Source organism: Bariatricus sp. SGI.154 (assembly GCF_050313795.1).
Lineage (GTDB): Bacteria > Bacillota > Clostridia > Lachnospirales > Lachnospiraceae > CAMBRQ01.
The window spans coordinates 1-44,828 of the sequence record NZ_JBNPMC010000030.1 but is presented as its reverse complement, the minus strand read 5'-3'; the positions used below and the strand labels follow the sequence as shown (position 1 = coordinate 44,828).

General features: G+C 43.5%; 44 protein-coding genes and 2 tRNA genes. 13 read left to right on the top strand and 33 right to left on the bottom strand.

Annotation, left to right across the window (positions count from 1 at the left end; all coding sequences use genetic code 11):
- Window positions 1–157: 157 nt before the first annotated feature.
- A complete protein-coding gene (locus ACQRBN_RS13005; RefSeq protein ID WP_427739429.1) occupies window positions 158–1,648 on the bottom strand; it encodes a sodium-dependent transporter in 1,491 nt (496 codons plus the stop codon).
- A gap of 275 nt (window positions 1,649–1,923) precedes the next feature.
- The gene (locus tag ACQRBN_RS13000) at window positions 1,924–2,130 is read right to left on the bottom strand and encodes a hypothetical protein (protein ID WP_427739428.1); all 207 of its coding nucleotides are present in this window, start codon (window positions 2,128–2,130) and stop codon (window positions 1,924–1,926) included.
- A gap of 186 nt (window positions 2,131–2,316) precedes the next feature.
- Between ACQRBN_RS13000 and ACQRBN_RS12995 the strand changes: the two genes are divergently transcribed.
- Window positions 2,317–3,048: a transposase gene (locus tag ACQRBN_RS12995; protein WP_427739427.1), complete on the top strand. Its 732-nt coding sequence runs from the start codon at window positions 2,317–2,319 to the stop codon at window positions 3,046–3,048.
- Window positions 3,049–3,353: 305 nt separating this feature from the next.
- Here the strand turns inward: ACQRBN_RS12995 and ACQRBN_RS12990 are convergent, their stop codons facing one another.
- A complete protein-coding gene (locus ACQRBN_RS12990) occupies window positions 3,354–4,004 on the bottom strand; it encodes a hypothetical protein (protein ID WP_427739426.1) in 651 nt (216 codons plus the stop codon).
- Window positions 4,005–4,222: 218 nt separating this feature from the next.
- Here ACQRBN_RS12990 and ACQRBN_RS12985 point away from each other — a divergent pair, with 218 nt between their 5' ends.
- The 6 genes from ACQRBN_RS12985 to ACQRBN_RS12960 all read left to right on the top strand — a co-directional run bounded on the left by ACQRBN_RS12985 (window position 4,223) and on the right by ACQRBN_RS12960 (window position 9,834).
- The gene (locus ACQRBN_RS12985) at window positions 4,223–5,095 is read left to right on the top strand and encodes a LysR family transcriptional regulator (protein ID WP_427739425.1); all 873 of its coding nucleotides are present in this window, start codon (window positions 4,223–4,225) and stop codon (window positions 5,093–5,095) included.
- A gap of 173 nt (window positions 5,096–5,268) precedes the next feature.
- Window positions 5,269–5,550 carry a sodium:solute symporter family transporter gene (locus tag ACQRBN_RS12980; RefSeq protein WP_427739424.1) on the top strand — a complete coding sequence of 94 codons (282 nt, stop codon included), beginning with the start codon at window positions 5,269–5,271 and terminating at the stop codon, window positions 5,548–5,550.
- On the top strand, window positions 5,469–6,269 hold the full coding sequence (locus tag ACQRBN_RS12975; protein WP_427739431.1) for a sodium:solute symporter family transporter: 801 nt from the start codon (window positions 5,469–5,471) through the stop codon (window positions 6,267–6,269). The genes ACQRBN_RS12980 and ACQRBN_RS12975 overlap by 82 nt, the downstream gene beginning before the upstream one ends.
- Window positions 6,270–6,743: 474 nt before the next feature.
- The gene (locus ACQRBN_RS12970) at window positions 6,744–8,114 is read left to right on the top strand and encodes a sodium-dependent transporter (RefSeq protein ID WP_427739423.1); all 1,371 of its coding nucleotides are present in this window, start codon (window positions 6,744–6,746) and stop codon (window positions 8,112–8,114) included.
- 195 nt (window positions 8,115–8,309) lie between these two features.
- Window positions 8,310–9,200: a permease gene (locus tag ACQRBN_RS12965; RefSeq protein ID WP_427739422.1), complete on the top strand. Its 891-nt coding sequence runs from the start codon at window positions 8,310–8,312 to the stop codon at window positions 9,198–9,200.
- 94 nt (window positions 9,201–9,294) lie between these two features.
- Window positions 9,295–9,834, top strand: a complete 540-nt coding sequence (locus tag ACQRBN_RS12960; RefSeq protein WP_427739421.1) for a YcxB family protein — start codon at window positions 9,295–9,297, stop codon at window positions 9,832–9,834.
- Between the two features lie 54 nt (window positions 9,835–9,888).
- Here ACQRBN_RS12960 and ACQRBN_RS12955 read toward each other — a convergent pair whose 3' ends face one another.
- The 8 genes from ACQRBN_RS12955 to ACQRBN_RS12920 all read right to left on the bottom strand — a co-directional run bounded on the left by ACQRBN_RS12955 (window position 9,889) and on the right by ACQRBN_RS12920 (window position 17,167).
- Window positions 9,889–10,554, bottom strand: a complete 666-nt coding sequence (locus ACQRBN_RS12955) for a B3/B4 domain-containing protein (RefSeq protein WP_427739420.1) — start codon at window positions 10,552–10,554, stop codon at window positions 9,889–9,891.
- A gap of 517 nt (window positions 10,555–11,071) precedes the next feature.
- Window positions 11,072–11,548 carry a glycine/sarcosine/betaine reductase component B subunit gene (locus ACQRBN_RS12950; protein ID WP_427739419.1) on the bottom strand — a complete coding sequence of 159 codons (477 nt, stop codon included), beginning with the start codon at window positions 11,546–11,548 and terminating at the stop codon, window positions 11,072–11,074.
- Between the two features lie 11 nt (window positions 11,549–11,559).
- Window positions 11,560–12,327, bottom strand: coding sequence for a proline reductase cluster protein PrdD (prdD, locus tag ACQRBN_RS12945; RefSeq protein ID WP_427739418.1), 768 nt, complete (start codon window positions 12,325–12,327; stop codon window positions 11,560–11,562).
- A 113-nt stretch (window positions 12,328–12,440) separates the two neighbouring features.
- The gene (gene prdB, locus ACQRBN_RS12940) at window positions 12,441–13,166 is read right to left on the bottom strand and encodes a D-proline reductase (dithiol) protein PrdB (protein WP_082210542.1); all 726 of its coding nucleotides are present in this window, start codon (window positions 13,164–13,166) and stop codon (window positions 12,441–12,443) included.
- A gap of 2 nt (window positions 13,167–13,168) precedes the next feature.
- On the bottom strand, window positions 13,169–13,465 hold the full coding sequence (locus ACQRBN_RS12935; protein ID WP_427739417.1) for a CBO2463/CBO2479 domain-containing protein: 297 nt from the start codon (window positions 13,463–13,465) through the stop codon (window positions 13,169–13,171).
- Between the two features lie 16 nt (window positions 13,466–13,481).
- Window positions 13,482–15,335 (bottom strand): D-proline reductase (dithiol) proprotein PrdA, encoded by a 1,854-nt coding sequence (prdA, locus tag ACQRBN_RS12930; RefSeq protein WP_427739416.1) that lies wholly within the window; start codon window positions 15,333–15,335, stop codon window positions 13,482–13,484.
- 182 nt (window positions 15,336–15,517) lie between these two features.
- Window positions 15,518–16,924, bottom strand: a complete 1,407-nt coding sequence (gene prdC / locus ACQRBN_RS12925; RefSeq protein WP_427739414.1) for a proline reductase-associated electron transfer protein PrdC — start codon at window positions 16,922–16,924, stop codon at window positions 15,518–15,520.
- Between the two features lie 145 nt (window positions 16,925–17,069).
- Window positions 17,070–17,167 (bottom strand) — tRNA-Sec (locus ACQRBN_RS12920).
- Between the two features lie 296 nt (window positions 17,168–17,463).
- On the opposite strand from ACQRBN_RS12920, the gene ACQRBN_RS12915 reads away from it, so the two are divergent.
- Together ACQRBN_RS12915 and ACQRBN_RS12910 are read left to right on the top strand one after the other, a co-directional pair.
- Window positions 17,464–18,498 (top strand): proline racemase family protein, encoded by a 1,035-nt coding sequence (locus ACQRBN_RS12915; RefSeq protein WP_427739412.1) that lies wholly within the window; start codon window positions 17,464–17,466, stop codon window positions 18,496–18,498.
- Between the two features lie 110 nt (window positions 18,499–18,608).
- Window positions 18,609–19,196 (top strand): TetR/AcrR family transcriptional regulator, encoded by a 588-nt coding sequence (locus ACQRBN_RS12910; protein ID WP_427739411.1) that lies wholly within the window; start codon window positions 18,609–18,611, stop codon window positions 19,194–19,196.
- A 71-nt stretch (window positions 19,197–19,267) separates the two neighbouring features.
- On the opposite strand, the gene ACQRBN_RS12905 is transcribed toward ACQRBN_RS12910, so the two are convergent.
- The 14 genes from ACQRBN_RS12905 to ACQRBN_RS12840 form a co-directional block, all read right to left on the bottom strand.
- The gene (locus tag ACQRBN_RS12905; RefSeq protein ID WP_427739410.1) at window positions 19,268–19,504 is read right to left on the bottom strand and encodes a DUF3343 domain-containing protein; all 237 of its coding nucleotides are present in this window, start codon (window positions 19,502–19,504) and stop codon (window positions 19,268–19,270) included.
- A 2-nt stretch (window positions 19,505–19,506) separates the two neighbouring features.
- Window positions 19,507–19,710, bottom strand: coding sequence for a sulfurtransferase TusA family protein (locus ACQRBN_RS12900; protein WP_427739409.1), 204 nt, complete (start codon window positions 19,708–19,710; stop codon window positions 19,507–19,509).
- 57 nt (window positions 19,711–19,767) lie between these two features.
- Window positions 19,768–20,865 (bottom strand): YedE family putative selenium transporter, encoded by a 1,098-nt coding sequence (gene yedE, locus ACQRBN_RS12895; RefSeq protein ID WP_427739408.1) that lies wholly within the window; start codon window positions 20,863–20,865, stop codon window positions 19,768–19,770.
- A 54-nt stretch (window positions 20,866–20,919) separates the two neighbouring features.
- Complete coding sequence (locus tag ACQRBN_RS12890; RefSeq protein WP_427739430.1) at window positions 20,920–22,059, bottom strand: aminotransferase class V-fold PLP-dependent enzyme; 1,140 nt, start codon at window positions 22,057–22,059, stop codon at window positions 20,920–20,922.
- A 247-nt stretch (window positions 22,060–22,306) separates the two neighbouring features.
- Window positions 22,307–23,218 carry a selenium metabolism-associated LysR family transcriptional regulator gene (locus ACQRBN_RS12885; RefSeq protein ID WP_427739407.1) on the bottom strand — a complete coding sequence of 304 codons (912 nt, stop codon included), beginning with the start codon at window positions 23,216–23,218 and terminating at the stop codon, window positions 22,307–22,309.
- Window positions 23,218–25,131 carry a selenocysteine-specific translation elongation factor gene (selB, locus tag ACQRBN_RS12880; protein WP_427739406.1) on the bottom strand — a complete coding sequence of 638 codons (1,914 nt, stop codon included), beginning with the start codon at window positions 25,129–25,131 and terminating at the stop codon, window positions 23,218–23,220. The genes ACQRBN_RS12885 and selB overlap by 1 nt, the downstream gene beginning before the upstream one ends.
- An 11-nt stretch (window positions 25,132–25,142) precedes the next feature.
- The gene (selA, locus tag ACQRBN_RS12875; RefSeq protein ID WP_427739405.1) at window positions 25,143–26,570 is read right to left on the bottom strand and encodes an L-seryl-tRNA(Sec) selenium transferase; all 1,428 of its coding nucleotides are present in this window, start codon (window positions 26,568–26,570) and stop codon (window positions 25,143–25,145) included.
- 67 nt (window positions 26,571–26,637) lie between these two features.
- Window positions 26,638–27,678: a selenide, water dikinase SelD gene (gene selD / locus ACQRBN_RS12870; RefSeq protein ID WP_427739404.1), complete on the bottom strand. Its 1,041-nt coding sequence runs from the start codon at window positions 27,676–27,678 to the stop codon at window positions 26,638–26,640.
- A gap of 100 nt (window positions 27,679–27,778) precedes the next feature.
- The gene (gene yedF, locus ACQRBN_RS12865) at window positions 27,779–28,384 is read right to left on the bottom strand and encodes a sulfurtransferase-like selenium metabolism protein YedF (protein ID WP_427739403.1); all 606 of its coding nucleotides are present in this window, start codon (window positions 28,382–28,384) and stop codon (window positions 27,779–27,781) included.
- A gap of 127 nt (window positions 28,385–28,511) precedes the next feature.
- Window positions 28,512–29,168, bottom strand: coding sequence for a PHP domain-containing protein (locus ACQRBN_RS12860; protein ID WP_427739402.1), 657 nt, complete (start codon window positions 29,166–29,168; stop codon window positions 28,512–28,514).
- Between the two features lie 178 nt (window positions 29,169–29,346).
- Window positions 29,347–30,234: a YitT family protein gene (locus tag ACQRBN_RS12855; protein WP_427739401.1), complete on the bottom strand. Its 888-nt coding sequence runs from the start codon at window positions 30,232–30,234 to the stop codon at window positions 29,347–29,349.
- A 218-nt stretch (window positions 30,235–30,452) separates the two neighbouring features.
- The gene (locus ACQRBN_RS12850; protein ID WP_427739400.1) at window positions 30,453–31,163 is read right to left on the bottom strand and encodes a GTP pyrophosphokinase; all 711 of its coding nucleotides are present in this window, start codon (window positions 31,161–31,163) and stop codon (window positions 30,453–30,455) included.
- Window positions 31,164–31,283: 120 nt separating this feature from the next.
- Entirely contained in the window at window positions 31,284–31,808 is a 525-nt protein-coding gene (locus tag ACQRBN_RS12845; protein ID WP_427739399.1) for a cob(I)yrinic acid a,c-diamide adenosyltransferase, read from the bottom strand.
- 140 nt (window positions 31,809–31,948) lie between these two features.
- Complete coding sequence (locus tag ACQRBN_RS12840) at window positions 31,949–33,013, bottom strand: PTS transporter subunit IIC (RefSeq protein WP_427739397.1); 1,065 nt, start codon at window positions 33,011–33,013, stop codon at window positions 31,949–31,951.
- Between the two features lie 364 nt (window positions 33,014–33,377).
- On the opposite strand from ACQRBN_RS12840, the gene ACQRBN_RS12835 reads away from it, so the two are divergent.
- On the top strand, window positions 33,378–33,641 hold the full coding sequence (locus tag ACQRBN_RS12835; RefSeq protein ID WP_427739396.1) for a hypothetical protein: 264 nt from the start codon (window positions 33,378–33,380) through the stop codon (window positions 33,639–33,641).
- 51 nt (window positions 33,642–33,692) lie between these two features.
- Here ACQRBN_RS12835 and ACQRBN_RS12830 read toward each other — a convergent pair whose 3' ends face one another.
- Genes ACQRBN_RS12830 through ACQRBN_RS12820 form a run of 3 tightly spaced genes read right to left on the bottom strand, consistent with a single transcriptional unit; the run spans window position 33,693 to window position 37,285 of the window.
- On the bottom strand, window positions 33,693–35,096 hold the full coding sequence (locus ACQRBN_RS12830; RefSeq protein ID WP_427739395.1) for an ABC transporter permease: 1,404 nt from the start codon (window positions 35,094–35,096) through the stop codon (window positions 33,693–33,695).
- Window positions 35,062–36,570 (bottom strand): COG1361 S-layer family protein, encoded by a 1,509-nt coding sequence (locus ACQRBN_RS12825; RefSeq protein WP_427739394.1) that lies wholly within the window; start codon window positions 36,568–36,570, stop codon window positions 35,062–35,064. Before ACQRBN_RS12825 ends, ACQRBN_RS12830 begins: the two co-directional genes overlap by 35 nt.
- A gap of 4 nt (window positions 36,571–36,574) precedes the next feature.
- Window positions 36,575–37,285: an ABC transporter ATP-binding protein gene (locus tag ACQRBN_RS12820; protein WP_427739392.1), complete on the bottom strand. Its 711-nt coding sequence runs from the start codon at window positions 37,283–37,285 to the stop codon at window positions 36,575–36,577.
- Between the two features lie 132 nt (window positions 37,286–37,417).
- Here ACQRBN_RS12820 and ACQRBN_RS12815 point away from each other — a divergent pair.
- Window positions 37,418–37,488: transfer RNA gene (locus tag ACQRBN_RS12815), tRNA-Gly, on the top strand.
- A gap of 644 nt (window positions 37,489–38,132) precedes the next feature.
- On the opposite strand, the gene ACQRBN_RS12810 is transcribed toward ACQRBN_RS12815, so the two are convergent.
- Entirely contained in the window at window positions 38,133–39,299 is a 1,167-nt protein-coding gene (locus ACQRBN_RS12810; RefSeq protein WP_427739391.1) for an MFS transporter, read from the bottom strand.
- A 236-nt stretch (window positions 39,300–39,535) separates the two neighbouring features.
- Between ACQRBN_RS12810 and ACQRBN_RS12805 the strand changes: the two genes are divergently transcribed.
- Both ACQRBN_RS12805 and ACQRBN_RS12800 read left to right on the top strand, forming a co-directional pair.
- The gene (locus tag ACQRBN_RS12805; protein WP_427739390.1) at window positions 39,536–40,483 is read left to right on the top strand and encodes an AraC family transcriptional regulator; all 948 of its coding nucleotides are present in this window, start codon (window positions 39,536–39,538) and stop codon (window positions 40,481–40,483) included.
- Window positions 40,484–40,530: 47 nt separating this feature from the next.
- Complete coding sequence (locus tag ACQRBN_RS12800) at window positions 40,531–40,830, top strand: GNAT family acetyltransferase (RefSeq protein WP_427739389.1); 300 nt, start codon at window positions 40,531–40,533, stop codon at window positions 40,828–40,830.
- A 34-nt stretch (window positions 40,831–40,864) separates the two neighbouring features.
- On the opposite strand, the gene ACQRBN_RS12795 is transcribed toward ACQRBN_RS12800, so the two are convergent.
- From ACQRBN_RS12795 to ACQRBN_RS12780, 4 genes are all read right to left on the bottom strand, one after another.
- Window positions 40,865–42,505 carry a Na/Pi cotransporter family protein gene (locus ACQRBN_RS12795; RefSeq protein ID WP_427739388.1) on the bottom strand — a complete coding sequence of 547 codons (1,641 nt, stop codon included), beginning with the start codon at window positions 42,503–42,505 and terminating at the stop codon, window positions 40,865–40,867.
- A gap of 280 nt (window positions 42,506–42,785) precedes the next feature.
- On the bottom strand, window positions 42,786–43,142 hold the full coding sequence (gene spoVAE, locus ACQRBN_RS12790) for a stage V sporulation protein AE (RefSeq protein ID WP_427739387.1): 357 nt from the start codon (window positions 43,140–43,142) through the stop codon (window positions 42,786–42,788).
- A 99-nt stretch (window positions 43,143–43,241) separates the two neighbouring features.
- Window positions 43,242–44,246, bottom strand: coding sequence for a stage V sporulation protein AD (locus tag ACQRBN_RS12785; protein ID WP_427739386.1), 1,005 nt, complete (start codon window positions 44,244–44,246; stop codon window positions 43,242–43,244).
- Window positions 44,247–44,292: 46 nt separating this feature from the next.
- Window positions 44,293–44,751 carry a SpoVA/SpoVAEb family sporulation membrane protein gene (locus ACQRBN_RS12780; RefSeq protein WP_427739385.1) on the bottom strand — a complete coding sequence of 153 codons (459 nt, stop codon included), beginning with the start codon at window positions 44,749–44,751 and terminating at the stop codon, window positions 44,293–44,295.
- Window positions 44,752–44,828 lie beyond the last annotated feature (77 nt).

Below are 44,828 nucleotides of genomic sequence, written 5' to 3'. Positions count from 1 at the left end.
TTTAACAATCTTTCAATTATTTATTTGGAAGATTTCCCTTTTTCCTTTTTGAATACTTTTACCATAAAATAGGCAAACCCGCCGGTATATCCTACGAGAGTAACTACCATCATAATAATTGCATCCATCGTCATAATACATTACCTTCTTTCTATTCTTATTGACAGTTCTCGTCTTTTGTAATCGGTCCCTTTCCTGTCTTTTTATTAAAGAACTTTGTAAGAGCCAGACCGGCAACGATAACAACCACAAACTGTAAGATAATTGTTCCTGTATTGTCCTGTATGATAAATGGATTGAGCCATGTATCCGGGAACCAATCCTTTGTCTGGATGAACCAGTAGATTACCATAACAGCAACGATAATCGGCATGATATACATACATACATTAAAGTAAGCTTTCGGGAAATGCATACCCGCACCTTCCGCATTAACTTCTTCATTTCTAAGTTTCTCAACACCATACTTGATTGCAACCAGAGAAATCAAAGCTCCGCTGACCAGAAGGCCTACACCCCATACCCAATCTTGATTGTCGATGTTGTTTAATGACCATGCCGAGAAGCATCCTACTAAGAATCCAGCAAGACAGATATATACAACTGCTTTCTTGCGTACAACCCCCAAATCAACAAGTACTTTTACACCAACCTCTATCATAGAAAACAGAGATGTGATAGCGGCAATTGCGAGCACAATGAAGAAAATAAACGAAATCATTCTTCCACCCGGAATCGTCGAGAATAACTGATAAATATAAATAAACGTAATTCCAAAATTGCCCTGTCCAAGCGCCTCGTTCGCAGCTTCTGGTGTAACAGACAAAGCACAAATAGCTGGGATTACAACGAGTGCGGATAAAATCGCTCCAAGGTTATCCCCAAGACCCATAATCATACAACTTGTTGGAATATCTTCTTCTTTTTTTACATAATTCGCATATGTAATAATGAAGCCCCAGCCTGCTCCCGTTGACCATGCAGCCTGAATGAAAGCCTGAATCCACGTATTCGGACTGAAAAGATATTCGCTCTTAATTGTAAAGAGATATTGAAGTCCCTGACTAGCTCCCGGCAATGTAACCGCATAAATCGCTAACGCCACAAGTATCAGGAACAATAACGGAATAGCAACCTTGCAAAATTTTTCGATACCGTCCGCAACTCCTTTATATACAATAAAACAAGCCGCCGCAAAACCAATCGCATGGAAAATAATAACCTGTGCCGGCGAGTCTGTAAATGCTGTCCACATCGCCGATGTTGTCTCTGTCGACATATTCGACTGGAAAGAAGTCAATGAATTAACCGCATACTTCATACAATATCCTTGCAGTACGCAATAATAACTCATAAGGAAGAAACACACTGCCGCAACAAAAAAGCCCATCCATGTATATTTCTTTCCACCCATATCCCGGAACGCTCCCACTGTTCCAAGTCTTGTTTTCTTACCAATGGCCATCTCTGCCGAAAGAAGCGGAACTGCATAAATCAACATAGCAATTGTCCATGCTAGAATAAATGCCCCGCCACCATTTGCTGCGCAAATTCGTGGAAAACGCCAAACATTACCTGTACCGATACACATACCAAGTGCAGCCGCAATATAACCTATAGTACTAAATCCTTGCTGCTTCTGCTCCATAAAAAAGCCTCCCATTCTTATAAAATATAAAATGGATAAAATAAATCAATTTTTATTTCCATTTTGTCTATTATACCTCTTATATCCCTTAAGGTCAATGAAAACATTACATTTTCTTATGTCCGCATTACATTTTTTTATTTTGAAATTTTTCAAAGTAAATGCAACACCCTGTTGCACTTACTCTGAAAAGTCTATCTGTTGCAGTTACTTTGAAAAATATACGATCAATTACTTTCATAAAGTGCTGTCTTACCGCCAGGAATTCCTTTCAATCAATTTCCTCTTGATGCTGTGACTGCCTGAATGCTTCGGGCTGCTCCCATCTCCATGTATGTGGCGCTTCCGCCTGCCAGAAAAAATGCAAGTTCTGCGCCAAGGCTAAACGATACTGTCCGGATTATATACAAGCTTTCTGCGATGCCCTCCTCGCGCATCCGCTCCGGCTTTGCAATTCCTGCCACAAACATAGTTTCTGCCATTTTGAACAGCGTTTTTATTACGGCAGGACGGCTCACCAGCAATATAAGGATACCCTCGTCAACTCACGCAACGGGTTTGACCTCACTGCCGCGCAGCTGGATGAAATCAATTCTACTGTCACGCCTCTGATCCGCAGAGGGCAGTCCATCTATCACATCGTGCAGACAAACAAGGACCGCCTTCCCGTGAGCGAATCCACCATCCGCCGGCTGATTGGAAACTGCGAGCTCGATGTCCGGCCTGTTGATCTTCCCGAAGCCGTAAAGCGCAAACCCAGACGCAAACCACAGCCTCACCCGGAACCACCCGTATCCAAAACAGGACATCTTTATCAGGATTTCCTGTCCTTTATCCAATCTCATGATGTCCCTGTCGTGCAGATGGACTGTGTGGAAGGCACGAAATCCGATTCCGGCGCCATCTTAAGCCTTCACTTTACCTTGTTCCACATGCAGCTCTACTTTGCTCTGCAGGCACATGATTCCGGTTCCGTAGTCAGAATGCTCGATATCATCGAAGAAGCTTTGGGTCAGGAATTGTTTTCTGTCTGCTTCCCTCTGATCCTCACTGATAACGGAAAAGAGTTTTCAGACATCAAAGGCATGGAGCGCTCGGTCTATGGCGGAAAGCGCACGAAGGTCTTTTTCTGCGAGCCAAACCGCTCCGACCAGAAAGCCCAGTGCGAGACCAATCATAAACTCCTGCGGAGAATCGTGCCGAAGGGTACTTCCGTGGACAGGTTTATGCAGGCAGACATGACGCTGGCGACAAACCATATCAACAGCTATGTCCGCAAGTCCCTGTTTGAAAAATGTCCCTACGACCTTGCCATGGATGTCTTTCCGGATGATTTTTTGTGCTCCTCGGCTTGGAACAGATCCCGGCAAAGAAAGTCCTTCTCACTCCCGGGCTGCTAAAATAACCATTACGCGTCAAAGTAAACGCAACACTTAAAACCGTTACATTTAACCTGAAAAATCCTGTTTCAGGTCTATTTCGCATGCACTTTTTTACTCAAAACAAGCCTTTTCCTCTTGAAATCTGAAAAAAGTGACCTTTTGAAAGCCACTTTTTCTGTTGCATTTACTTTATTTAAAAGATGTTGCACTTACCTTGAAAATCTCGCCATTTTTTTATTTTCTGTCAATTCGCTTTCCAGAAAATATTTATACTTAAAAAGGTTTTGCAAGAAACGTTTCTCACAAAACCCCCTTTCATTGTTCTAGGAAATCTTTTTTACCTTCTCTATATATGGGCTAAAAATTTTCATACTCAGTTTTTCTAACGTTCCCAACATTAGCATCCCGATGATTGTGCCTTCCCTCACTTTGATTGACACCCCACCGGATATAGACAATATGACCGATATGATAATACACAGTGCGTCTAGGGAAATCCTTACTTTTGCATAATCAATCTCATATTTTCCACTGATGACAATGCACATTGCCTCACTGGGAATGGTTACCAAATTCAGCAGAAGGAGCGGTCCCAAAAACAGTCCCAGTCCTACATAAGCCAAAATGACAAATAAAAGTTTCATTCCGTAACTGTGAAGTTCAAATGTAAGCATATTATAATAGAAGAAATTCAAAAACATTCCGAATACAATCACATATGGTATCTGGAATATCTTCCTCACCTTAAATTCCCTGCCCTGTATGGCAAATTGGATAAGAACACATAAAATATGTAAGATCATACTAAGCGTTCCAACCTTCAGCCCACAGATTTCATACACATTAAGTCCCACAGCATCCCAACAGGCACACACTCCAATATTCGCTTTTAATGCCAACGTCTGAGAAAACGCTGTACCACAGGTCAAAAATAGCAGCAGCAAGATCTGGAAAGCTGCATTCTTCTTCGTCATTGAGCTTATCCCCTCTTTCCTCATTGCTATAATGATTATACACATTTTTTGACAGACGGGGAAAGTTTTTCTTTATAATTCCCTATATTTTCTTCATTTTTTCCATATTTTTCTCTTGTGTTCGAAGAATTTTTGCATTAGTATTAAAATTGTATATACCAAGTATTACAATTACGTATACATGTATGCATGTACATGTATTTAAAGGAGTGAATCATATGGATATTAAAAAATGGCGGGTTATGCTTGCAGTGGATGACTATGGAAGCTTTACAAGAGCAGGCGAAGAATTCGGTTATACCCAGTCCGGAATTACACAGATGATGCGGGCACTGGAAAAAGATGTTGGATTTCCTCTATTTATAAAGGATAATCATGGTGTCACTCTCACTGGCGAAGCCAAATCCCTGATTCCCTCTATACGTGCACTGTTGAACTCAGCCGAAGTAGTCACTCAGGAAATCGCTTTTCTTAAAGGCGCCCAAAAAGGTACTATTAAAATAGGGACATATCTAAGCTGCTCCATTCACTGGATTCCGAAGATCATCCGTGAATTCCAGCAAAAATACCCGGATATCATCTTTAAGGTTATTGAAGGAAGCGAAGGTGATCTGGCAGACTGGATAGAGGAACGAAGGGTTGATATCGGATTTATCAGCTATCAGAAGGGACAGAATTATCAATTTCTCCCAGTTATGGATGACGAATTATTTGCAATCCTTCCAAAGGACCACCCTTTCACTGCATACGATGAGATTCCTGTTGAATTATTTCAGGGCACTCCATTCGTTATCACCAAATATACACCCGGAAGCGATGTGCACCGGATATTAAGAGAATATAAGATCAAACCGGACATCCGTTATATTACGATCAACGAGTTCAGCATCATCTCCATGGTCGAACAGGGACTCGGACTTTCGATTCTTCCAGGACTTCTTCTCAGAGGACAGATCGGTGATTTCGAGACGCGCCCACTTGTTCCAAGGGCATACCGGCAGTTAGGGCTGGCTTTCTCATCTCCGGAAGAATTATCCCCTGCGTCCAAGAAATTCCTGAAATATGCAAAAGACTTTTTACTGGATGATTAAAATCTCCCATTCTTACTAATGTTTTTTAGGGGCTCGGCATAACAAAATATAATGTCGAAATAAGATTTTTTAATATATTTCTTGCTTTTTATATACTGCTTGGGGTAGCATTAATATTCTACTTTAATGGAACCAACAAGGATTCCGAGGACTTTTTTCTTGGGGGACGTTCAATGGGACCTTGGGTAACAGCTTTATCCGCTCAGGCTTCTGATATGTCAGCATGGCTTCTGATGGGACTTCCGGGTTCGATTCTGGCATTTGGTTTCGGTCAGATGTGGATTGGAATCGGTCTGGCACTCGGCACAGCAGCGAACTGGAATATACAGATGCTGCCTCCGGAGCAGTTACACAGTGTTCATTCGGTGGCGGAATCTTCAACGCAAGCCTGCCGGAAATCATTACTGGTCTTGGCTGGGGACTTGGATACTTTGGTATGCCTCACATTCTGGTAAGATTTATGTCTATCGAGAAACCTTCTATGATTAAGAAATCTTCCATCGTGGCTATCGTATGGGTAGTTATTTCACTGTTTTCTACTGTAATGGTAGCTTATTTCGGAAGAATGATCGTAGGCGAAGAACTTCTTACCACAGGAACCCAAAGTATGGTATTTATTGTTATGTCACGTAAATTCTTCCCGGCAGCCATCTGCGGACTATTGCTTGCCGCTATTATTGCAGCTTCTATTTCGACCGCAGACTCTCAGTTGCTTGTAGCATCCAGTTCATTTACGGCTGATTTGTACAAACCATTCTTCCGTAAGGAAGCATCTGAGAAGGAAACCTTAATGGTAGGACGTATCCTTGTACTGATTCTTTCCGCAATTGCATTTGCAATTGCTAATTCCAAGGGATCAGGCGCTCAGGCAATCATGGATATGGTAGAAAATGCATGGGGTGCATTCGGAGCTTCTTTCGGACCAACAATTCTTCTGTCACTTTTCTGGAGAAGATTCAACTACAAGGGCGCTATTGCAGGTGTTATCACCGGATTTGTAGTTGACCTTGGCTGGCTTCTGACAGGGCTTACCGCTTCTACCGGTATATTTGAAATCGTACCAGGATTCTTCGCAAGCATGATTGTAGCAGTACTGGTGGCTAAGTTTACCGAAGCACCAAACGCGAAAGCTCTTGAAATATTTGATAAGGCTACGGCTCCAGACGCTGACTAGATGTACATAATCAAGATAACAAAAAAACACATCCGCATATCAAAGCGGATGTGTTTTTTAATCTAATAATTATCTTCCATTCTCGCTCTTAACTACAGATGCGATTCCATAAAGAGCAACAATCCCAACTATTGTCCATCCTAACATGATGATCCCTCCTCAACTTTTTTCCTGTATCTCATTCTCTCATTATTTCTTTCTTTGTGATTTCAGTATAGCAACTTTTTTTACATTTGTGAAACGAGGTTTTATCATGTTAATATTACACTTTCTTATGTCAACTGACATTTTTTTGACAGGTTTCGGCATAAGAAAATGTAATATCAACATTATATTTTCTTATTTCTTTATTGACATTTGTTTCACAAAAAGATATAATTAGAAAGAGGAATAAATTAGCAAGGATGCTCTCGCCCTACAGAGAGCATCCCTTTTTTTATTCCTAAAACAAATAAAGATTGGAGTGTGTTATTTATGAGTAATAATACAAATCAGACCACACAACAATGGAATTCAAGATTTGGTTACATTATGGTTGCAGCCGGAGCTGCTATTGGTCTTGGAAACATCTGGAAATTCCCTTATCTGGCTTATCAAGGCGGAGGCGGGATCTTCCTCATCGTGTACATCGTTATCATCGCCTTGATGGCTCATCCCATGGTCGAGATGGAGACTGCCATTGGGCGCCACAGCGCTTCTGACACAGTAACATGTTTTGAAAATGTAAATAAGAAATGGGGATTTGTCGGCTGGATTGCCAACCTCTGTACCCTGATGATCAATATGTATTATGTCGTTGTCGGCGGCTGGGTATTAAAATATGCTTTCCAGTACATTATCAATGGTGACTTTGGCACTGACAAAGAAGTTTACTTTCTCAACTTCACCACTTCCAACGCAGAACCCATCATATGGGCATTAATTCTGCTGGTCTTTGTATCCGTCTTGCTTTTATTCGGAATTACGAACATCGTTGAAAAGTTAACCAAGTTCCTTATGCCTGCATTATTCATATTCCTGATCATCTGCGGAATATGGGCATTATTTGTTACAGATGGTGCAATAGATGGTCTGAAGTACTACCTGCTTCCTGATTTTAGTAAGTTTACTTTCTCAGTATTTGCCCAGGCTGCTACCCAGGTACTCTTCTCTGTAGGTATCGGCTGGGGAATCTTCACAACCCTGGGCGCCAATATACCAAAAGAGAACAACCTGCGCTCCGATGCCATCTTAGTATCCATATGTGATACAGCCGCTGCACTCCTGGCAGGATTCGTTATCATCCCTTCTGCATTCGCTGCCGGCGTTGACGTAGAAAAGGGACCTGCCCTTGTATTCTTAGTAATGACTGATATATTCAGCAAACTTCCCGGAGGAAGAATTATCGGCATCTGCTTCTTCCTGGCACTTGCATTTGCTGTTATTTCTTCTCTGTTTACATTCTTTGAGATCACAATCCGTACTCTCGAAGACAAATGCAAACTTGGACGTAAAAAAGCGACCATTATTACCGCAGTTATTATTGGCGCAGGAAATATTATCGTATCCCTCGGCTTCGGCGCATTAAGCGGCGTTCAGATTCCATGGCTGGATGTCAACGGTATTACCAAGTATGGTTTCTATGACTGGCTGGATTGCTTCACCGGATACATACTTCTTCCGCTTGGATGCTGGTTGATCTGCTTGTTTATTGCTAAAATATGGGGATTCAAAGAATACGAAAAAGAACTTACTAATAATGGCAAGTATGGAAAAATCACAATATACGATAAGATATTAACGATTGTAGTTGTGCCGGTATTCATGGTCATTGTTATATTGAATGTATTCGGGTTCATTAAATAGGAATATCTAAAAAAGTATTTTATGAACACTGTCGAAGATCCGTCTTTTTCATATATTTAGATTGACCTTTCCTATAATAAATGGTATTATTATTGTAGGTTTTGGATAATTACTTTCCGCAATCGGGGGGCGGGTTGTAACTTATGTCCAACAACAGTTAATTTCATTTTATAAGAATCTGGAGGTAGAGAAAACATGTTACTAGCACTTCAAATTTTATTCGGCGCTTTAGCAGCCGGAACCGGTATCGGACTTATATTTGATATCACAAAAAATCGTATGGATGAACTCAAGGGTGCAACTGGCAAGCAATGGGCATCTGGTTTCACCGTAGGTATCATCGCCAACTTACTTGATACACTTGGCTGTGGTTCTTATGCACCATCTACATTCATGTACAAATTATTTAACCAGATAGATGACATTGACATTCCAGGTACTTTGAATATTGGTGATACTTTCCCAGTTATCTTTGAGGCATTCATCTTCACTGCTTCTGTTGATTGTGATCCTATGTTCCTGTGGATCATGTACATCTGTGCTGCTGTTGGCTCATTCGGATTTGCCAGCATCGTTACAAAATGGCCACGTAACAAGATCAGATGGGCTCTTGGTATTATTATGATTCCACTTGCTGCTATTATGCTTTGCAAGAATACTGGTGTTGGTCCTTTCGGAATCATCGGTACTGCTACTGGATTGCACGGATGGAAACTGGTTGTAGCTGCAGTTCTCAATATTCTTTGGGGTGCGCTCATGGATATTGGATTTGGTCTGTATGCACCTTGTATGGCTACATGTCTTCTGCTTGGTGTTGATGCCACTGCTTGTTTCCCTGTATTCATGGGATCTTGTGCCGTTCTGATGCCTGCTTGTTCAATCGAGTTCATTAGAACCCACAGATATGATGTACCACATACAGTTGGTAATGCCCTTGGCGGAATTATCGGTGTATTTATTGCATGGAAAGTTGTTACAAGTCTTCCAATGTTCTGGCTCATTAACCTGATCTGTATAGTTCTTCTGTGGACATCATACACATTGATCAGTTCTGCCCTGAAAGACAAAAAGGCCGGAATAGCATAAAAATTACATAAGTATATTACATAGATGGCGGCCTTACAGGCAGCCATTTATGTAATTAACAATAAATACTATAAAAGAAAACGGAGACAGCAATATGTTCGTAAACGAATACGTAATGGACCGAAGACGTTATGATAAATGGGCAACTCCTAAATTTTGGAAGTTACCCATTTTTTATGTGTATTGTTTCATTTTTGTTGCAGGAGTATTTGGATGGATTTATTTCCAAAAGGTTGGTGCCTCTCCCAGGTGGCAATCAATTGGAGCTTTCCTGACATTTGTCGCAGTATATAGGGGTGTTTTTTTCAGATGGATGCATGCTGATAAGACATTCCGTGTCACACGAGCACAATATTTTGGCGGCAAGGATTGGAACTGCAAAGTAGTTGTGGGAAGCAAAAATATATCTTTATACATCAACGGAAAAATTAATAATAAAGTCGAATGGAAGGATATCCTGAAATTCGAAGAAGCCAAATCTTATTTTAAATTATCAACAGATGAATACAATGAAGGAGTTATGCTGGATAAGTTATGTTTCACTGAAGGGGATGCAGACAGTTTTAAACAATGGATACTTGATAATCATCCCGAAATTAATTATGAACCTATAGCTCCGATGTTTGATAAATAGCAATTCCAAATCCTGCCCCTATTATCCTGAGGCAGGATTTTTCAATCTGTTTTACTATTCTACGATCCAAGTCTCTATTCCTTCTGCCCTTGCATACTGTTCCATGTATTTCTTTCCATATTCAAGCGCCTTCTCCAGATCCCTATTCGCGGAGAAAGAATAGATCAATGTCAGAACCTCCTGTGCGTTCTCTGTGATCATCGCTCTCTCAGAATCACTTGTGGAACTCCCAATCGCGCCCTGCTCATCTGCCAGCACCGGCAGGCCTTCAATATTGATCTCTTCTTTTCCAATCCCTTTATAGGTCTCACCAGGTCTCCCTACGCGGAACAGCAACTCGTCCCCTATATTGGCCACATCATATGACCCCACAGAGAAGCCGGATTCTATAGAAATCAAGTTATTTACATCCACAACGGTATTTACTTCATATAATCCTTTACCCTGCCCGATTCTGCGGATTAGCGCCTCAGAGGATACACGATAGCGGCTCGGATCTTTTCCGAATGCTTTATATGCAGTTCTGGATTCCTTAATATTCGGAATCTCATTCACTCCATAATCAAAGATATCATCCTTTGCTTTTTTGAAAATATCCTTTTTTAGATACTTCCACATCTCTTCATTCTTCTTCTCAACTTTCACTTTATACTGCAGGCAGCCTACCCTGACCGCTGGCCACAGTTCCTTCATATAATTGTCAATACTAAGCTTTTTCATCAATTTATCCCTCCTAGATATCTCTTGTATTTGATTATAATACTTCTTTCTTCCTATCTCAACTCGTTTTTAATAAAACCCATTGGACAAAAATGCATAACAATATATGTTTCCCCTCTAAATATTCGTTATATTGCATAAAAATAATTTTTTAATTCAGCACTTCTTGACTCTACCACGCAAAAGTGCTATACTTACCACAACTTAGATGTGAGAGAACCAATGGCGGTTTCCTAAAGAGAGGGAACTGCTTTTTTGAAAGATGGGTACACACTAAGTTATAACTTTTATGGTTGTTATTGCAGTTAATCTGTTGCCGATCGTTTCCCCCAAGAACGTTCTTGCAACGGTGAACTCCAATTAATATATACATTTCCTCTAAGGAGGAGCATTCCCCAGCTTTGTATATACGCAAAACTGCAATGCAACGAGGAAAAACCTCTCAATGACATACCAAAAAGAAAGGGCACGACATACAGGTCGTGCCTTTTCTTTATCTCATTACTCATTATCTTAATTATTTCTGCTGATCTTTCTGTCTCATTTTTAATTTTAAGAGTGCCTTCGCTTTCAGGCAATCCAGACGCACCATATTATTCTCTCCCAGCACATCTGTCTCCTCTCCTGATTCACTCTTATTAATGTCCACAATGGCATCCAGATAATCATTGACAACTACAAACTGTGCAACCGTACCATTAAATGTAATTCCTGTTACAGGAATTCCGCGTGATCCAATCTGCTCAACCGTATTCGTATAATCTACATGGCTGTTTCCCCATCCGTCACAGGAAAGAATTACACCGTCAGCCCGCATGCTTTCTGCCCAAACCGCGGCTCTTGTACCCACGAGCATCTTATCTTCATTACCATCCGGAGAACCCACCAGCATCACTCCCATCAGATCCAAATCCGTATCCTCCGAAACCACTTCAAGAAGCGGATCTCGGAAGTGATGCAGCGATGTTTCTTTTGTTGAAGGACCAATTCCCATATATACACCTCCTACTGCATAGAACGAATTATGCCGTCACGATATTCATTCGGCGTCACAATGATTGGCATATTCCCCATATCAATAATTGATTTGCCTCCCTCTACACCAGAAGGCTCTTTCGCAAACAAATGCGTATCATACATCGCACCCTGCCCTGCAACTTGCTTGATTATGAGAACACGTTTCTTGCCCGGACGCACAATATCGTGGTACTCATGACGTTCCGTACACTTATCACCTTTGAATTTCTTCAGTTTATCACGATAAGACTGAATAAACTTGTCACATGCGCGATGTGCTGCTGTCGGACCCGGACGCTCTTGACCCATTCCCGCAGCCAATGTTACATCAAAGGAAATTATGTAATCATCATCTCCAGGCGTTCCGGCTCGGTTCAGATATAACTGTTCTTTCAAATTTCCCTCTGAAGAACCAAATTCATGGCACTGCTTACCATTTACATCCACACCTGTCAAGATCACGTATACGCCCGTAATCGTATGCGTAATACCTTCTCCAATCTTACCAAGAACCTTTGTAGATATCGGTATAATATCCATCATAGTATTCGTCCATCTGTCATGATCTCCCGGCTTGATAATCTGGATGTCAATCTTCTCAATAAACTCTTCTTCTGCAACAAGTCCATCGATCATCTCTTTGCTGACCGTCATATGTCCGTCCGTCGTAATATCATTATGCACTCCCCATTCAACATCAGTCATATGGAAAGCCTTTATCACAAGACGTCTTAGGTCTTTTACCTCATCAGCCATAGTTAGTCACCTCCACTAACAGTATACAATATATTGTACTCTTTTCCAATATATTAATAAGTCTTTTTTCAAAAAAGGGCAGATGAAAAACATCTGCCCTCTTCATACCTTGATTAGATCTTAGCTACATACTCGAATGGCAACGGAACAATCTTTCCAGGTGTCTGGATCTCTACTAACTGCTCCAGTGTTGCTTTTACGATCTGTGTCTGCTGTTCTACGTTGTGCGGTCCACCTGCATTAGCACCCATAGGTACCAATGGAGCAACTGCACGAGGAGTACCAGTCTGACGAACAACTGGTGGAAGAGCTGCAATAATAATTGTAGGAATTCCAGCTTCTTCAATCGCTCTCTGCACCAATACTGCAGAGCGGTGGCAGGTACCTCAGCCAGCGGTGAGGATTACTGCGTCAACATCCTCTTCTTTGAACATCTGTGCGATAGCCGGACCAGTTTCGCCTTTGAACTTCTCCTGGTTTCCGCCACCACCCATGAATCCTGCATGTACCGGAGCACATGCTCTGATAAATCCTTCCGCAGCTAATTCATGAATTCTGTCAATTGGGAACATACAGTTAATGTCTTTGTTAACATCACTGTTATCATATCCACCATGGGATACCATCAATTCGCTAGATGGTGTTGTGTTCTCTATCTTTCTCCATGTGAAGTCACCAGCCAGGTTGAATCTTTCCTGGTCTTTTTTATGAACACCTGCTGCTGTTGCAAGAGCAATAGACATATCCTTCAACTCTTTTGTTACAGGAGTCCATACTGACGGTGGAGTAATAGGAACGAATATCTCAGATTGTAAACCTTTAACAACTGTTAAACTCATTTTTAGACCTCCTTATTATCCAAACGTTCGCGCATCTTTTCTTGTTTGCGCCGTTCTTTTTCTATGTTGCTGACGTAGTGCTCATTTATCTCTGGTCCAAGCTGTTCCGGAAAACTCATGTTCCATCCAAATTCCTGTCCCACTTTCGGTTCAGTATCACAGATAAACATGCGTTTCGGCGCTTTAAAGAACCCCAGGCGTCCTTTCAAATCAACGCTGATACTACAGTCATCAACGTCTACTACAACGCCCTCCATATAAATGATCCTATCGCCATAATTCAAACGTTCATTATTCATTTAGAACACCTTCGGCTTAGCTGTATTTTAATCTACGCTTTTCACTCATCGGAAGTTCCTGCTCATTTCCAACGAGGTCAATCTTTGTTCCGTATGCGCTCTCAATCAACTCTACGTTTGTAGACTTAACGTTTGGATTCCACTTCTTCTCAGCAGCCTTAACATCTTCACCAGCCATAGCGGTCTTCAACATAGCAAGTGCACGTACAGCATCTTCTGGACAAAGTGTATTATTACCAAGAATCTCATTCTCGATACCAGCTTCAGATTTGTTGTTATCAACCATGTACTGCATGTACTTGTTACCAACAACGAGTGCTCCTTGTACTGCGCAGTAAGACATACCTACTACCGGAACTCCTCTCATACCAATCTGTTCGATATGGCTTGCGAAGTCGATATGGTTGTTTCCAAATCCTTCTGTTGTAACGAACGCTCCATCAGCATCCATCATTTCTACCGTATGACCTACACGGCGAGATACATAGAATTTCTCAGCGTTGATCTGAGGAGATCCAACGAATACAACACCACAAAGGTCTACTTCCGGATCATGCAATGCTTCCAGAACGAGCGGCTCTCTCCAGTAATGTCTAGACATCTCTTTGGATGCAGGTCCGATACATGTTAATGCATGAATACATCCATCAAGAACTTCCAATGGAGATACGCAAATCGGAACATTTCCTAAGTCTACGTTAGCTCTAGCGCCAAGGATACCAACCGGCTCTACAGGAAGGATGAAGTTATCATGCATAGCTCCCTGTCCCATGATTTCCTTAACAATAACAACTTTCTTCTTACCTGGACGACGTATAGATTTTAACTCCTGAGTATCAACTACAAGACTCTCGTCAAGTTTCTTCATAACTTCACGGATCTCCTGTGTAATGATATCAAATGCTGTATGAGCAGCCATAGGTCCACGACGCTCCATGTTCGTCTTCTCCTGGATAACAATGTTACCCTTGATAAAGATCTCTCCTTTTTCCGGACATCCCGGGCGTCCCCACATAATGTTCTCGTCTAAATATCCTTCGGAAGATCCGAACTCACCGATCTGAACTCCGCCTTCATCAACACCTGTCAGCATCATAACAACGCCGTCAAGTACTCTTGTAACACCACTTCCAAGTTCACTGTCGCCTTCTTTTGTAGCGATTGGCTGAACATCCATAATGGTCTCAGAATATGTGTGATATAACTCAGGAGTGATGATCTCCAGATGGAAATCTTTTACTAATTCCTGGTCAGCAATAACGTCTGCTTCGATTCCCTCACGGATGTAAAGAGTCGTTCCTTCAATCTTTGTCTCTGGTCCTCTTTTAACTTCTGTAATGTTGAAGTGTTTTCTTGTAAGAGTTCCTACAACTTTTTCTTCTTCAACTACTGCCGGTGCTGCTGCGCCTGCTACAACCGCTTCTGCTCCTGCCGGAACTTCTGCAACTGCTGCTCCACCTGCCCCAAGCGCTCCAACCGGAATCTCAAGGTCAATGTCCTTTCCTTCTCCGATATGAATCTTTAATGTACCGCCTGCTACTACAGGTGCTGCTGCAACTGGTGCTGCTGCAGGTGCTGCTTCCTCTTCTACCTCTTCCTCTTCTGCCGGAGCACTTACTGCTTTTACCCCATCCAGAACATCTGCTGTCAGTGGAGCAAGAGAATCACAAGTTTTTGTAAGTTTTGCTCCCAAAACTTCTTCGATGGTCAGACAACCATCAAGGCTTAATAATCCTGAATCTACCAAATCATCAAAGATCGCCGGATCTTCCAGATTTGCAGGCTCGATTGTAATGCCAGCCTCGGCTCTACAACATAATACCGCAGGATCATGAGCATGTGCCTTCGCTGTTTCAGCTGTGATTGACATATTGTTTTCCCTCCTTGTTAGGTTTGCTTAAACTTCCCTTACGGGTCGTAAAATAGTGTATATATACAGCCTCATCCGGCACGGAGAATACCTCTCTTATCTCCGGGCAAAAGAATCGGGGGCCCTTTGCCCTGCCATCAGTGGCAGTAATACCAAAATGCTTAACTATTAAGATATATTGTTTAAAAATCGATATCCTGGCTTACTTGTTTGGAAACTCTCAGAGTTCTGTACAAGGCATGTCCAATGGATCTCATAACATGGTCTGTCTGATGGAATACTTTCAATCCCATCTTCGGACCGGATGCCATAACTGTGTTTGAGCAGTCAGAACAGTTGCCGATAATAATGTATTCACATTTATCTTTTTTGAACTGCATATTATTCTTAACCTGTCCTGGGCAGTTACCTGGTCTTAAGCACTTCAGAGGTGCGCCCGGCTTATTCTCAATTGCCTGTTTACATCTTGCCACAGATACGACTTTTCCATTCATCTTTTCACAAATCTCGCGCATACGTTCTTCGTTTCCGCCACATGCACAAACAAGAAGTCCTACATTCGCTCCGTGGAGATCCGGGAATTCAACTGTAACAAGAATACCACCTGTTGTCTTCGTAATAGGCGCATCTAAGTCTGTAGACTTCCCAGTGAAAGCACCACCCATAACAATCTCGCCGTATTTTCCGTCAATTCCGCCGGCTCTTTCGATCAATTCCCCTACGCTTGTGCCTACCGGAACATCCATGAATACGTGTGCGGTGTTACCGCCGTTGATCTTACCACGAACTGTCAGGTTCTTTGTAATACACGGCTTCTTCTCGTCTACCGCTTCTGCAACCTTTGCAACCGTTTCAAGGTTCACAACGACAGACTTTGCTGCTGATGGAAGTTGTGTAGTTGTGAGGTTCACCCCAAGACATTCTCTTACTACAGCACGTTCTTCTCCCATTGGATAAATGTCTGGCAGCAGATGCATAGAAATCGCCGGCTCGCTCTCAAGCGCTTTCTGAAGCGTCTTGATTGCTTTCTGGTTTTTCTTCTTAATAGCGAAGATTGCTTTGTCAGCATTCGTAATCTCCATGCAGTATTTTACGCCACGGATTACTTTATCACACTGTTCTTCAATCTGTCTGATATTGTGCTCCAGTCCCGGCTCGCATTCTGCTGCATTAATAAGGATATATCCTCTCTCGCAGTCCAGTTTGAAATCTGCAGGAAGCTCAGGATTAATCTCCGGATCAATCTCTCCCATCGGAGTCTCCGCAAGATTAATGTTCAACTTAATACCTGTCGGGAATCCTGCTCCTCCCATACCTACAACTCCTGCTGCTTTTACCATATCCAGCTTGGTTGCGTCTTCCGGTACATCAATCGGCACAAATTCATCAGGCTGTTCAGCTGCAGGCTCAATAATGATCCGATCTTCTTTGATCTCAGCAACTTTTCCATATACGCTGGAAAAGATATTAGCGCCAAGTCCTGTCGGGGTCGCGATCAAAGTACCTTTTTTTACTTCATCGCCAACTGCAACAATCGGTGCACACGGTGCGCCAACATGCTGACGTAATAAAATCTGTACATTTCCCATGATACCCATCTCCTTTTCTTTTTTATATAAGTAAAAAACGAAACATTGCTGTCCGTTTACTTATTCCCCATTACTCAATCATTTATTTATAGATTATTTCTATAATATATACTTGCCATTTTTTTAACGTTAGATGGTTCTTTTTTGGCGGAGGCATGTGGGAATCGAACCCACCCAGGACGCTCTTAACGCCCCACACTAGTTTTGAAGACTAGGAGGCACACCAGTCACCCATCTACCCCCATGACTTAATCTCATGCGAATAGACTATATCACATTTACCCCTAGATTTCAACCTTTTTATTTATTTTTATAATACCAAAAAATCATTGACTTTTCAAGGTTTATCATCCATAATGAAGATAACAAATTGAACGCAATACTAGAACGTAGTCTATTTGTTAATTTTCTATCGTTTTAGCGAGGTTTTCAATGTTACCTATTTTGAAAAAGGCACTGCGGAAACATGGTAATCCAAAGTGTTTTTATAAAATTTATAGATTTTATCTATAATAAAACAATCTAGGAGGTACAAGAATATGGCTTTACAAGCAAACGTTAATTTCGATCGTTTCGAAGCAGCTCTACAGGTAGTGGATTCCCATACTGTTGGCGAATTTTGCCGTATTGTTATTGGCGGATTTCCAGAGCCAGAAGGCAACACCATGATCGAAAAGAAAAAATGGATGGAAGAGAACTACGATCAGGTACGTACTGCTCTTATGTTCGAGCCAAGAGGACACCACGATATGTTCGGTGCTTTCTTATGCAAACCAGTGAATCCAGAAGCATCATTTGGGGTAATGTTTATGGATACAGGCGGATATCTGAACATGTGTGGCCACTGTACAATCGGTGCTGTAACCGTAGCTATCGAGGCAGGACTTGTTGAATCTCACGAAGGAGAGAACGAGGTAGTATTAGAGGCTCCGGCAGGACTGATCCGCACAAAAGCTATCGTAAAAGAGGGCAAGGTTGAAAGCGTTACATTAACTAACGTACCGGCTTTCGTTTACAAAGAGAACCAGAAAGTAACAATCGACGGAAAAGAGATTGAATTCACAATCTCCTTCGGCGGAAGTTTCTTCGCTCTTGTTGACACAACAAAACTTGATATCGGGGAGATCAATGCTAAGACAGTACCTGCATATACAGCATTAGGAATGAAGATGCTGGATGCAATCAACAAAGAGATTCCTGTTAAACATCCACTTCTCGACATCGACTCCGTTGACTTGGTTGAGTTCTACGGACCAACACCTAACCCAGATAAGGCAGACATGAGAAATGTCGTAATCTTCGGAGATGCTATGGCTGACCGTTCACCTTGTGGAACAGGTACAAGCGCTAAACTTGCTACTCTTCATCACTGGGGAGAAATTAAAGTTGGCGAAGAATTCATCTATGAAAGTTTCATGGGCAGCCTCTTCAAAGGCGTTATTAAAGAAACCACAAAAGTTGGCGATTATGATGCTGTTATCCCAATGATTACAGGAAGCTGCTACCTTACAGGTGTTGCTACATATCTGATTGACCCAACAGATCCATTGAAATATGGTTTCCAGGTAGGTTAATTCCTATTTAGAGTTTGAATGAGCGAACTACACCAACAAACAGAAGCGGATTCAATGTAATCCGCTTCTGTTTATATAATCATCTAACAAAGAGAAAGGAATGAGTGCCGATGCCACGCAAGCGTCAATCCACCAAGAGCCGTATCGTGAAGGCCGCATGGAATCTTTTCTATAAGAATGGATATGACCATACCACAGTAGAGGACATTATCGCAGCATCCAAGACATCAAAAGGCACTTTCTATCACTATTTCAAGGGCAAGGAATCTCTTCTGAATTCCTTATCCTATCTATTCGACCAGAAATACGAAGAACTCGCTGCTGTCATTGACCCGGATATGTCATCTTATGACAAGTTGCTGTTCTCAAACCATGAATTATTCTATATGATAGAAACCAGTGTAGACATTAAACTGCTTGCCTACCTCTACTCATCACAATTAATTACCAAAGATAAGAAGTCTTTGTCTGACCGAAAGCGTTTTTATTTCAAATGGGTAACAGAAGTTCTGCAGGAAGGGCTGGAACGCGGTGAATTCAAGAATACAAGTTCAGCCGATGAACTCATGAATATCTATGCTATATATGAAAGAGCATTGCTATACGACTGGGTACTCTTTAAAGGCAAATACTCTCTGAGCGAATACAGCGACAAGTTGATGCCTCACCTATTAGATACATTTGTTGAAGGAGTCTGACTATGGATGTTGAACCTTAAAAGACAGGTACGTTTGAACCAAACAGTACCTGTCTTTTCTAGTCTCAGAACTTATACCATGCATTCATGCATGTCTTCTTCCTCTATCCCAGCCGCCTTCATCATCGAAGCAATCTGCTCTCTGTCTCCAAGATCAGCGCACCAGGATAAGCCACATCCCGCGGATATTGCTCTTGGAACGGGAATAATCCGCCCCGGCACATTATTCTCTTTACATGCCTTCTCCATAGCCATAGCATCCGCTGTTGTATGGAATGTTACCACTAATTTTAGTTCTTTCTTTCTCATGTCTACTCAATCACCACTTCAAAATATCCGTCTTTCTCTGTAGAAGTTGGTTTCCTGCCATGATCCTTAGCGTATTTTTCTACATTCATCTTCTGATGAGGCTCTGTAACCAGGATCTTCACTGCTTCCTTTGCACCCTTCAGGGCTTCTGCTGTCAGCATCAATGGTTCTGGGCAAGAAAGACCTCTTGCATCTACTTCTTTCATATTATTACCTTCTTTCCTAGAATACTATGTATGAATTCATATTTCAATACTATTTTATTATTTTGCCTCGTCCCTCTTATTCGTGAACGCTATAATGAAGCATACAACAATACAGATAATACATGCTACTTTTCCATTAAAAGGAACTGCTCCTGCTACGATTTCTTTTGTTTCTGCATTCATTGCTGTTCCACTTGCAGCCAGTCCAAAGTTATGGCAAAGCGCTGCTCCTACGAACATACCCATTACTGTAACCGCAGAATCAGAAGAGCCCTGTCCTGCCAGGATCAACTGACGAAGCGGGCATCCACCTGCTAATGTAGCCGCAAATCCTACTGTGTACATACCAAGAATGTTCCACAGATGCTCAGAGTGAGCAATCACTCCAGGAGTATCGAATCCAAGCACAAAACGTCCCGTAGCAACGTTGAAGATCAGCATTACAACGAATAATCCGGCAATTACGCTGAACAAGTCAAAGTTCTTCATTAAGATAATGTCACGAATGCTTCCTGCAAAGCACATTCTGGACTTCTGAGCAAATGCTCCGAAGATCAGGCCACCGATCAGTGATGCAATGATTGGCGCATGCAGACTTCCCGGACCCGCCTCACTTGCTTTCAGAAGAGATGTGCATAATGCAAGGATCAGGATTCCAAGCATCAGTACCGGAAGCACTGCTCCACTCTCTTTATTAGCCATACGTGCTCTTCCAAGGCTGAAGCCTTGCTTAAGTGCGAATACGCCAGTTGCAACACCAAGGATGAAGCCGATCAATGCAACCCATGCATTCAGGTCACCTGCTGACATACGGATTACCATACGGAGCGGGCATCCCAGGAATACCAGAGAGCCGATTACAATGATCATACCCAATACGAAACGAATCATCGGAGATGATCCTGCCGTAGAACGGTATTCCTTCGTTGCTACTGAGATAATAAATGCTCCAATTACCAGACCGATAATCTCTGGTCTTGCATACTGTACTACTTCTGCCTGATGCATTCCCAATGCACCTGCCGTATCACGGATAAAGCACGCAATACAGAATGCCATATTAGCCGGATTGCCGAGGTATGCCAGACATGCCGCTACAAGTCCACACACTACGCCAGCCAATGCTAGTTTTTTCTTTGAATCAGATAAATTCATAGTTAGTTCCTCCTTCTCGTACCTCTCATTTTCTTTAGAACCAGTGCAGGTCTGTTATTCATCCTGCGACAATTCCCGGATCGCCTCAATAGCGGTATCCACCTCTTCATCTGTGTTATAATGTGAGAAGCTGAATCTCACAGCCCCTTGTTCCACCGTTCCCAGCGCCTCGTGCATAAGCGGTGCACAATGCCCTCCCGGTCTCGTTGAAATACTGTATTCTGTAAGAAGCTCATCACTCACTTCTGAAGAATCATAATCCCCAATATTCAGCGTCACAATCGCGCAACGCTCCTTCGTGTCGAAATCTCCATATACCTTGACATTCGGTATATCCTTCACACCCTCGTAGAATCTCCACATCAGTTCCTGTTCTCTCTTGCGGATGGCATCAATCCCTTCCTCCTCTAGATACTTAAGAGCCGCATGAAGTCCTGCAATTCCATGCCCGTTCAAAGTTCCTGCTTCCAGCGCAGTCGGCATCTCCTCCGGCTGTGTCTTACTATATGTCTTAACGCCTGTCCCACCAGATTTGAGCGGGCGTATCTTTAGCCCTTCTCTTACATACATACCGCCGGTTCCCTGTGGTCCCAACAGACCTTTATGCCCGGTAAAGCACAATATGTCTATCTTCATCTCCTGCACATGAATCGGAAACACGCCTGCCGTCTGTGATGCGTCTACCACAAACAGTATCCCCCGTTCACGTGCCAGTTCACCGATCGGTTTCAGATCAATATAATTTCCCGTCAGGTTCGATCCATTCGTACAGATAATCATCTTCGTATCCTGACTAATGGCCGCCTCTATATCCGCAATATCAAGGGTTCCCTTTTCATTGCTCTTAACAATCGTAAGCCTGACGCCCTTCTTCTCCATCTCATAGAGTGGTCTCAGTACCGAATTATGCTCCAGCATGGTCGTAATCACATGATCTCCCGGTTCAAGCAGACCTTTAATTGCTATATTAAGGCTCTCAGTAGAATTATTCGTAAATACGACCTGTTTAGGGCTTGTACCGCCAAAAAAGCGGCATAGCATATCTCTCGTATCATAGATAATCCTTGATGCACTTAAAGACGCATCGTTGGCACCTCGTCCCGCATTCCCCATGGAACCCATCGCTTTTACCACCGCATCTATTACTGCCGGCGGCTTATGCATAGTCGTTGCCGCATTGTCCAAATATATCATTGTATCTTTCATCCTTTCGTCTTCTTTTCCTATATCTCTTCCCAATTCACCGGGATTTTATCTTCGTCCTAAAAATGTCATTACATATATCTATTAGTATATGCCGTTTTTGTGGTTTCGTCTAATCGAATTCCCAAATATAAAAGCGCCATTTATAGGTGCCGTCTATAAATAACGCTTTTATATACCTTATCACGCGGAGCGTGCCAACCCAAAGGGTATGTATTACGGGATTCTCAAACGAGTATTATTTTTTAATCTCATACACTTCTTTTACTACCTTGATAAAACGTTCTGCAGAACGGGACATCTGGTAATTCTTATTGTACACCAGATTAATATCTCTTCCTTGATCAGACTTCGGAATCGGAAATGACAGCACATATCCTTCCCTTGCCTCATCTTCTGTTGCAAGTTTGGACAAGATAGAGATTCCCATTCCCTGACGCACAGACTTCTTAATCGTCTCCTGATTCTCTATACTTGCAATCACATCCAGATCACTCGGATTGATTCCAGCCTGTTTTAACTGTTTCTTGGCTTCTTTTCGTGTACCGGAACCTTCCTCTCGCATAATCACGTGTTCCTCAAGTATCCAGTCCACATCATCCGGATGCTCTCTTTTGATTCTACGGTATTTCTCCGTATTCGGAGTGATGATTACCAGTTCATCTTTATAAAACGGTATGTATTTGCAATGCTTTTTCTCCAATACGGTTCCTGTAAATCCCACATCCACCATGTGATCCACAATCTGCATGACAACCTTCGCACTGTCCGTCTCCAGAATCTTAATCTGTTCGTCCGGATACCTTTCATTAAAACGCATCAACACCTTCGGAAGCAGGTACTGAGCCGGTATCGTAGATGCCGCTATTGTAATGCAATGCTTGTCTGCCCCTTCTTCACCTCCGAAACGTTCATCGATCTTCTTCTCAAGATCTATCATCTGCCTGGCATATCTATACAAATCCTTGCCGTCATTCGAGAGGCTTACTTCTTTGGTATTCCTCACGAACAGCCTGACATTCAGTTCCTTCTCCAGAGATGAGATATGCGCACTGATTGTGGGCTGCGTAAGGAACAACTCTTTTGCCGCTTTTGAAAAGCTGCCGCCCTCTGCCACTTGAACGAAGGCTTCTAATTGTTTCAAATTCATTAGTATGCTAACCTTTCACTTTCTGCTCCTGTTTTCTTAGTTACTTTTATGCTATCCATGTATTCCAGTATTGGTTTTGCACTTTTTCTGCTTGTCTCGAACAGATCCCTTACCTGAGCGATCGTAATTACCGGATCACTTTTCAGTCTTTCCTGTATCAGAGTCTTCGCCTGATCCATATACTCTTTCAAAGTATACATATCATCCGTCACTTTCACGATTCTCAGTTCTTCCAGATGAATATTCAGGATGTCATCCACAATATCCTTCGGCACTCCTTTGAAATCAATCTCAGAATAGCGCACAAAATCATACTTTGCTTTTGTAAGTATTTCTATTAAAATCTTAGACACCTTGTCATATACCGCATCTTTTCTGACTTCATAGTCCGGTGTACACAAGAATTCGTCCACTCGCTTCAAGCACTCCGTATCAGCCAGCATCTCCAGGATCTTATCGAACACATTCGGTTTGACTTTCTGGAAATAAGTAACATGCACCTCAGCTTTCTTCATGCCATAGCGATATGGGTATTTTTCTTCATAGGCTCTCAGTGCCTTAACCAGCACCTGCTCGGCAGTCCTCTTGCTGTCTGCATGCCATACATACGTATCTTTACGCATAGGAAATACATACACCAGTCCCTGGCTTTGCAGTTCTCTTATGTCTTTCTCTACTTCTTCCTGTGAAAGCGCCGTAAGTTTCGCCAGTTCTGCCAGTGTGATCAGTGTATCTCCGTGCCCTTTTACATGCATCTCAATTACATCCGCCGTTGAGCCTGACTCTTTTCTTTTTAATTCTTCTATTACATCTTGTTGGAAACGCCTCTTGATTCCCGGATTCGGCTCTAATACCACACCGCCTCCAATGGTCTCCATCGGCGAATAAAAACGCACTACGAATTTATCGCCGCGTCTTACTGCGATCTCTTCTTCCAGACGCAGCTGCACATAGCCGCTCTCGCCTGGTCCGATCTCTTCTTTATCCAGCAGAACTGCTCTGCACAAGATCTCGCTGGTTCCTGTAAAAAGATGCAGCCGCATATGATTCGTCAACACGCGTATCGACGAATCCAGGATCTCCAGTTTTACATCCAAAAGGTCGGTATTCTTCATACTATTCTTCGGAGCAAGTACGCACCCTCTTGCGATCTCTCTTTTCTTAACGTTAGACAGATTGATTGCAACACGCTGCCCCGCGTAACATTCGCTCTTATCTTCCCCATGAACCTGAATACTGCGTATCTTACATTCTTTACCGATCGGATACATCTCCAGCGTATCTTCTTTCGAGATTGTACCTGACACCAGTGTTCCTGTAATGATTGTCCCAAATCCAGATAATGTAAATGCACGGTCAATCGGAAGTCTCGGAATCGTCTGCGTATCCTTCGCCAGCACTTCATCCCTGGTCATATGGGCAATGGTATCGATCAATACATCTACTCCTTCCCCTGTTGCCGCTGATACTTTTACAACCGGGGCATTCATAAGGAAAGTTCCTTCCAGTTCCTCTTTGATCTCTTCTTCTACCAGTTCCAGCCATTCTTCATCTACCAGATCGCATTTATTCAATACAATAATGCTCTTCTCGATTCCCAGAAGATTCAGAATATCCATATGTTCTCTTGTCTGCGGCATAATGCCTTCATCAGCAGCAATTACCAGCAGCACCAGATCCATCCCGACTACTCCAGCCACCATATTATTAATGAACCGTTCATGTCCCGGCACATCAATAATTCCGGCACGGTCTCCTCCCGGAAGGTCGAAATATGTGAATCCGAGATCAATCGTGATTCCTCTTCTCTGCTCTTCTTCCCAACGATCAGTATTCCTTCCCGTGAGCGCCTTAATCAGTGTTGTCTTACCATGATCAATATGGCCTGCTGTACCTATAATTATATTCTTCATATTACATGCTCCTAACGTTCTGCAATCAGACTGATCTCTTCCAGTACATCCAGTTCTTTTAACTGGCTTATCATAAGCCGGAACACTTTCTTGTCCATGGTACGGACATCCAGAAGGATTGTGTCGTTGACCGTCCTTGGTATGATTGGAACCGGAAGGTGCCGCATACGTTCCTCAAGTTCCGGCACACTGATCTTCTCTGGTCGAATCGTCACCGCCATGCTTGGAATCCGCTCAAGAGGAAGCGATCCCCCTCCGATCTGCGACTCACATGCCTGCAATTCAATCTTCGCCGGAAGCCCTGCGCGTTTTAACATACGGCTTAATGTCCGGGCGTCGTTCGTTACTTCTTCTAATGACTTAGTAATCATGCGAAGAACTGGGATATTCTGTATCGCCTTTTCCTCGGACAGATATTCCTGCAGAACCAGTTCCAGCGTTGCAGCCGTGAATTTGTCAATCCTGAGTGCTCTGGTCAACTGATTCTTCTTCATCTTATCTATATATTTTTTCTTACCTATAATAATTCCTGCCTGCGGTCCTCCCAGCAGTTTGTCGCCGCTGAAACACACAACATCGGCTCCTTTGGCTATGGACTCCTGTACCGTTGGCTCATATGTGATACCGTATTTGCTCAAATCAATCAGAACACCGCTTCCAAGATCTTCTATCACTGGAAGATCATGCTCCTTCGCCAGCGGGATTAATTCATCTATGCCTACCGTATCCGTAAATCCTACGATTCTGTAGTTACTTGTATGAACTTTCAGAAGCGCTTTCGTCTTTTCTGTGATCGCATCCACGTAATCATCATAATGGGTCTTGTTCGTGGTTCCCACTTCTACCAGAGTGGCGCCGCTTTGTTCCATTACATCCGGAATGCGGAACTTGCCGCCAATCTCCACCAGTTCTCCACGAGAGACAACCACTTCTCCCCCTTTTGCCAGGGAACTTAAGACCAGCATCACTGCTGCCGCATTATTATTCACTGCCATGGCAGCCTCTGCGCCAGTAAGTTTACACAGTAGTTTTTCAAAATGAGCATAACGCTCGCCTCTTCTTCCCGCTTCCAGATTATACTCCAGATTCGAATATCCGGTAGCCAGTGCCGCTACTCGTTCCATATGCTTCCAGCCAATGGGGGCGCGCCCCAGATTGGTGTGCAGAATCGTTCCGGTTCCATTAATCACCATCTTCATATTCGGCGTGTGCATAGCAGCAACCGTTAATTCGATATGCTCTTTTAGAAGTGCAATCTGAGCCTTCGCTTTTTCTTCCTCTTCACATTGGCCGATAAATTTCCGCAGTTTATCCATCTCTATATGGATGGCTTCCATAACGCTGTCTCTGCTGTATTGTTCAATCATCCCTTTAACAGCCTCGTCTTCCAGCAATACATCTACTTTGGGAATACTGCGATATAATAGATTCTTATTCATCGTCTTGTTTCCTTTTATCTCTTTCCTAACTTTCCTATACTGAATTGCTATGTCAAATCATCTTGCCTTAGAATAAGCGGATTAATTTGTCGCTTTTTGCCGCCACTTTTCCGATAATTGAAACGGCGGTATCCATACCTGCCTGTCTGAAATCACGCAGCATATCCTGAAGGTATTCCGGCGACACGCTGATCAGCAATCCTCCGGAGGTCTGCGGATCATAGAGAAGATCTAAGTAATGCTCTTCTATAGAACCCGTCTCTACCTGTCCAATCGAATACCCGCGGTTCTTGTATGCCCCGGCAGGAACCAGTCCCATCTTGGCATAATCTATCGCATCTGCAAAATACGCAATGTCTCTTACATTAATCTCGAATGTCACCTCACTGGCGGACGCCATCTCGACACAATGTCCGAGAAGCCCGAATCCAGTAATATCCGTGCAGGCAGATACATCGTATTTCTCTACCACCTGCTTGCCCTTCTTATTGAGAGATGCCATAACGATCTGCGCTTCCCGGATCGCGGATGGCGAAGCCATCTCAGCTTTAATCGCCGTATTCACCACACCGCTTCCAATCTGCTTTGTCAGAACCAGAATATCTCCCGGTCTGCAGCCATAATTCTTAAATATCTTATCAGGATGTACGAATCCGGATACGCATAATCCGTATTTTGGCTCATCGTCCTGTACGGAATGCCCTCCCACCAGTACTGCTCCTGCTTCTTTCACTTTATCTGCGCCACCTGCTAAGATGTCGCCCAATATCGCCGGATCCAGACAATTCGGGAACCCGACTATGTTAAGTGCTACTGCCGGCTCGCCTCCCATGGCCCATACGTCACTTAAGGAGTTCGCCGCCGCAATCTGTCCAAACATATAAGGATCGTCTACAATCGGAGTGAAGAAATCTACCGTCTGGATCATTGCAATCTCATCAGTAACTTTGTAAATGGCTGCATCATCGGATGTTTCAATACCTACTATTAAATTATCATCGTGGAACTTCGGCAACTTACTCAGAACCTGAGCAAGGGTCTCCGGACCAATCTTAGCCGCTCATCCTGCAGTCTTGCTTAATTGCGTTAATCTGACATCTGATTTCATCTTAATATTTCCTCCTACATATAACATACTTACATAACATACTCAAAGGCCAGATTCCTGATGTTCCAGGAGTCCGGCCTCCTTAATACACATAATGGTATTATGGCTTAATAATCTTGCCTGCTTTTGCCATTGTCTCTACAATGCTGTACATATTCGTTACGGAACCAACTGCCAGTTTCTCTTTTAATCCATAGTAATCCAGACAGGTTCCGCAGGTCATGATCTCAACTCCCTGAGCCTCCAGTGACTTCAGATCCTGAAGTGAATCTGAACCTTCTGCTGTCAGCGTTGCACCACCATTATAGAACAACATAGTCTTCGGTAATGTATCGAGCTGTGTAACTGCGAATATAAAGCCCTTGATTAATACTTTACCCAGTTCGTCATTTCCTATACCCATGCGGTCAGAAGAGATTACAACGACTGTGTTATCTCTTGCATCTGGTATACAGGTTGCTTCTTCCGGTGCTTCTTCCTTCGGAGCGCCTTCCATCTGAATTGTAATCTTGAATTCAGCATCCCCCAATTTTGCAGATGAAACCTGTCCACCTGCACTTGCTGCCATCTTCGATACGTTCTGAACTGCGATCTCGTTATCTACCAGAACCTCAATTGTCTCCGGGCTTGTAAGTGCCTGCATTGCCTTTTTGGTCTTAATAACCGGGATTGGGCAATTATCCCCCATTGCGTTGACTGTAATCATAATGATTCCACCTTTCTTTGTCGCTTCATTTACCTTCAACACTTATAGATACATTCTATCATTGATTGTACAAAAGGTAAATGAAAATTTGTATTATTATGTAAAAGTTTAAGGAAAAAGCAGATCTTTAGAATACCCGGACCTGCCCTTTCTCATACTTTTCAACCTCTATGATACGGTAGGCTCCATCTGCATAATGCGCGGGCTTCATCTCGCCTTTTTTGAATGCAGCCAGGAACTCTTCCATGGTACGAACCTCCTCCGGGAAATATGTCGCACATACTCCTACCTTCTCCGGGACATGACAATCACTGGAGCCGAGTGTGAAAAGCCCCAGTTCTATCGCATACCTTGCCGCTTTTCTGCACGCTTCCTCAGACGTGCTTCCATTCAGGACTTCTAAACCATCCAGTCCCTTCACTGTGCGAAGATTCTCTTCCAGCCCCCGATTATTATTTCGAAAAGGATGTGCTGCAAAGCATACGCCGCCCTGGGCTTTTACCAGGTCGATAAAATCCTGTGCCGGTATCCTCTCCTTCGGATATTCATCAATACCGAACGCCACAATATCTCCCTGCAGAGAAAAGAACTCGATTCCGACAAAGACAGGAAAACCCGTTCTTCCGGAATATTCTTCCGCGTATTCTTTCAATCCCATGCTGTCATGATCTGTAATGCAGATAGCACCAAGACCTTTTTCCTTCGCAATCTGTACCATCTCGTCTAATTTTAAAAAACTGTCCTTTGAATATGTCATCTCGTGCATATGTGTGTCTATAAACATGTCTTAGCCTCCACCATTCTGTGTTTCCCTTGCTGTTATCCTTATCTCTTATTATATGGGTCTTAATGCGAGGCTTCAAATAGAGTTTTTTGATATACGTGTTAATATATAGATAGTTTCTATGAATTTTCAAAAAGGGACAGGGCAAATTGCAATTTCCCCCGTCCCCAATTCAAACCTACAGACGTTTCTCGAAGTTACCTTCTACGGAACATCCTTCTGTAAATATCATAAATGCATGTGGATCGATGCTATGGACAATCTGTTTGATCTGCCCTACTTCATACTTCGATATCATAACGAATAATATATAAGAAGTCTTATTCGTATATGCCCCTTCTCCATCCCAGTTCGTGACGCCTCGTCCGGTCTGTTCCATGATTGCCTTGGATATGCCTTGTTTCTTAGTGAATATCATAACGCTGGTATTAATATTCTGGATATGTACACGGTCAATTGCAAGTGCACTTACGGTTGCAAATATCAGGGAATAGATCACAATCTCTATATTGAACAGAAACAGACAGATTCCATATACGAATATATTCATAATAATGTTGATCTTCCCTACGCTAAAATTCGGATACTTCTTAGCACAGCACAAGCCTATGATATCCTGCCCGCCGCCGGAACTTCTTCCACGCAGCACAAGACCCGTTCCTGTTCCGGCTACAATTCCACCGATGATACAGGCAGTCAGATAATCCTCGATAATCGGCGCAGCGGGAATCGGCACCATGACAAGGAACAAACTCTGAATTCCTACTGTAAGCAGTGTCTTTATCGCGAATCCCTTTCCCATAATCCTAAGTCCCATATAGAACAGCGGAATATTAACAATAAAATAAATTAGACCTGCCAGATCCACGCCTGCAGGCACAGGTACATGCAGCACGCTTACTATCAGAGTTCTTGACAACTGGGCAATACCCATGAAGCCCCCACTGTATAGCCCCATCGGTATGATAATTAAGTTAACACCCAACGCATACACAAGACTCCCGCCCACGGCATAGATCACCTGTATAAACTGTTCTCTTTTCTTGGCATCCATTTTTACGCTCATCTTCTGCACTCTCTCCTTTTCACACTGTTATGCCATATATTGTTGTTATCTATACATACATTTTATCTATCTATTAATAGACATCACTCATTCTAGCATCAGCCTTATGGATTTACAATGATAATCTAAAATATAACGAACCTTTCGGAAGTTAACCTGCAGAACCTGCCACCGGCAGTTCCCTCCGGATGTTTTGGCAACAAAAAAAGAGCCTGAGATCAACTCAGGCTCGACAGCACTTCTTCATTCTGCTGATTCGCATCTTTCCTCTTCGTACTTTTTCTTAACTCTTCTTGTTCTTTCAAACATTGCAGAATCGCCTCATTCAGCGACAGCATCTTCTCATCCAGCGTAGATACCATCTCTGCACATTCTCGTAATTCTCGGCTGATGTACTCCGGCGCATTTCCTTCGAACTTATAATAGATCTTATGCTCAAGGCTTGCCCAGAAATCCATCGCTATCGTCCGTATCTGTATCTCAACTTTCGTATCCACCACACTGTCTGATAAGAAGATCGGTACGGATACCAGCATATGATAACTCTTATATCCGCTTTCCTTCGGATTCTTGATATAATCCTTAATTGACAATACTTTTAGATCGCTTTGATTCCCTATCATCTCCGCCAGTTTGTATATGTCCGACGTAAAAGAACAGATGAGTCTTACGCCGGCAATGTCATTGACGTATTTGACCATGTTCTCAATAGATATCTCGTATCCGTATTTTCTTAACTTCTTAACAATACTCTCAGGTGTCTTAACTCTTGTCTTAATATGCTCAATCGGATTGTGCTGATGCACATGCTGAAATTCATCATTCAAGATCGACAGTTTCGTCCCGACTTCCTTGATTGCTGAATTATACAGAAACATGATCGTCTTCCAGCTATCCACATCCTCATAATTCTTGATTGCATTTACCATATAGTATCTCTCCTCTCATACCGAAGAGTTAATTACGTACTGGTAATAGTATAGCATATGAAATATCGTGTGTCATGGATTTCACAATTATTTAAGAAAGAGATTATATTTGCAAACAGCCTAGTATTCAATACCTTCCCTCGCCATCTTGCCAAGATCATAAGGGTGCTTTATCTTTCTCATCTCCGTCACATAATCGGCTATTTCAAGAAGATCGTCAGATACCTGATGCCCCGTAAGGACAACCTCCAGACCTCGTGGCTTATGCTTAAGAAAACTAATCAGTTTCTCCTTGCTTAACACCTGAAGCTGTACTGCACAGATCGCCTCATCCAGCACCAGCATGTCAAACGGCGCACAGAACTTTACAATCTCATCCAGTGCCTTATTATTATAATGGCGAAGTTCTGCTCGTTCATCTCCATTCATCCTGCTCACGAACTTCACCGGCTCTCTGCCAGGAAGACAGGTAACGTTGGAGAGGGATTCTAATATCTTGCGCTCATTCGAAGAATTATCCTTCAAGAACTGGAAAACAAGCACACGGAAACCATAACCTGCTGCTCGGATTGCCTGACCCATCGCAGCCGTCGTCTTCCCCTTGCCATCTCCATAGTAGATATGTATCCGCCCTGTATCCATCATAACTGTCATCCCTCTTTCGTCCGTAATCGTTATTACTATTATAGCCGTAAGCCGGGAAATTGTATAGCAAAGATTTGATCTTATATCGCATCTTATGGCGTATCTTATACGCCTCCCCTATGCTACACCCATGTCACATACTACAGTTCCAACTTCATATCACCGAACTTAATCCAGCCTTTCTTCCGCATGAATTCTGAGATTCCAAGTGTTACAACCGCCGGCAGTATCACCTGGATCACCAGAATCTTAATCAATACAACTGCCGCCGGCTCCGTCTCTATCATCACCTGCCAGGTCATGATCTGTCCCACCAGTCCGGCTGTTCCCATGCCTGAACCAGTTGCGTTACTCGTCATATGTAATATCATCGTTCCAACCGGTCCCAGGATCGCACTGGACAGTATCACCGGAAGCCAGATGATTGGTTTCTTTACGATATTCGGCACCTGAAGCATAGACGTCCCGATTCCCTGCGCCAGTAATCCTCCGATTTTATTCTCACGATAACTTGCAACTGCGAAGCCCACCATATTGCAGCAACAGCCAACCGTTGCCGCACCTGCCGCAAGCCCTGACAGATTCAGGATAATACCCAGTGCTGCCGAACTGATTGGAAGTGTCAGAATCATTCCCATCAGAACAGATACCACGATTCCCATCAGGAATGGCTGCTGTTCCGTTCCCCAGTTGATCAGAGATCCCAGCCATGCCATGAAGCCGGAGATCGGAGGTCCTAATAAAAGCCCGACTGCTGCTCCTGTTCCAATTGATACAATCGGTGTCACCAGGATATCTACTTTTGTCTTTCCTGACACCAGATGCCCGCATACAATGCCTACATATGCCGCAATGAACGCCCCCAACGGCTCCCCTGGTCCTGCATATACCATAGCGCCATCCACCAGTACCGCGCCTGCCAGCAATTTGCTTGCAAATGCACCGATCATTCCTGCTGTTGCCGCAGATACCACAACCAATGGTGACTCTTTGAACTTATAGGCGACTGCCACGCCGATACCTGCGCCGGTCAGGGATGCCGCCACCTTGCCGATAACGAACAGCATATCTCCAGCCGTTCCTCCAAGCAGCGTACCAATCTGCTGTATGATCGTACCAATAATCAGTGTTGCGAACAGCCCCTGTGCCATCGCGCTTAAGCCTTCTATGAATATTTTGTCTAATGCTTTTTTTAACTTTTCCATGTCCCTCTCCTCACTCTTCGTATCTTTAATCCTTCTCTCTTAGCCCTTTTCTTTCTTCGTCGATCTCTGCCGTTCTTTCTGCCGGCATTTGTAATTACAACTGTCTTGTCACTTGGCAGTTTATCATACTCACACTCTGAAGTCAAATCCCCCGCCCCAGGGGTATTTGACTCTCGCGTCAGTCTCCAAATGTGCATGCCCATTTGGCTCGTTGCTCGCGGAAATCAAGAAAATCACGCCGCATAACGTCATACGCTCCCTGATTCCATTTGAAATCATGAAACTTAAGTTACAAGCATACTTTACACATTCTATAAAAATGGATATACTTTTAATTATTCACAAGAAAAGCGAGGTATAAGATATGTTTCGATTATGGGGAAAAGAATTCAAGGATAACAGAATGATCCGGGATACCGTCATCTGCGATGAGACGGACGATACCCGGACCCATAAGATATTTAACGCACTGGATGCCATATGCTATGAATTCGATCTGAGCAAGCCAATCTGGCTGGACTCAACGATTGAAGAATTCAAACGCCATGACAAAACACGGTTTACACAAGATAATTTTGTGGACTCCATCGACTTTGATTACCTGGAGATTCATATTATCGAAGAGTGATCTGACGGTTCTCCCACATTCCCTGCCGGTTGCCGCCAGACGCTCTTACTCTTACTCATTTCGGATCGCCGCAAGCGGGCTTAACTTCATGGCTCGCAGCGCCGGGAAATATCCGGCAGTAACACCCACTAATACAGCGAAGCCCATAGACAGCAGTACCAGCCACATTGGTATATAGGAGATATTGCCATCAAAGCCCATCGCAGCCCCATGACCAGTGAGGAAATTAATCACGGCTGACATAAGGAAACTTAGGATATTGCCTACAAATCCGCCAATCAGTCCTATGAATGCGGCTTCCAAAAGGAACATCTGCTTAATATTCTTAAGGCTGCATCCTAATACCTTGATGACTCCAATCTCTTTGGTTCTTTCGTAGATTGACATCATCATGGTATTCGCAATTCCGATTGCGGCCACCAGAAGGGATACCGCTCCGATTCCGCCGAGCACCGCCTGAACAATCGCGAACTGGCTCTTCATGCTGTCCAGATATTCTGCATTCGTCTCTACATTATATCCCATACCCCGGATTGCATTAGCCACCGCATCTACATTATCGATATCATCCACCCGGATCTGTGCAGAGGAATAGTAGAATTCCTTATACGGTTTTCCGGACTTCGTGGAAGGCTGCCCGGGTATGACTCTGCCGGAAAATTCCTTTTTTAAAATCTGTTTCAAAGTGCTAAGATCACAATAGATGCTGTAGTAATTCGCATTATATTCCTCCGGTCCACCTTCTACTACTCCACTGGCTCTCACTACATGCTTCTGAACCCTTTTCGGCGCAGCCTGCTGTGTATCACCACTTCCAGATGCCGTATCTCCAAAATCATTTCCCTGGCTATTATAATAAGTATCCTGATCCAGTATCAAGAACATAGAATCTTTCGCAAGGTTAATATCCGGGAGTTCTCCCGTCTCATAGTATCCCTTTCCGGTTCCCTTTTCGTTGAACATCGTAATGATTCCATTGCCATACACCAATTCCAACTGACTGCTGTTCGTCTTCGGAAGTGTTCCCTCTCCCAGCGGAATATTCTTCGCCTGCAGCCCCTCTGGGGTCATTGCAACCAATTGTCCCCAGCCTTCATAGGCACCTTTTAGCATAATAACCGACATCTCATATACCGGGGACGCTGTGCTTACATGATCCAGATCAGCAAGCTGCTTGATTGCCTTATCGTCAATGTACTTGGTTGATGCTTCCTCGTCACTGCCCGAATAGCCATACATAGAGTCTCCCGCCTGCGCTCCGGTTACTTTGATGGTTGTAAGTCCTCCAGACTGCTCCACTTCGCGATACAAGGACTCCTGCATCCCAAGCCCTAGGGAAATCATAACGACGATGGATGCTGTACCGATGACAACTCCAAGGACGGTCAGGAAAGTTCTAAGTTTTCTTCTCTTCAGATTACTACTGCTCATCCTCAGAAGGTCTATCCAGTTCATCCAGCAATCCCTCCTCTTCATTTAACATCTGCTTTTTCTTCTTTTTCTTTAAAATGATTACTACTACGGCAATGATTGCGATTACCACGACTGCAATTACCACTGGAAGGACCGGGAAACCGTTTTGCTCCTCCGGCATCATATCCGTAACCGGCATCTCATCTTCCATGTTCTCCATGACCTCTAACTGTAGTTCTTTCTCTGTCTCAGACACTTTGCCAGACTCATCTTCATAACTTACGGTCATCTTAACCTTCGCCGGTCCTTCTGTTGCTTTCTTTCCTTCCAGCATAGCATCGATAGACGCACTCGCGCCAGATTCCACGTTGCCTACGAATACTTCTTCTTTCTCAATACAAGTTCCCTCGAACGTTGCCTTTACATTATATAACTTGATTCTTCCCAGATTGTACAGGTTGCACATAACATTCGCTTCATCTCCAACCGCAATACTCTCCGGGCTGATCTCGAATTCACTGAATTCGAACCTGGCATCCTGCTTTACCGGAATAGAGATGCTGGATGACGCCTCAATCTGGGCTGCGTTAGAGTCTTCGTATTTCATGCTTAAGTCAACACTGTATGGCTTCTGAAGCAGGTCTGCCTTTGCGTTCAGCTGAATGGATATATCTGCTGTTCCATTCGCTTTGATTCCTTCCAAATAAATAGAACTGGAACCGGATGCCGGTAAGAACGCCGGTGCCATCGTCTGCTCATCTGACCCTTCTGTCGGAGCACTTAAGTCAAACAGCATATTGCTGACTCTTGTAGACTTTGAAGTATTCTTCAGATGAATGGTTAATGTAAAATTGCTTCCTGCGCGTACTTCTGCCGGATCTGTGGTAAATCCTGTGACGATGACTCTTGGCACGGAAGCTGATCCCTCGGAGCCGCCGCCACTGTAAGATGCGCCGCCATTGCTGAAGCCGCCTGCGTCTGCTAACATTGTATCTGCGCCGCTGATAGCACCTGCATCGCCTGTGTCATTACCTGATGAAGACTGATTGCCTTTATTGTCCTCTGGCTTGGCGGTTGTATTAGCATATAAATTCTGAGACGCTATAACCTCGCCACCGACAAATATCTTAAACTGAATATTATATCTAGATGTTGGAACATCTTCCCTCTGGATGAATTCAAATTCAACCTCTTGCGTTCCGTTAGGTCCTATAGACTGAAGTTCTTTCTGATAATGCTGAAATTCCGTCTTAAATGGCCAGACATCATTACTATCTCCCAACTCCGGTGCCAATACCGCTCCACTTAACGTTCCAGGTCCATCATTATGTATGCTTAATTTCCATGTCTGTTTTTGTCCTGCGTGAAATATAGGTGCCTTATTTCCTTCTGATGTAATCGTAACCTTAACGCTCTCCGAATCCGGTTCTTCCGCCTTAATGCTGATTGGATGCATAGTTACTGCCAATAATGCAGCCATGCATACTCCTGTCAATATCTTCTGGAATGTGTTCATGTTCTTAATCCTCCCTCTCTGATTTCTTACGGTTATCTTCTATCTTAAGAATCTTCCCATCCCTGATATGGAAGACCCGGTCTGCATAGGTTGCCAGATGCGCGTCATGGGTTACCATTACCAGCGTCTTCTTCTGTTCTCTTACCACCTGCTGCATCAACTCCATGACTTCTTCGGAAGTATGGGAATCCAGATTCCCCGTTGGCTCATCTGCGAATATAATCTTCGGATCCACCACCAGCGCCCTTGCAACTCCTACTCTCTGCTGCTGTCCGCCGGACATCTGGTTCGGAAGATGCTTCTTATGTTTCGCAAGTTTCACAAGATCTAGCATCTTATCGGCTTTCTTCAAACGGATGTCTTTAGGGACTCCTCTAAAACTTAACGGCAGCGCCACATTCTCTAATGCATTCAATGTCCCCAGCAGATGGAATGACTGAAAGATGAATCCGACATTCTCCCGCCGAAACCGTACCAACTGCTCCTCGTTCATCTTCTCAATATGCTGGTCAGCAATAACTACGCTGCCCTTCGTGGGCTTCTCCAGCCCCGCAAGCATATTCAGAAGCGTGGATTTTCCTGAGCCTGATGTTCCTACAATGGCACAGAATTCTCCTTCATAGATGTTAAAATCCACTCCATCCAGCGCCCGGACGACTTCATCGCCTACACGGTACAATTTATAAAGATCTTTTACTTCTATTACTTTGTCCATAGACCCCTCCTATCATATCTTTTTCTATCATAGCGCATAAATCCAAATACTTTCCATAGAATTTCTGAAGTATTTCTTAAGATTGCAAAATATTTGCATTTTTCAGGACAAAGTATTATAATATGGTTGTGTGCAGATATAGTTCATCGGTAGAATGCTAGCTTCCCAAGCTGGAGAGGCGGGTTCGATTCCCGTTATCTGCTTAGAAAAGGCTAAGAAAACGAACTCGTATTCTTAGCCTTTATTGATACTTAAATGATACTATTTTCTTCACTGATCTCCTCACTCAGTTCAAGAGAATCCCGGCACCTCGCCTCACTCAATTTCAATTTGCAATAATATCATTTCGTAATATCGTCAAGTGGATATTGCAAAAAAACTTGACCCCTTGCGCATTGATAATAGTATACTTGATAAGGCAGTCGGGGGACGTGCTCTCACCCGTTCCGAGTCTTGCGGAGGGTGGTGATTATTATGAGTACATATGAGGAATTTATGATTATTTTGACAGCATGCATATTACTTGTAGCAATTCTGGAATATATACAGCATAAGAAATAGCCGTCCTGCTCTCGCGAAAGTTGGAACGGCTACTCTTATAGTTTAATTCAATTATTTGCCGGGTCGGGTGACTGGCACTCACCTTCCGACTGTCTTGTTAAGTATATTATAGTCAATTGTTCGTAAATATGTCAACAACAAAATAACAACATATCTTCTAATCATTTCCATACAGCCCATTTTTCTCTTTTTGGGAAAAATTTCAGGGGCGATGTGACTCGTATGAATCACATCGCCCACTGTTTTGGACTATCTATTTCCCGACAGCCCCCTCTTCTATCTGTTACTATATTGATTTTCTCATCTTCATAAGATTTGCCATTACGCCTGCTGCAACCAGACAATACACCGCATTCATCATCATTCCTGCCTTAAGCCCCATTACATCATTCACGATTCCAATCAGCCAAGGACCTATCATACCGCCAATTCCCCCACACGCCAGGAAAAGCCCCAGCACTGTGCCTGATTTTTTTAACGCCACCTCTGACATTACTGCTGTCGCGGTCGGAAATACTATGGAATAGAAGAAACCTGTCAATGCCAGGATGACAGCCATCCGGGATGTTCCAAACGTCCCCAATACAATGCAGACTGCCGCAAGGCTTAAGAAGATTAACAGGCTCCTCATATGCCCGATCCGGTCTACGAAGAGACTTCCTAATAATCTGCCAATCGTCATGCCGATAAAAAGTCCGGACAGGTACAGGGAACTCGTCATAACGGGAAGTTGTTTGTCATTCTGCAAAAAGTCTACCATCCACGTTGCCATGCCTATTTCCGCAGCCACATAGGAGAATACAACAAGATACATCAACAGCATCTCTTTTTTGGCAATTACCTGTATCATCTCTTTTATGTTAATCTTTTCAGACTGTTCTTCGCCCTTTTTCCTTCCAGGATATCTCATGATTATAAAATAAATTGTAACAGGTACGATGACCAGAAGACTATACCGGTAGAAACTTCTCCATGATCCTCCATTTCCCAGATAATACCCTGCCAGCATCGGTGTGATGACTGCGCCAATTCCGTAAAATGCGTTTAGAAGATTCAGATATCTGCCCTTCTTCTGATGATATAATTCTGATATGATGTTGCTTCCGCTCAGTTCCAGCGAGCCTAATCCCAGACCAATGAAAAAGATAAATGAAGATAACAGGATCATATCCGAGGATGCAGCATATCCTGTCACTCCGAATATCAGACATCCTCCCGCCAGAATCAGTGTAGATTTCTTGCCAAGGATATCCGCTATCACTCCTGCCAAAAATGTTGCCAGAAAGAATCCGGCGTATTCACTCAATACAATCATGCCGCCCGCAGAATACGCATAGCCGGTTTCTGACAGAATGACCGGGACGGTCGGACCTTTTATATTATCTACCAGTCCAAATAAAACGTAACTTAAAAAGCATCCAATTGTAATAATCCATCTTTGCCGCTGACTCATATCTATCTGTTCCTCCTTTTATAATCCTGCATCTTCACAGCAGGGGGGTTCTATCAGAATTCAATTGCAATTATGATTGTCATCTGCTCTGATCTTCGATATAATAATAGCATCACATCTGATGAATTCTGCTTATTATAGAGCCAAAAACTATAAAAATAATGCCAATTATGTAATTCGTACTCTATACAATCACGGCATAGCATTTAACATTCAACTGACAGGAGTACTCCAGCATGAATAAAAAGATTACGCCAGTTATCGTAGATCAGAACCTTCTGGAACAGATTCCTTACCAGAATGACTCTCTTCCAGTATCTGAATATCACGATTATTTTGATAATTTTATTAATGGAGAATTCAATTATCATTGGCATGATGATTTTGAATTCGGTATCGTTTTAAAAGGCAGCCTGGAATATACATTCCACCAGGCACACCAGAAGCGTCCGCCTCAGATTCTGAATGAGGGCGAAGGCGTTTTCGTCAATACGCAGGCACTGCACACCGCAAGGCAGCTTAAGTCGGGTACGATTATGTATGGCATTACACTTCCGGTGAATTTCTTCGGTCTGCAATTATCTGGTATTCTTCATCAGAAATATGTCCTGCCAGTCATTCATCATGCAGTGCCCGGATTATTCCTGATGCCGGATCGAACAGAAGACCGTGTGATTCTGAATACTTTGCGGGATCTTTATGCGTTATCACCAGATTCTGCAGACTATGAATTACTCTGTCTTGAATATCTGTGTCGGATATGGCGCAATCTGCTGCCAGGGCTATCGCAGATCCCTGGTCCTGTGAAGATTCACAAAAGCGAATTGGTCCGCGAGGAACGGCTTCGTCTTATGATTGCTTATATTCATACACATTACTCACAGGATATCACGATTCAGGATATCGCAGACTCTGCCTGCATCGGGAAAAGCGAATGTTTTCGATGCTTCCGGGTAATTGCCGGCAAGACTCCAATGGATTATCTTGTGGAATATCGCTTGTCGAAAGCCAGCCAGCTACTAGAATATACAGATGGTTCTGTCTTTGATATCTGCTTCTCCTGCGGCTTTAACAGTCCCAGTTATTTTAGCAAATTATTCAAAGATCATTTCGGCATATCACCCAGCCAATTTCGAAAATATTCCCGGCGGACTGTTAAAGAAGGGGAAAGTCTGCTATTATAAGAGATAATTGATGGAATACGAAATTATTTTCACCCGGAGGCATTACTATGATTAACACGATTGGATTATCTACAAAGGCATTAAAAAAAGAACCTTTTTCAGGTTCCCACTGTGGCATGCGTTATTATCTGGCTGCAGCCGGAGATATACTGTCGGTCTATATCTATCCGGAGCCATGGTGTTTTGAAGCGACGCCAGAAGACCAGAAAGAGAAAAAAGAATTTCCATTTACCCAGGAGGGGCTGGATGCGGCAATCGACTGGATGAATGACCGTTTCTTATCACAGCGCGAAAAATGGGAGCAGATTGACACGGACAAGATGCGAATCTTCCTTGGTCTGTCTTAGTTTCGCATCTCCGGCTTCACTGCTCCCTCTCCTTCTAATTAATTCTATTTAACACTTCTTCTGCAATATTTCGTGCATGGTCAGATACACGTTCCAGACATACCAGGGTATCCAGGAATACAATTCCCGCCTCTGCCGAACACTGGTTCGCTGCCAGTCGTTTCATGTGCTGGCTTCGCATTGTAATCTCCAGATCATCTGCCTGGGTTTCTTTCTCAATAACTTTCAACGCTTTCTCTTTGCTCTGCTCTACGAATGCTTCGTATGCATATCTGTAACTGTCTACGCACACTTCAAACATTTCCTTCAACTGCTGTGTTCCCAACTCAGTGAAAGAAGCCTTCTTCTCATATAATGTCTCCGCGAATTCGGAGATGTTTTCACAATAGTCACTGATACGCTCGATATCGGATACCATCTGAAGAAGATGAGCTACATCCTGATGCTCTTGCTCGCTGATGCGCAGAGAACCAAGTTTGACTGCATAATTCGTAATTCCTGCGCTAAGTTTATCTACTGTATCCTCTTCTTCTTTCAGCATCGTAATGTCTTCTTCTTTCAGTGTAAACAGTACATCTTTGGCTACCACTAATGACTCTTCAACGATCTTACCCATACGGGCTACTTCTTTGACGGTTGACTGCAACGCAATACCTGGTGTCTGCAGCATACGTTCATCCAGAAGGACGATGCTCTTATCCTGTTCTCCTTCTTCCACGCGGCCAATCTTCTTCGCCAGTTTGATGATCCAGTTAGATAACGGGAAGAGAAGTACGGTTGTTCCGATGTTGAATACTGTGTGTACTGAACTGATCTGGGTCTGGGTAATCATACCAGTTCCCATAATCGGATTGATCATCTCAAAATAAACGATAGCAAATACACTGAATATGACGGTTCCGATTATGTTAAACAACAAGTGCATCAGAGCCGCTGTCTTCGCATTCTTCTTCGCACCGAGACTGGAGAGGATTGCTGTAACACAGGTACCGATATTCTGTCCCATGATAATGTATACCGCTGCGCTGAATGGCACCAGCCCTGCTGCCGCAAGACTCTGAAGGATACCAACAGATGCAGAAGAACTCTGGATAATGGCTGTTACAAGCGCACCTGCCAAAATGCCCAGAAGCGGTGTATTCCCCAGTGTTACGAAGATACTGCAGAATGCTTCGCTGTCCTGTAATGGCGCTACCGCAGAAGACATCGTTGTAATACCGATAAAGAGAAGTCCGAATCCGATGATGATACCTGCAACATCTTTTGCAGAACGTCTCTTGCCGGTCAGCATGACAATCACACCGAGCATTACTGCAATCGGCGCTAATTTGGCAGGGCTTAGGAATTCTGCCCATTCTACCGCGGATACCAGCCATCCGGTTACGGTGGTACCGATGTTCGCACCCATGATGACTCCCATGGCCTGGGTCAGATTCATAATGCCCGCATTAACGAAACCGACTACCATGACGGTTGTGGCGGATGAACTCTGGATAACGGCGGTAATCGCCGCTCCTAAGAGTACTCCCATTAACTTGTTCCTCGTCAGGACTTCTAACAGCGACTTCATCTTATTGCCCGCTGCATTCTCGAGACCCTGCGCCATAATCTGCATACCATAGATGAACATTCCGAGTCCACCGACAAATGGTATGACGATATCTAAGTAATTCATTGATTTCCTCCTAAGTGTATAATTAAATTCATCTTTTTTACAATATCATTTATATATATAGAAAACAACAAATTTTTCTATTTTCTTAATATTTCTTGTAACAGTTCAGCCATAAGCCGGATTGTGGGCGAATCATGCTTGCATGAATGAACACACAATCCGGCTTATGAGCAGAGCGCCATTTTATGAGCAAAAAGACCTGCGTAGCAGCGGAGAAGCATCGCAGATGCGTTTTGCGAATGGCGCAGGCTGAACTGTTACTATTTCTTTCACTTAGGATTTACTTCTTCATCTTAGGGTCGAAGATGAGTGATGCCAGATAACTGAATACCAATGCCGCAGAGATTCCTACTGCGCTGGCTTTAAAGCCGCCTAAGAATATGCCGATGAAGCCTTCCTTGTCTACGGCTTCTTTGACACCTTTCCACAAAAGATTGCCAAATCCCAGAAGCGGAACGCTTGCGCCGGCGCCGGCGAATTCCTGGAACGGCTGGTAGATCTGGATGGCGCCTAGTACGGCTCCGGTGCATACCAGAAGCACCATGACCCTGCCGGGCATTAGTTTTGTTCTGTCTAGTAATATCTGTACGGCGGCACAGATGAGACCGCCAATCCAAAATGCGTTGATGTAATCCATGTTATCCTCCTCCTTTGGGGACGGGGGAAATTGCAATTTCCCCCGTCCCCAATTAAATTTGCCCTGTCCCTTTTTCGATTTGCCCTGTCCCCAATGAAATTAGCAATGTTCTAACACGATTCCATGTGCAATCCCCGGAACGCTTGCTCCTTCGTTATAACTTACGGTAGACATCAAGGCTCCGGTCGGAACAAAAAGGACTCTCTGCCACTCGCCCCGCTCAAGTTTTGGCAGAATGTATGCAGACAACGTGGTCGCTGCACAGCCACATCCACTTCCGCCTGCATGTGTATCCTGCAGCTGCTGGTCAAAGATGGTCATTCCGCAATCCATATGGTTCTTCTTAATATCGTATTCTTTCCCGCGCATGAGATCGAAGAGAATACTCTGACCGACGTATCCTAGGTCTCCGGTTATAATTCTGTTATAATCCTCCGGAACCCGGTCGAAATCTTTCAGATTCCTTATGATGGTATCGCAGGCAGCTGGAGCCATACATGCTCCCATATTCTGCGAATCTTTCAATCCGTAATCCACAATTTTCCCTACCGTTACTCCCGTTATCCTCACATGGCTTCGTTTCTTCCCTACCAGAAATGCCCCACTTCCGGTCACTGTCCACTGTGCGGACAATGGTCTCTGGTTCGCATAACCAAGTGGAAAACGGAATTCTTTTTCCGCACTTCCGAAATGGCTCGATGTTACGGCAAGCATATATTCTCCATAGCCTGCCGCCACGCTCATGGATGCCAGTGCAAGTGCCTCTCCCGATGTCGAACAGGCTCCGAATAAGCCGAACATAGGGATTCCTAATTCTTCCACGCCAAGGGAAGTCGCCACGCCCTGCCTTAACAAATCTCCGCCAAAAAGATATCTTATATCTTCCGGTGCCAGGTGTGCTTTCCCGATTGCCAGTAGGCAAGCCTCCTTTTGCATGGCACTTTCCGCCTCTTCCCATGTATTTTCGCCAAACAGATCCTCCTCTTCCACCATGTCGAACATCTTGCCCAGAGGTCCTTCGCCTTCTTTCTTCCCGACAACGGACGCGCTGCTGATTAAGTACGGCGACTGTTCGAATGCAATACTTTGTATTCCTTTTACCATATATCTCTACTCACTTTCTTATTTCTCTATTGTGCAATTGCTCTAATTACACGATTCCGCTGATTTTCAATATCCAGTAACCCAGACCAAGAACCCAACTGGTGAAGATTCCATACAGAATCACCGGACCTGCAATGGTGAATATCTTGCAGCCGATTCCCATTACCTGACCTTCCTTTTTGTATTCAATTGCCGGTGCTGCGACCGAATTGGCAAATCCAGTGATTGGTACCAGCGCGCCGGCGCCGCCCCATTTGGCAATCTGCGGATAGATGCCAAATCCTGTCAGGACTACACTAAGAAGTACCAGCAGCATCGATGTCCAACTTCCGCTGATGTCTTTACTAAGCCCCATCTTCTCACAGTAGTTCAGGATGGCTTGTCCGATTGTACAGATGATTCCACCTACTACAAATGCTTTTGCCATATTCGCCGGAAGATTGTGAACCGGGGTTTTCTGCTTTACATAATTTTCATATGCCTGTTGTTGTTTTTTCTTATCCATTTTTATTTACTCCTCATATAAAAAATCAAAAGGGGACACGGCAAATCCAAAAAGGGACACGGCAAATCCAAAAAGGG

Coding starts and splice junctions, on each gene's coding strand:
- ACQRBN_RS13005 (WP_427739429.1), bottom strand. CDS start 1,648: ATGGAGCAGAAGCAGCAAGGATTTAGTACTATAGGTTATATTGCGGCT.
- ACQRBN_RS13000 (WP_427739428.1), bottom strand. CDS start 2,130: ATGGCAGAAACTATGTTTGTGGCAGGAATTGCAAAGCCGGAGCGGATG.
- ACQRBN_RS12990 (WP_427739426.1), bottom strand. CDS start 4,004: ATGACGAAGAAGAATGCAGCTTTCCAGATCTTGCTGCTGCTATTTTTG.
- ACQRBN_RS12985 (WP_427739425.1), top strand. CDS start 4,223: ATGGATATTAAAAAATGGCGGGTTATGCTTGCAGTGGATGACTATGGA.
- ACQRBN_RS12980 (WP_427739424.1), top strand. CDS start 5,269: ATGGGACCTTGGGTAACAGCTTTATCCGCTCAGGCTTCTGATATGTCA.
- ACQRBN_RS12970 (WP_427739423.1), top strand. CDS start 6,744: ATGAGTAATAATACAAATCAGACCACACAACAATGGAATTCAAGATTT.
- ACQRBN_RS12965 (WP_427739422.1), top strand. CDS start 8,310: ATGTTACTAGCACTTCAAATTTTATTCGGCGCTTTAGCAGCCGGAACC.
- ACQRBN_RS12960 (WP_427739421.1), top strand. CDS start 9,295: ATGTTCGTAAACGAATACGTAATGGACCGAAGACGTTATGATAAATGG.
- ACQRBN_RS12955 (WP_427739420.1), bottom strand. CDS start 10,554: ATGAAAAAGCTTAGTATTGACAATTATATGAAGGAACTGTGGCCAGCG.
- ACQRBN_RS12950 (WP_427739419.1), bottom strand. CDS start 11,548: ATGGGAATTGGTCCTTCAACAAAAGAAACATCGCTGCATCACTTCCGA.
- prdD (WP_427739418.1), bottom strand. CDS start 12,327: ATGGCTGATGAGGTAAAAGACCTAAGACGTCTTGTGATAAAGGCTTTC.
- ACQRBN_RS12935 (WP_427739417.1), bottom strand. CDS start 13,465: ATGAATAATGAACGTTTGAATTATGGCGATAGGATCATTTATATGGAG.
- prdA (WP_427739416.1), bottom strand. CDS start 15,335: ATGTCAATCACAGCTGAAACAGCGAAGGCACATGCTCATGATCCTGCG.
- prdC (WP_427739414.1), bottom strand. CDS start 16,924: ATGGGAAATGTACAGATTTTATTACGTCAGCATGTTGGCGCACCGTGT.
- ACQRBN_RS12915 (WP_427739412.1), top strand. CDS start 17,464: ATGGCTTTACAAGCAAACGTTAATTTCGATCGTTTCGAAGCAGCTCTA.
- ACQRBN_RS12910 (WP_427739411.1), top strand. CDS start 18,609: ATGCCACGCAAGCGTCAATCCACCAAGAGCCGTATCGTGAAGGCCGCA.
- ACQRBN_RS12905 (WP_427739410.1), bottom strand. CDS start 19,504: ATGAGAAAGAAAGAACTAAAATTAGTGGTAACATTCCATACAACAGCG.
- ACQRBN_RS12900 (WP_427739409.1), bottom strand. CDS start 19,710: ATGAAAGAAGTAGATGCAAGAGGTCTTTCTTGCCCAGAACCATTGATG.
- yedE (WP_427739408.1), bottom strand. CDS start 20,865: ATGAATTTATCTGATTCAAAGAAAAAACTAGCATTGGCTGGCGTAGTG.
- ACQRBN_RS12890 (WP_427739430.1), bottom strand. CDS start 22,059: ATGATATATTTGGACAATGCGGCAACGACTATGCATAAGCCGCCGGCA.
- ACQRBN_RS12885 (WP_427739407.1), bottom strand. CDS start 23,218: ATGAATTTGAAACAATTAGAAGCCTTCGTTCAAGTGGCAGAGGGCGGC.
- selB (WP_427739406.1), bottom strand. CDS start 25,131: ATGAAGAATATAATTATAGGTACAGCAGGCCATATTGATCATGGTAAG.
- selA (WP_427739405.1), bottom strand. CDS start 26,570: ATGAATAAGAATCTATTATATCGCAGTATTCCCAAAGTAGATGTATTG.
- yedF (WP_427739403.1), bottom strand. CDS start 28,384: ATGATTACAGTCAACGCAATGGGGGATAATTGCCCAATCCCGGTTATT.
- ACQRBN_RS12860 (WP_427739402.1), bottom strand. CDS start 29,168: ATGTTTATAGACACACATATGCACGAGATGACATATTCAAAGGACAGT.
- ACQRBN_RS12855 (WP_427739401.1), bottom strand. CDS start 30,234: ATGAGCGTAAAAATGGATGCCAAGAAAAGAGAACAGTTTATACAGGTG.
- ACQRBN_RS12850 (WP_427739400.1), bottom strand. CDS start 31,163: ATGGTAAATGCAATCAAGAATTATGAGGATGTGGATAGCTGGAAGACG.
- ACQRBN_RS12845 (WP_427739399.1), bottom strand. CDS start 31,808: ATGATGGATACAGGGCGGATACATATCTACTATGGAGATGGCAAGGGG.
- ACQRBN_RS12840 (WP_427739397.1), bottom strand. CDS start 33,013: ATGGAAAAGTTAAAAAAAGCATTAGACAAAATATTCATAGAAGGCTTA.
- ACQRBN_RS12835 (WP_427739396.1), top strand. CDS start 33,378: ATGTTTCGATTATGGGGAAAAGAATTCAAGGATAACAGAATGATCCGG.
- ACQRBN_RS12830 (WP_427739395.1), bottom strand. CDS start 35,096: ATGAACTGGATAGACCTTCTGAGGATGAGCAGTAGTAATCTGAAGAGA.
- ACQRBN_RS12825 (WP_427739394.1), bottom strand. CDS start 36,570: ATGAACACATTCCAGAAGATATTGACAGGAGTATGCATGGCTGCATTA.
- ACQRBN_RS12820 (WP_427739392.1), bottom strand. CDS start 37,285: ATGGACAAAGTAATAGAAGTAAAAGATCTTTATAAATTGTACCGTGTA.
- ACQRBN_RS12810 (WP_427739391.1), bottom strand. CDS start 39,299: ATGAGTCAGCGGCAAAGATGGATTATTACAATTGGATGCTTTTTAAGT.
- ACQRBN_RS12805 (WP_427739390.1), top strand. CDS start 39,536: ATGAATAAAAAGATTACGCCAGTTATCGTAGATCAGAACCTTCTGGAA.
- ACQRBN_RS12800 (WP_427739389.1), top strand. CDS start 40,531: ATGATTAACACGATTGGATTATCTACAAAGGCATTAAAAAAAGAACCT.
- ACQRBN_RS12795 (WP_427739388.1), bottom strand. CDS start 42,505: ATGAATTACTTAGATATCGTCATACCATTTGTCGGTGGACTCGGAATG.
- spoVAE (WP_427739387.1), bottom strand. CDS start 43,142: ATGGATTACATCAACGCATTTTGGATTGGCGGTCTCATCTGTGCCGCC.
- ACQRBN_RS12785 (WP_427739386.1), bottom strand. CDS start 44,246: ATGGTAAAAGGAATACAAAGTATTGCATTCGAACAGTCGCCGTACTTA.
- ACQRBN_RS12780 (WP_427739385.1), bottom strand. CDS start 44,751: ATGGATAAGAAAAAACAACAACAGGCATATGAAAATTATGTAAAGCAG.